General features: G+C 70.2%; 49 protein-coding genes (2 of these 49 cut by a window edge). 22 read left to right on the top strand and 27 right to left on the bottom strand.

Annotation, left to right across the window (positions count from 1 at the left end):
* Together AB0L91_RS04955 and AB0L91_RS04960 are read right to left on the bottom strand one after the other, a co-directional pair.
* Window positions 1-580, bottom strand: the 5' end (the start) of a protein-coding gene (locus AB0L91_RS04955) for a UvrD-helicase domain-containing protein (RefSeq protein ID WP_365007303.1). The gene continues 3086 nt to the left of window position 1, outside the view; only the first 580 of its 3666 coding nucleotides appear in the window; its start codon is at window positions 578-580; its stop codon lies off the left edge, out of view.
* Window positions 577-4293, bottom strand: coding sequence for an ATP-dependent DNA helicase (locus AB0L91_RS04960; RefSeq protein WP_365007304.1), 3717 nt, complete (start codon window positions 4291-4293; stop codon window positions 577-579). Before AB0L91_RS04960 ends, AB0L91_RS04955 begins: the two co-directional genes overlap by 4 nt.
* A gap of 115 nt (window positions 4294-4408) precedes the next feature.
* Here AB0L91_RS04960 and AB0L91_RS04965 point away from each other — a divergent pair, with 115 nt between their 5' ends.
* The 4 genes from AB0L91_RS04965 (at window position 4409) to AB0L91_RS04980 (ending at window position 8874) form a co-directional block, all read left to right on the top strand.
* Entirely contained in the window at window positions 4409-5200 is a 792-nt protein-coding gene (locus AB0L91_RS04965; protein ID WP_365007305.1) for an alpha/beta hydrolase, read from the top strand.
* A 5-nt stretch (window positions 5201-5205) separates the two neighbouring features.
* Window positions 5206-5496: an MGMT family protein gene (locus AB0L91_RS04970; RefSeq protein ID WP_355280747.1), complete on the top strand. Its 291-nt coding sequence runs from the start codon at window positions 5206-5208 to the stop codon at window positions 5494-5496.
* A gap of 1028 nt (window positions 5497-6524) precedes the next feature.
* On the top strand, window positions 6525-7097 hold the full coding sequence (locus AB0L91_RS04975; RefSeq protein WP_365007306.1) for a hypothetical protein: 573 nt from the start codon (window positions 6525-6527) through the stop codon (window positions 7095-7097).
* A 34-nt stretch (window positions 7098-7131) separates the two neighbouring features.
* On the top strand, window positions 7132-8874 hold the full coding sequence (locus tag AB0L91_RS04980; protein WP_365007307.1) for an NTP transferase domain-containing protein: 1743 nt from the start codon (window positions 7132-7134) through the stop codon (window positions 8872-8874).
* A gap of 36 nt (window positions 8875-8910) precedes the next feature.
* Here AB0L91_RS04980 and AB0L91_RS04985 read toward each other — a convergent pair whose 3' ends face one another.
* From AB0L91_RS04985 to AB0L91_RS04995, 3 genes are all read right to left on the bottom strand, one after another.
* The gene (locus AB0L91_RS04985; protein WP_365007308.1) at window positions 8911-9699 is read right to left on the bottom strand and encodes a hypothetical protein; all 789 of its coding nucleotides are present in this window, start codon (window positions 9697-9699) and stop codon (window positions 8911-8913) included.
* Window positions 9700-9707: 8 nt separating this feature from the next.
* A complete protein-coding gene (locus tag AB0L91_RS04990; protein ID WP_365007309.1) occupies window positions 9708-11810 on the bottom strand; it encodes a hypothetical protein in 2103 nt (700 codons plus the stop codon).
* A gap of 170 nt (window positions 11811-11980) precedes the next feature.
* The gene (locus tag AB0L91_RS04995; protein ID WP_365007310.1) at window positions 11981-12304 is read right to left on the bottom strand and encodes a type VII secretion target; all 324 of its coding nucleotides are present in this window, start codon (window positions 12302-12304) and stop codon (window positions 11981-11983) included.
* Between the two features lie 119 nt (window positions 12305-12423).
* On the opposite strand from AB0L91_RS04995, the gene AB0L91_RS05000 reads away from it, so the two are divergent.
* Together AB0L91_RS05000 and AB0L91_RS05005 are read left to right on the top strand one after the other, a co-directional pair.
* Window positions 12424-12768 (top strand): hypothetical protein, encoded by a 345-nt coding sequence (locus tag AB0L91_RS05000; RefSeq protein WP_365007311.1) that lies wholly within the window; start codon window positions 12424-12426, stop codon window positions 12766-12768.
* A 35-nt stretch (window positions 12769-12803) separates the two neighbouring features.
* Complete coding sequence (locus tag AB0L91_RS05005; RefSeq protein ID WP_218717989.1) at window positions 12804-12962, top strand: hypothetical protein; 159 nt, start codon at window positions 12804-12806, stop codon at window positions 12960-12962.
* A 50-nt stretch (window positions 12963-13012) separates the two neighbouring features.
* Here the strand turns inward: AB0L91_RS05005 and AB0L91_RS05010 are convergent, their stop codons facing one another.
* The 4 genes from AB0L91_RS05010 to AB0L91_RS05025 are packed head-to-tail and all read right to left on the bottom strand — an operon-like array spanning window position 13013 to window position 18391.
* Complete coding sequence (locus AB0L91_RS05010; protein WP_365007312.1) at window positions 13013-14998, bottom strand: ABC transporter ATP-binding protein; 1986 nt, start codon at window positions 14996-14998, stop codon at window positions 13013-13015.
* Window positions 14995-15861, bottom strand: coding sequence for an ABC transporter permease (locus AB0L91_RS05015; protein ID WP_365007313.1), 867 nt, complete (start codon window positions 15859-15861; stop codon window positions 14995-14997). Before AB0L91_RS05015 ends, AB0L91_RS05010 begins: the two co-directional genes overlap by 4 nt.
* Complete coding sequence (locus AB0L91_RS05020) at window positions 15858-16817, bottom strand: ABC transporter permease (RefSeq protein WP_365007314.1); 960 nt, start codon at window positions 16815-16817, stop codon at window positions 15858-15860. Before AB0L91_RS05020 ends, AB0L91_RS05015 begins: the two co-directional genes overlap by 4 nt.
* Window positions 16814-18391, bottom strand: coding sequence for an ABC transporter substrate-binding protein (locus tag AB0L91_RS05025; protein WP_365007315.1), 1578 nt, complete (start codon window positions 18389-18391; stop codon window positions 16814-16816). Before AB0L91_RS05025 ends, AB0L91_RS05020 begins: the two co-directional genes overlap by 4 nt.
* A gap of 273 nt (window positions 18392-18664) precedes the next feature.
* Between AB0L91_RS05025 and AB0L91_RS05030 the strand changes: the two genes are divergently transcribed.
* The 5 genes from AB0L91_RS05030 to AB0L91_RS05050 all read left to right on the top strand — a co-directional run bounded on the left by AB0L91_RS05030 (window position 18665) and on the right by AB0L91_RS05050 (window position 25366).
* Window positions 18665-21112: an arylsulfatase gene (locus tag AB0L91_RS05030; protein WP_365007316.1), complete on the top strand. Its 2448-nt coding sequence runs from the start codon at window positions 18665-18667 to the stop codon at window positions 21110-21112.
* 94 nt (window positions 21113-21206) lie between these two features.
* Complete coding sequence (gene mtnA / locus AB0L91_RS05035) at window positions 21207-22877, top strand: S-methyl-5-thioribose-1-phosphate isomerase (RefSeq protein ID WP_365007317.1); 1671 nt, start codon at window positions 21207-21209, stop codon at window positions 22875-22877.
* 3 nt (window positions 22878-22880) lie between these two features.
* Window positions 22881-23456 carry a cupin gene (locus AB0L91_RS05040; protein ID WP_365007318.1) on the top strand — a complete coding sequence of 192 codons (576 nt, stop codon included), beginning with the start codon at window positions 22881-22883 and terminating at the stop codon, window positions 23454-23456.
* A complete protein-coding gene (mtnC, locus tag AB0L91_RS05045) occupies window positions 23453-24145 on the top strand; it encodes an acireductone synthase (protein WP_365007319.1) in 693 nt (230 codons plus the stop codon). Before AB0L91_RS05040 ends, mtnC begins: the two co-directional genes overlap by 4 nt.
* 102 nt (window positions 24146-24247) lie before the next feature.
* Entirely contained in the window at window positions 24248-25366 is a 1119-nt protein-coding gene (locus AB0L91_RS05050; protein WP_365007320.1) for a hypothetical protein, read from the top strand.
* 8 nt (window positions 25367-25374) lie between these two features.
* Here AB0L91_RS05050 and AB0L91_RS05055 read toward each other — a convergent pair whose 3' ends face one another.
* Entirely contained in the window at window positions 25375-26199 is an 825-nt protein-coding gene (locus tag AB0L91_RS05055; protein WP_355280724.1) for a hypothetical protein, read from the bottom strand.
* 283 nt (window positions 26200-26482) lie between these two features.
* Between AB0L91_RS05055 and AB0L91_RS05060 the strand changes: the two genes are divergently transcribed.
* Window positions 26483-27316, top strand: coding sequence for an alpha/beta hydrolase (locus tag AB0L91_RS05060; RefSeq protein WP_365007321.1), 834 nt, complete (start codon window positions 26483-26485; stop codon window positions 27314-27316).
* Here AB0L91_RS05060 and AB0L91_RS05065 read toward each other — a convergent pair.
* The gene (locus tag AB0L91_RS05065) at window positions 27313-28044 is read right to left on the bottom strand and encodes a helix-turn-helix transcriptional regulator (RefSeq protein ID WP_365007322.1); all 732 of its coding nucleotides are present in this window, start codon (window positions 28042-28044) and stop codon (window positions 27313-27315) included. The genes AB0L91_RS05060 and AB0L91_RS05065 overlap by 4 nt on opposite strands.
* Before the next feature lie 688 nt (window positions 28045-28732).
* Between AB0L91_RS05065 and AB0L91_RS05070 the strand changes: the two genes are divergently transcribed.
* The 5 genes from AB0L91_RS05070 (at window position 28733) to AB0L91_RS05090 (ending at window position 36277) form a co-directional block, all read left to right on the top strand.
* Complete coding sequence (locus AB0L91_RS05070) at window positions 28733-32443, top strand: nitrate reductase subunit alpha (protein WP_365007323.1); 3711 nt, start codon at window positions 28733-28735, stop codon at window positions 32441-32443.
* A 10-nt stretch (window positions 32444-32453) separates the two neighbouring features.
* Window positions 32454-34148 carry a nitrate reductase subunit beta gene (narH, locus tag AB0L91_RS05075; RefSeq protein WP_365011181.1) on the top strand — a complete coding sequence of 565 codons (1695 nt, stop codon included), beginning with the start codon at window positions 32454-32456 and terminating at the stop codon, window positions 34146-34148.
* Complete coding sequence (narJ, locus tag AB0L91_RS05080; protein WP_365007324.1) at window positions 34145-34825, top strand: nitrate reductase molybdenum cofactor assembly chaperone; 681 nt, start codon at window positions 34145-34147, stop codon at window positions 34823-34825. Before narH ends, narJ begins: the two co-directional genes overlap by 4 nt.
* On the top strand, window positions 34822-35577 hold the full coding sequence (gene narI / locus AB0L91_RS05085; RefSeq protein WP_355280716.1) for a respiratory nitrate reductase subunit gamma: 756 nt from the start codon (window positions 34822-34824) through the stop codon (window positions 35575-35577). The genes narJ and narI overlap by 4 nt, the downstream gene beginning before the upstream one ends.
* Window positions 35578-35665: 88 nt before the next feature.
* Window positions 35666-36277 carry a Uma2 family endonuclease gene (locus AB0L91_RS05090; RefSeq protein ID WP_365007325.1) on the top strand — a complete coding sequence of 204 codons (612 nt, stop codon included), beginning with the start codon at window positions 35666-35668 and terminating at the stop codon, window positions 36275-36277.
* A gap of 356 nt (window positions 36278-36633) precedes the next feature.
* On the opposite strand, the gene AB0L91_RS05095 is transcribed toward AB0L91_RS05090, so the two are convergent.
* The 6 genes from AB0L91_RS05095 to AB0L91_RS05120 form a co-directional block, all read right to left on the bottom strand.
* A complete protein-coding gene (locus AB0L91_RS05095) occupies window positions 36634-36969 on the bottom strand; it encodes a hypothetical protein (RefSeq protein WP_365007326.1) in 336 nt (111 codons plus the stop codon).
* A 107-nt stretch (window positions 36970-37076) separates the two neighbouring features.
* Window positions 37077-38816, bottom strand: coding sequence for an amidohydrolase family protein (locus AB0L91_RS05100; RefSeq protein WP_365007328.1), 1740 nt, complete (start codon window positions 38814-38816; stop codon window positions 37077-37079).
* An 11-nt stretch (window positions 38817-38827) separates the two neighbouring features.
* The gene (locus AB0L91_RS05105) at window positions 38828-40480 is read right to left on the bottom strand and encodes a class I adenylate-forming enzyme family protein (protein WP_365007329.1); all 1653 of its coding nucleotides are present in this window, start codon (window positions 40478-40480) and stop codon (window positions 38828-38830) included.
* A 14-nt stretch (window positions 40481-40494) separates the two neighbouring features.
* Entirely contained in the window at window positions 40495-41535 is a 1041-nt protein-coding gene (locus tag AB0L91_RS05110; protein WP_365011183.1) for an alcohol dehydrogenase catalytic domain-containing protein, read from the bottom strand.
* 2 nt (window positions 41536-41537) lie between these two features.
* On the bottom strand, window positions 41538-42683 hold the full coding sequence (locus tag AB0L91_RS05115) for a serine hydrolase domain-containing protein (RefSeq protein WP_365007331.1): 1146 nt from the start codon (window positions 42681-42683) through the stop codon (window positions 41538-41540).
* Window positions 42680-44053, bottom strand: coding sequence for an NAD(P)-binding domain-containing protein (locus AB0L91_RS05120; RefSeq protein ID WP_365007332.1), 1374 nt, complete (start codon window positions 44051-44053; stop codon window positions 42680-42682). The genes AB0L91_RS05115 and AB0L91_RS05120 overlap by 4 nt, the downstream gene beginning before the upstream one ends.
* Before the next feature lie 115 nt (window positions 44054-44168).
* On the opposite strand from AB0L91_RS05120, the gene AB0L91_RS05125 reads away from it, so the two are divergent.
* Window positions 44169-44792 (top strand): TetR/AcrR family transcriptional regulator, encoded by a 624-nt coding sequence (locus AB0L91_RS05125; RefSeq protein WP_355280701.1) that lies wholly within the window; start codon window positions 44169-44171, stop codon window positions 44790-44792.
* A 3-nt stretch (window positions 44793-44795) separates the two neighbouring features.
* Here AB0L91_RS05125 and AB0L91_RS05130 read toward each other — a convergent pair whose 3' ends face one another.
* A complete protein-coding gene (locus AB0L91_RS05130) occupies window positions 44796-45422 on the bottom strand; it encodes a DUF4203 domain-containing protein (protein ID WP_355280700.1) in 627 nt (208 codons plus the stop codon).
* A gap of 86 nt (window positions 45423-45508) precedes the next feature.
* Between AB0L91_RS05130 and AB0L91_RS05135 the strand changes: the two genes are divergently transcribed.
* Both AB0L91_RS05135 and AB0L91_RS05140 read left to right on the top strand, forming a co-directional pair.
* Entirely contained in the window at window positions 45509-45940 is a 432-nt protein-coding gene (locus tag AB0L91_RS05135) for a DUF6325 family protein (protein WP_357343548.1), read from the top strand.
* A 12-nt stretch (window positions 45941-45952) separates the two neighbouring features.
* Window positions 45953-46300 (top strand): SHOCT domain-containing protein, encoded by a 348-nt coding sequence (locus tag AB0L91_RS05140; RefSeq protein WP_365007335.1) that lies wholly within the window; start codon window positions 45953-45955, stop codon window positions 46298-46300.
* Window positions 46301-46370: 70 nt separating this feature from the next.
* Here AB0L91_RS05140 and AB0L91_RS05145 read toward each other — a convergent pair whose 3' ends face one another.
* From AB0L91_RS05145 to AB0L91_RS05155, 3 genes are all read right to left on the bottom strand, one after another.
* Window positions 46371-48194 (bottom strand): alkyl sulfatase dimerization domain-containing protein, encoded by a 1824-nt coding sequence (locus AB0L91_RS05145; RefSeq protein WP_365007337.1) that lies wholly within the window; start codon window positions 48192-48194, stop codon window positions 46371-46373.
* A 104-nt stretch (window positions 48195-48298) separates the two neighbouring features.
* Window positions 48299-50899: a LuxR C-terminal-related transcriptional regulator gene (locus tag AB0L91_RS05150; protein WP_365007339.1), complete on the bottom strand. Its 2601-nt coding sequence runs from the start codon at window positions 50897-50899 to the stop codon at window positions 48299-48301.
* 173 nt (window positions 50900-51072) lie between these two features.
* Window positions 51073-51294 (bottom strand): hypothetical protein, encoded by a 222-nt coding sequence (locus AB0L91_RS05155; RefSeq protein ID WP_218718015.1) that lies wholly within the window; start codon window positions 51292-51294, stop codon window positions 51073-51075.
* A gap of 187 nt (window positions 51295-51481) precedes the next feature.
* On the opposite strand from AB0L91_RS05155, the gene AB0L91_RS05160 reads away from it, so the two are divergent.
* A complete protein-coding gene (locus AB0L91_RS05160) occupies window positions 51482-51904 on the top strand; it encodes an Ig-like domain repeat protein (RefSeq protein ID WP_357343540.1) in 423 nt (140 codons plus the stop codon).
* Window positions 51905-51967: 63 nt separating this feature from the next.
* Here AB0L91_RS05160 and AB0L91_RS05165 read toward each other — a convergent pair whose 3' ends face one another.
* From AB0L91_RS05165 to AB0L91_RS05180, 4 genes are all read right to left on the bottom strand, one after another.
* Entirely contained in the window at window positions 51968-52417 is a 450-nt protein-coding gene (locus AB0L91_RS05165; RefSeq protein ID WP_365007341.1) for a VOC family protein, read from the bottom strand.
* Between the two features lie 90 nt (window positions 52418-52507).
* On the bottom strand, window positions 52508-52843 hold the full coding sequence (locus AB0L91_RS05170; RefSeq protein ID WP_365007342.1) for a TfoX/Sxy family protein: 336 nt from the start codon (window positions 52841-52843) through the stop codon (window positions 52508-52510).
* Between the two features lie 32 nt (window positions 52844-52875).
* Window positions 52876-53841, bottom strand: a complete 966-nt coding sequence (locus AB0L91_RS05175) for an alpha/beta hydrolase family protein (protein WP_357343534.1) — start codon at window positions 53839-53841, stop codon at window positions 52876-52878.
* Between the two features lie 80 nt (window positions 53842-53921).
* Window positions 53922-54863, bottom strand: a complete 942-nt coding sequence (locus AB0L91_RS05180) for an NAD-dependent epimerase (RefSeq protein ID WP_365007345.1) — start codon at window positions 54861-54863, stop codon at window positions 53922-53924.
* A gap of 129 nt (window positions 54864-54992) precedes the next feature.
* Here AB0L91_RS05180 and AB0L91_RS05185 point away from each other — a divergent pair, with 129 nt between their 5' ends.
* Window positions 54993-55940 carry a helix-turn-helix domain-containing protein gene (locus tag AB0L91_RS05185; protein ID WP_365007347.1) on the top strand — a complete coding sequence of 316 codons (948 nt, stop codon included), beginning with the start codon at window positions 54993-54995 and terminating at the stop codon, window positions 55938-55940.
* Here the strand turns inward: AB0L91_RS05185 and AB0L91_RS05190 are convergent.
* Together AB0L91_RS05190 and AB0L91_RS05195 are read right to left on the bottom strand one after the other, a co-directional pair.
* Complete coding sequence (locus tag AB0L91_RS05190; protein WP_365007349.1) at window positions 55924-56490, bottom strand: hypothetical protein; 567 nt, start codon at window positions 56488-56490, stop codon at window positions 55924-55926. The genes AB0L91_RS05185 and AB0L91_RS05190 overlap by 17 nt on opposite strands.
* A 666-nt stretch (window positions 56491-57156) precedes the next feature.
* Window positions 57157-57671: the 3' portion of a CbiX/SirB N-terminal domain-containing protein gene (locus AB0L91_RS05195; RefSeq protein WP_355276538.1), read on the bottom strand. Its footprint extends 184 nt past the window's final position; only the last 515 of its 699 coding nucleotides appear in the window; the start codon falls outside the window, past its right edge; it ends in the stop codon at window positions 57157-57159.

The raw sequence follows: 57671 nt of genomic DNA on the forward strand, positions 1-57671 counted from the left end.
GCTGCTCCGGCTCCACCAGGTGCTCGGCGAGCTGCCCGGCCAGCGCCAGCACCGCCTCGGTCACCGAGACCGGCGTGCGATCGGTGTCGAGGTCGCCGTCCCAGGACCGCACCACCTCGTGCGCGAGCTGCCACAGCTGGGTCTGGGTGAGCAGCGCCGCCGACGGCTCGACCGGTAGCAGCAGGCCGTGCGCGGTGAGCAGCCTGCCCGCGTACGAGTGGTAGGTGCTGATCTCCGGTTCGGCGCCGGAGATCAGGGTGCGCAGCGCCCCGGTCGGGTCGATCTCGCGGACCAGCGGCGCGCCCGCCAGCCGGGCCAGCCGGGTGCGGATGCGGGAGGTCAGCTGCTGGGCGGCCTTCCGGGTGAAGGTGAGGCCGAGCACCTCGTCCGGGGCGACCAGCTGGTTGGCCACCATCCACACCACCCGCGCGGCCATCGTCTCGGTCTTGCCCGCGCCCGCGCCCGCCACCACCAGGGTCGGCCCCGGCGGCGCGGCGATGACCGCCGCCTGCTCGGCGGTCGGTGGCGGCAGCCCGAGCGCATCGGCCAACCGCTGCGGGGTGACGCGCACGCCGCTCACTCGTCGGTCACCTGCCGTCCGGTGTCCTGCACCGGGCAACTGCCCGCGACCGGACAGTGCCTGCACCCATCGTTGCGCACGGCCAAGTAGCCGGGCCCGCGCGTGGCGGCCGCCGCGTCGTGGATCGTGTCGCGCCAGGTGTCGAGACCCTCGGCGTCCAGGGCGGTCTGGGCGCGTTCGGTGGCGCCGGTCTTGGTGTGCGGCTTCGCGACATAGACCAGCCGGGCGCCACCGGGGTCGGCGGGCGCCGCGGATTCCGCCTCGTCGAGCGCGCCGTGCGCGGCGGCCACCTGGTAGGTCGCCAGCTGGGCGTGGTCGGCCACGGATTTCGCGCTGACCGGCGTCTTGCCGGTCTTCACGTCGACGATCACGAAGCGCCCCTGCGCGTCTCGCTCCAGGCGGTCGATGCGGCCGCGGATCCGCACGGCGCGTTCGTCGTCCGCCCGCGCGGGCAGCACGCAGTCCACCGGCACCTCCACACCCGCCTGGGTGAGTTCGCCACGGGTGGTCCTGACCCAGGACAGGAAGGTCTCCAGCATCGCCTCGGTGCGGCGCAGCTCCTGCCGGGAATGCCAGCCGGTGGCCGGGTCGACCGTCTGCCACGCCTGGTCCAGCGCCGCGCGGACCTGCGCCTCCGGCACGTCACCGGCCAGCGCCTGCACCAGCGTGTGCACGAGATTGCCCTTGACCGCGTGCGGATTGTCGCCGTCGGTGCCGCCGTGGCGCTCCAGCGCCCAGCGCAGCGGGCAGGTGCGCAGCAGCTCGACCGTCGACGGGGACAGGCCGATGGGGGAATCGTCGTCATCCCACAGTTCCCGGTCCGAGCTGAGCTCGGCGGTGCCGTACCAGTCGCCCGGGTCGGTGCCGGGGACGCCCGCGTCGGCGAGCCGGGCCAGCTGGTGGGCGGCCCGGTCCCGCCGGTCGGGCGCGGTGGTGGGATCGCAGACCACGCCGCGCAATTCGGCGACCAGGGCGTGCATCACCAGCGCGCGACCGGGATCGGCGACGGGCAGCGCGCCGGGTTCGCCGGTGTCGTCGTCGCCGAGCAGTTCGGTGAGGAAGCGCGACGGCACCAGATCCTGTTCGCCCGCCGCGGATTCGACGGCGGTGACCAGCAGCGACCGCCTGGCCCTGCTGCACGCGACGAGCAGCAGCCTGCGTTCCTCGGCCAGGATCGGCGCGGCCCGGCTCGTCGTCGCGCCGAGATCGACGCCGGCGACCAGGTCGACGAGGTCCTCGGTGTGCAGCAGGGTGCCCCTGGCGCGCGGGTTGGGCCAGATGCCCTCCTGCACCGCGGCCACCGCCACCACGTCCCATTCCCGGCCCGCCGCCGCGTGCGCGCTGAGCAGCGACACCGCCTCGCCCTCGGCGGTCAGCGGCCTGCCCTGCTGCGGAATCTGCTGGTGCAGGAGGTATTCGACGAAACCGTCGATGCTCGCCTTGGGTAGCCGGTCGACGTATCCCGCCGCGGCGTCGAACAATTCGACGGCGGCGTCGAGGTCGCGATCGGCCTGCATGCCCGCCGCGCCGCCGCGCCGGGACTGCCGGAACCAGCGGCGTTCCAGCCGGGAACTGGTCCACAGGGTCCACAGCACGTCCTCGACGCCCTGACCCCTGGCCTGGGTCTCGCGCGCCTTGCGGATCGCGCGCAGCACCCGCTGGAGCGGCGCCGCCTCCACCTCGGTGAGTCCGTCGAGCAGCCGTTCCTCGCCGATGCCGACGATCAGGTCGCGCAGGACCTCCGCCGAGGACTGGTCGATCAGCGGCACCGCCGGTGGCTCGGGTTCCGGCCGGGGCGGTCCGACGGCGACCGGCGGTGCGGCGGGCGGGGTTTCGGCGTCGAGCAGGTCGATGTCGTCGGGCAGGCGTTCGGCGATGTCCCAGTCCGGTTCGGGTTCCGGGCGCAGCGGGTCCTCCGGATCGGGCTCCGGCGGCAGCCATTCGCCGTCGATCGGATCCAGCTCCGGCTCGGGCGGTTCCGGTGGGGGCGGCGGTGTCTCGTCCCACAGCAGGAACTGGCCCGCGTCGGCGTACGGGTCGGCGGCGGCCAGCGCGCCGGTGCGTTCCAGGTCGAGGACCGTGCGGCGGACGCCACGGCGCAGTCGCCGCAGGGCGATCTGGTCGGCGCCGCCGAGCGGGCCGGACAGCAGGTCCATGGCGTCCTCGGGCGAGAACATGGCATCGATCGCGCGCCGCGAGCCCGGGCGCGACGAGTCGCCCGCCAGCAGCACCCGCAGAGCCAGCACCATCCACGCGGCACCCCGCCTGCGGGCGAGCGGTTCGGCCACCGCGGGCCTGCGCACCGGCACGCCCGCCGCCAGCAGTGCCCGCCGCAGCGGCGCCAGCGACAGCGGGACCGAGCGCACGATCACCGCCATCGACGACCACGGGATCCCGTCGGTCAGGTGCGCCCGGCGCAGGTGATCGGCGATGAGCGCCGCCTCCTTGGCCGCGGTCGACAACACCCGGACCCGCACGCTCGACTCGACCTCGTGGTCGGGTATCTCGTCGGCCTGCCCCGGTGCCTCGGCCGCCGTCGACCCGCCGCCGGAGTGGCCGGACCGATCCGGCCCCGCGTCGCCGGACGTCGATGGCCGGGACGCGTGATCGGCGGCCATCGGCGGATCGGCGTGCTGTCCGGGCAGCACGCGATGCCGCGCACTACCGGGCAGTCGCGCCGCGATCCGCGCGGTGGCCAGGCGGATGGGTTCGCCGCTGCGATGGTTGTGCCGCAGGATGATTCGCCGCTGCGGCACCGTGTCGAGGTCGACGAGGAACCGGGAGTCCGCGCCGCGGAAGGTGAACACGGCCTGGTCCGGGTCGCCGGTGACGACCGTGCTCGCGCTGCCGCTGCCGATGGCGCGCACCAGGGTCGCGGCCTGCGGGTCGAGGTGCTGGGCGTCGTCGACGAGCAGGTAGCGAATCCGATCGCGTTCGGCGGCGAGCAGATTCCGGTCACCGGCCAGGGCGTCGAGGGCCGCGCCGACCAGCTCGGCGGCGTCGAGCGCGGGCGCGGTCGCCTCCGGCGCCGCGACGCCGACCGACCAGCGCAGCATCGACGCCTCTTCGTAGCGCTGGAAGAACCGGCCCGCCGCCACCCAGGCGTCGTTGTCGTGCTCGCGGCCGAGGGCCATCAGGTCCTCGGGGCCGAGCCCACGTTCGGTGGCCCGCAGCATGAGGTCGCGCAGTTGCTCTGCGAAACCACCCAGTGCCAGGGCGGGGTGCAGCCGGGGCGGCCACAGGCCGTGCGCGCCCGCCTCGATGTCGGCGAGGTCGCCGCGCAGCATCTCGCGCAGCACGGCGTCCTGTTCGGCGCCGGTGAGCAGCCGCGGCGGCGGGTTGCCGTGCAGGTCGGCGTGGCGGCGCAGGACCGAGAACGCGTAGGAGTGCAGGGTGCGCACCATCGGTTCCCTGCTGGCGCCGGGGATGCCACCCGCGTGCGGCCCGAGCTGGACGGTGATCGCGTCGCGCAGCGCGGCGGCGGCCTGCTTGGTGTGGGTGAGGACCAGCACCGACGAGGGGTCGGCGCCGTCGGTGATCCGCGCCGTCACCAGGTCGACCAGCAGCGCGGTCTTGCCGGTGCCCGGCCCGCCGAGAACCTGCCACGGCCGCCAGCCCGGCCGCGGTGGCGCCGGCTGGGCCTGCTCCGCGAACAGCGCGCGAACAGCGGCGCCCCAGGCTCGCGGCCGGGGCGCCCGCGTCGTCCGGCGCACGAGTCGCACCGAGCTATCCGATCGCACCACGTCGGCTATTGCAACAGACCAGTACGACACGCCAGCACTCCCCCGCCGGGGGGACACGCTGCGCGACCGTGCGCGACCGGCCAGAATGACTGTCGTGTCCCCGCTTCATGTGCATCGTTTCGGTCCCGCCGACGGCCCCGTCGTCCTCGCCCTGCACGGCCTCACCGGCCACGGCAACCGTTGGGAAACCCTGGCCACCGAGCATCTGCCCCAGGCCCGGGTCATCGCCCCTGACCTGCGCGGACACGGTCGATCGACCTCGCTGCCGCCGTGGGACTTCGAGACGATCGTCGACGATCTGGCCGCGCTGGTCCGCGCCGAGACCGACGGGCCGGTGGTCGTCGTCGGCCACTCCTTCGGTGGCGCGTGCGGCATCCATCTGGCCCGGCGGCATCCCGAGCTGGTGCGGTCGCTGATCCTGCTCGACCCCGCGATCGGCATCGACCCGAAGCTGATCGAACAGGTCGCCCTCGCCAACCTGGCCTCCCCCGACTACACCGACCTCGCCGAGGCCAGGTCCGACAAGCAGCACAGCGCGTGGAGCCCCGACGAGGTCGACCCGGCGCTGCTCGAACGCGAACTGGCCGAGCACCTGGTGCCCACCGAGGGCGGCCGGGTGGGCTGGCGGATCTTCCAGCCTGCGATCACCTCGTACTGGGGTCAGCTGGCGCGCCCGTTCGCGCTGCCGCCCGCCGACCTGCCGACCGTGTTGGTCCGGGCGGCCAAGGTGCAGCCACCGTACGTCACCGCCGAGTTCCTGGCCGCGCTGTCCGCCCACCTCGGCGACCGGCTCACCGTCGAGGTGTGGGACTGCGACCACATGGTCGCCCAGGCCCGCCCCGCCGAGGCGGCCGCCCTGATCGCCGCGGCGCTGTAGCGGCGATGGCGGCCACGACGGAGGAGCAGGTCGAACGGGTCCGCGCGCTGGTCGCCGCGATCCCGCCCGGCCGGGTGTCGACCTACGGCGACATCGCCCAGGGCGCCGGCCTGTCCTCGGCGCGGACCGTCGGCTGGATCATGCGCACCGATTCCGCCGACCTCCCGTGGCACCGGGTGATCGGCGCGTCCGGCCGCCCCGCCGCCCACCTCGCCGCCCGCCAGTTGCGCTTGCTCGCCGAAGAAGGAGTGCCGATCACCGACGGCCGCGTCGACCTGCGCACCGCCCGGCTCTGAGCCGACGCACCCACCGATTCCGGGTACGCCCGACAGCGTCGGGCAGAGGGTGAGCTTGCCGAGGTACGAGCGCACGCGGCGGGCGTGAACGTCGTCTACTTCGACCCGGACCGCACCGGCACTGCTACCGCCCGCGGTCGGGTAGCCCTTCGCTTTGCTGGCGATGCCAGACTGTGTCGACCAGGACGCTGCGCGCACCAACTCCGCCCAGTCGAGCTCATCGACGGCGGATATCGACGGCCGGACCGGGGGTGCGAGCCGTGGAGTTCTAGCGCTCCGCTCAGCCTTCGGGCAGCTCAGCGCTCATCCGGAAACGACTGCTGGACAGTCGGATCCGACGGTGCCACGGGTCGCGACGGTGGCGTGATGGGCGACGATCGGCGCATCGGTCCGTCCGCGTGGGTATCCGCCGAGGGCGAGTGCAGCGGCGGACGCGAACCCGGTCGCACCGGCGGCGGTGTCAACGGCCCACCGACATCGGAGCTCCACACCGGTCCCGAGGTCCGGGTCGGAGCCGAATGCCGTTCATCAACGGGAGGTTCGGAGTCCCACACCGGACCCGACGCCCGCGTCGACGCCGAATGCCGGCCATCGATCGGCGGCTCGGTGCCACGACCTGGATTCGACGTCCGCGGCGGCGCCGAGTGTCGTTCATCAGCAGGAGGTTCGGAGCTTCGCATCGGACCCGATGTCCGCGTCGGAGCCGAATACCGATCATCTACAGGAAGTTTCGGGCTGTCCGAGTCGACGGGACGCACCGCAGGACCATTCGACGCTGCCTGAGGTCGCAGCCCTCCCGGCTGACCGGGCGGCTGTCCCGGGGTCCGGCGATTCCCCGCCATCGGAGCCTCACCACGCCGCTGATTCCCCGGACTCTGCTCACCGGCTGACCGCCGCTGCTCCGGCAGCTGCGCCCAGCCGGGCTGTTCCTGCGCGAGCGGCTGCGCCCCACTCGGCTGCGAATGCCCTGGCGGCTGCGCCCCACCCGACTGCGATTGCCCGGTCGGCTGCCCCACACCGGACTGGCGATGTCCGAGTGGCCGCATCCCAGCGGGCTGCGGGTGCCCCGGCGGCTGAGCCATGCCGGACTGCGGATGCGCCCCGCCGGATTGCGGATGCCCTGGCAGCTGGGCCATTCCGGGCTGGTGGATCCCCGCCTGCGCTCCGCCGGGCTGGTGGAGCCCGAGCACCTGCACGCCACCGGGCTGCTCGTATCCCGCGCCCGGTGTCTGCGCCGGACCCGGTCCCCCGCGCCTCGGCGAGAACGCCGAGAACTGCCGCCCCGCACCGACCCCACGCTTCCCGGGCGACCGCGAGGACTTGATCCACCAGAACACCAGCGCGCCGAGGATCGCGAACACCACCGACCACACCAGGTAGACGACGAGGATCTCCATATCGCGCTCGACGAGCCCGACCACCACGCCGAGCGCGCCGAACAGTCCGCCGAGCGTGGCGACCACGAACAGGAATCCCCGGACCACATCACCGAGCATCGTCGGCTGACCCGGCCCACCTGCACCGGACATCCCCACCCCCTTGCCGAACCGCGACGCCACGTCCGGGCGCTCGAGCATCGACGTCACACCCCGCTAGCATGACTTTCGTGCCGATTACCCTACGCCGGATCAGCCGATGACCGCCGCCGATGCGATCGTGCTCGCGGGCGGGCGCGCGAGCCGGATGGGCGGGGTCGACAAACCGGCGATCGTGATCGGCGGTCGATCGATGCTCGACGCCGCGCTGGCCGCGGTGGGCGCGCGCGGCGAGATCGTGGTGGTCGGTCCGCATCGACCGGAGCTGGATCCGCGGATCCAGCAGGTCAGGGAGGTACCGCCCGGTTCGGGTCCGGTGGCGGCGATCGGCACGGGGCTGAGCGCGCTCGGCCCCGACCCGGCGCCGTGGATCGTCGTCCTCGCCGCGGACATGCCGTTCCTCACGCCCGCCACCGTCGACGAATTACTGCGCCGCGCAGCTGAATCGACCACCGACGCGGTCTTCGCGATCGACGCTTCGGGCCGCCCCCAGTACCTGGTCGGCGTCTGGCGGCGGACCGCCCTCGCCGCGGCCCTGGCCGGGCTGGACGCGCTGGTGAATCAGCCGATGAAGGCGATCGTCCCCACCGAGACCACCCTGATCGAGCTGCCCGGCACCGGCGACTGCGACACCGAGGAGGAGGTGCGCCGCGCCCGCGCGACGGTCGCCGACCGCGCCACCGCCCGCCTCGACCTCACCGCGGCCAGGGCCCGCATCGCCGCCGAGCTGACCCCGCTGGTCGCCTACGAGGCCGAGCTGGGCGAGGTGAGCGGCGCCGCGCTCGCCGCACCGATCGTCGCCGCGGGCGCGCTGCCCCGCTTCGACGTCTCCGCGATGGACGGCTACGCCGTGTGCGGCGACGGCCCCTGGCAGCTGCGCCGCGACATCGGTTTCGCGGGCGGTGCCCGCCCGGTCGGCCTGCTGCCCGGCGAAGCGGTCCGCATCGCCACCGGCGCGCACGTCCCCGACGGCACCACCTCCGTGCTGCGCGACGAATTCGCCGATGTCACCGGCGACGCACTCACCCGCCGCCCCGACACCCCGATCCGCGGCGATGTCCGCGCCCGCGGCGAGGACCAGATGGTCGGTGACCTGCTCGCCCCCGCCGGCACCCGCGTCACCGCGGCGCTGCGCTCGGCGGCCGCCTCGGTGGAGGTCACCGCCGGACTGGTCCGCGGCCCGGTCCGGGCCCGGATCGTCATGACCGGCGACGAGATCCGCAGCACCGGCCCGCTGCAAGCCGGGCAGACTCGCGACTCGATCGGTCCTGTCCTGCCCGATCTGCTCGCTGGTCTCGGCGTCACCGTGATCGACCGGGTGCACCTGCGCGATACCGACCACGGCTTCGACGACATGCTCACCGCCACCGCGGGTTTCGATCTGCTGGTGGTGGTCGGCGCCACCGGCGGCGGCGCCGCGGACCAGCTCCGCTCCGCCATCGCCCGCGCCGAGGCCCGCGTCGTCGTCCCGCGACTGGCCATGCGCCCCGGCGGCTCCACCGTCGTCGCCGAACTCCCCGCGGGCCCCACCGTTCTCGGCCTTCCCGGCAACCCGTTCGCCGCGATCGCCGTCCTGCTGGCCCTGACCCCCGCCATCGTCGCCGCCCGCACCGCCGCGCCCCCGCCGCGCCCCGTCTACGGCCCCCTGCACAACGCCACCGAGACCGCGGGCCCCGTGCAGCGCATCACCCCCGCCCGCTACGTCCCCGAGGGCGGCTGGACCGCCGACACCTCCGTCCGCACCGCCCACCTGGCGGGCCTGATCGATCGCGACGGCCTCGTCATCGTCCCGCCCGACGCCACCGACGGCACCATCGTGGAGTTCCTTCCGCTCCCGGGCTGAGGGTCGTGGATGAGCGCGCGCAGATCACGTTCGTGCTCATGCAGGCCAGCCCGGATAGGGGGAACGGACCTCGGGCGGCGCGACCGGCACTGAAGGCTGCTCGACGTACTCACCCGGATCGAGGGCGGCGGGGAACTCCTCCGGGAGGCGGCAATGCTCCGGCCCGGATCCGCGTTGCACATCCGGGGTGTCCCGACTCGATCCCACGCTGATCCAATCCCCGAAATAGTTGCGAGTCGGGTAAACCGCGGGTCCCGAGACTCGGGAATGAGGCTCGGCCGACCCGCCCGCGGGCAAACCGAAGCTCAGCCAGAGTCCGCCCGACCGCAGTGCCGCGTACCTGCCGGAGTAGAACTCCCCTGCCTTGTTCCCGTAGGCCAGGCCGGTGCCCCACACGCATATCCGCACATTCAGCAACCAGGGAATCGACCCGACCGGCGGCGGAACCGGAAAGAACTCGACGCGTTCCAGGGATGCGTAGACCGTGCCGCGAATCGTCCAGTTCGGATCAGCTGCCCGATCGTCGAATCGCAGCGACAACGACCTCGACAGGGAGGACGTCCCATAGTGCGATGAATGGTAGGGCACCACTCCCATTCGATCTCCGGCCAGAACGACGTCGTCCAGCCCGGCCCCGATCAGGAACGCGGTTTCGACATACGATCTGGCCTGAACAGCGACCTCGGACCGCAGATCGATTCCCGCAGGGGATGCCCAGCGAAAGTTGTACTGGTATCTGTCCTCCCACAAGGACGGTCGCCACGTGCCGTCCCCGGCACAGGCGAGCAGGACAGCAGCCTGCGCTGCCACCAGCAACGCCACCACGTATCGCCTCATTTAGGGGCGGCTCCGGGCTCCCGCCCATGGCCGAGGTCCCATCGAGCACGGTACTCGGAGAGTCCACCGGAGTAGTTCCCCACGTGTGTGTTCAATTCCGCGAGATTGGTTTTCGATGATTGGCCGCCGTCGGAGCGGATATCTTCGAATGACCGAAGGGCCCCGGTTTCCTGGTCGAAGTACCTGCCGATGTTCGGATCCGAACGCAGATCGACGTTCCCGGGTGCGCTCGCAATACCCTGCAGAATGTTGTAGGTCTGCGCCGGAATGCTGCCGTACGGTGACGTGTCGACATGTTCCGCGACGTCGGGCACTGCGCCCAAGGTGCTGAGCCGGACGTCCGATGACACCGATTTCCAGCCGAGTTCCAGCAGATCGCCCGCACCAGGAACTCGCTTCAGGCCGAACGCCGCCACCTCACGCGCACCGTCGAACAGCGCCATCTTCTCCTTCTGCGCGGTCAGCGCGTCCGTGGTGCGGGCGCCGATCTCGAGCGCGGCGCCGTCCTGCGCAGCCTGGTCGATATGGCCTGCCCACTCGGCCAGCGAATAGTCCTTCATTCCGGTCGCCCCGAACAGCTGGTTGAGGTCGGCGACCGACTGGTAGGCGTTCGCGGTGAACCTCTTGCCTGCGTCCGGGTCGGTGTCGATCACCGCGAACACATTCTTCATCGACGACTGCGAGAAATCGCCGGCATTGTTGTCGTAGAACCCCTGCGCCACCAGGTCGCTGTCGCGCACACCGGCCATCGCGGGGATGTAGTTGGCCAGGGTGTCACCGAGCTGGGCGACCATTTTCGGGTTGGCCTCGCCGATGCTCACCGGATCCTTGTAGAGACCGTCGGGGCCGTCGGTCTCACCGGTCAGCCGGAACAGGGAGTCCCGGTGCTCGGCGACATAGTTGGCGATCTGGCGCGCCGACTGGCCCGCGTCGGAATTGATGTGGGGATTCGCGGACGTCGCGTCCGTGTCGACGGTCTTCAGCATCGTGGTCACGCCGCTGTCATCGCCGTGCCAGTTGTGGTCGAGCAAGGTTCCGATGGCGGCCTGATTGTCGAACTTGGTCCCCGGCGGCATTACCGCGTCCATGCCGTCACCGGTGAAGAAGTCGTGAACCGCGCCGCTGTCGCGCCCCGCCTGGCCGAGGATCTGGCTGGCGATCTTGTCGTCCAGCGGGTCGAACGTGTCGCCGACGTCGAAGGGCGCCGCCACGACGGGGTGGTACTTGTGCGCGGCGATGTTCGTCGCCTGGTTCAGCAGCGCGCGGTCCGCGTCGGTCCCCTGGGCAAGCGACGGGCTGCCCTGCCCGAGCAGCGTCGAAATCGTCAGCAGGTCCTGCTTGGGGCCGATCGCCACCTTCGGCTCCTGCGTGAGGGTCGTCCGAACCTGCGAAGGCAACGCACCGAGGCCGCCGAAATCCACCCCGACCTTCCCGCCCTGTGCTGCCGTCAGCCCCGTCGACGTGATCTGCGGATTCGAGGCCAGTTGCATGGCATCGGCCAGACCGGCCTGCACCATCTTGGCCTGATCGGCCGGGAGGCCGGATCCGAGCTGTGAGATCTGGGTGACCGACTGCCCGTCGAGATCCCGCATCACCGATGTCAGATAGTCGAGTTGCTGCTGGGGGATCGTCACCTGTTCGCCGCTCGACAGCGCGTCGATCTGCTCGGGGCTCAGGGTCGTCGCCCACCGCAAGCGCTGGATCTGTTCCGTCGTCGCGGTCCCGTTGCGAAACGCGTCGACGTCCTCGCGGGCGAGGCGGGGATTCAATCCGGCGGTTTCCGGCGTGAGCTGGTTGATCGCGTCGACCGCCTTGCCCACCGCAGCGGCGCAGTTGTGGTCGGCCCAGCCGAGGTCGTCGGCGAGTCGCTGCAGGCGGACGGTCTGGTTGGCCGCCTCCTGGGCGCGGGTCTCGTCGTCGCTGGAGTCGTCGACCACCGTCCAGTCGTGGTGGATCGTGTAGCGGTCGCGCACCAGCGTGTCGTAGTCGGTCCGCAACTGCGAGACCGGCGTTCCCATCGCCGAGTCGCCGGTGTTCAGCGCGGTCGCCAGATCGTCGTAGGCCGCGGCGAGCACCCGCATCTGCGCGACCTCGCGCACGCAGCGAGTGTCCACCGACTGCCGTGCCTGGCCCGACCAGTCCAGCGCGTCGATGGCGCGGTACATCTGGTCGGCCGAGGTACGGATGCCCGCGGCGATGGTGGTCGCCTTGGTCGCCGTCGCGGCGAGGTCGATGTTCCAGTACCGCACCAGATCCGGACCCGGTCGCTTCACTGCGGCATCTCCCCGCTGTTCAGATCGCCCAGCGCCGCGAGCCGCGCCGCGGCGGCGAGATCGCTGTCGGTGTAGGCGTCCGCCGATGTGCGCAGCAGGGCGCCCAGTTCGCGGTACCGCCCGCCCGCCACTTTCAAGCTCCTGGTCCGGGCCGGCTCGATCTTGTCCAGCTGGGGACCGACGTCCGACCCGGCCAGGAAGCTGCTGATCGTGCCGAGGAACCCCGGTGTGTCGATGACCGGCATGCGGCCGATCCCCTCGTCCGCGATCCGATCCATCTCGCCCGCGGCCGTTCGCAACTCTTCCGCCGAAACCTGCATGATCCCCCGTCCCCGAATTCACGCCGAGTCGACCACCCCCGGCGCTCGGCCGTTGACGCTAGCAGCGGGAAATCCTCGCGGGCAGGGCCCGCACGCACAGTTCGATCAGTGTTCATCCGATGGCGATCTCGGCGGCGAAACGAATTGGTGCGCAACACATCACACACGAACCTCGCACCGAAATCGACGACGGCTGCGCCTCGGACCCACCCGTGTCGACCGACGACAGCACGGCCCGTGGGAATTTGTCGGATGCTGTTGCGCTCGCAACGTCGTTACCGAGCCGAAGAGAATTGACGGAAATCCCGCAGTTTTGGCGGCGGACATCGCAATTCATGCTTGGTCAAATAATGTTCGAGAATTCGTCTCAAACCATCGACACGCCGGAAATCGGCAGGTCGGACAGCTATTTTTCGCACACCTCTACCGGAGTGCATTTCCGCTGGTTATCGTTGGCGCGTTAGGCGAAACACTATCCCTCGGAAAGGACCGTGTGGAGATGGCTGACAAGTCCAAGAAAACGCCTAAGAAAATGCCCAAGCAGATGCCGCGGCAGCAGCAGCAACAGCGGCAGGAGCAGATGGGCGAGAACTCGCAAGGCATGACGCGAGCAGGTCAGGACGATCGGCGTGAACCGCGCCGCCCCGACCATCGCTGATCCACGTGTGTCGACGAGCCGCCGGTTCCCCTTCCGGCGGCTCGTCCACGTCAGGCCCCGATGCGCTGGAGCGCGCTCGCCGCGGATCCGTCCCCGCCCCGGCGCGCCGTCGACGGATCGGGAGCGGGCACCGCGTCGAGCAGGCGGCGGGTGTACTCCTGGGCCGGCGCGGCGAATACGGCGCCGACCTCGCCGGTTTCGACGATCCGGCCCTGCCGCAGCACCACCACCCGGTCGGCGACCTGGTGCACTACCGCCAGATCGTGGCTGATGAACAGGCTCGCGAAGCCGTATTCGGCACGCAGGTCGGCGAAGAGGTCGAGCACCTGGGCCTGCACGGACACATCCAGCGCGCTGGTCGGCTCGTCGGCCACCAGTAGCCGAGGCGCCAATGCCAGGGCACGCGCCAGCGCGACCCGCTGACGCTGTCCGCCCGAGAGCTCGCCCGGCCGCCGCTGCGCGTAATCCCTGGGCAGCCGGACCGATTCGAGCAGATCGCCGACCTTGGCGCGTAGCAGCGCACCCGAGGCGGCGCGATGCACCTGCAGCGGTTCCGCGATCGCGTCGGCGACACTGCGGCGCGGGTCCAGCGAGGCACTCACGTCCTGGTGCACCAGCGCGACATTCTTGCGCAGACCCCGCAGTTCACGCCGCGACAGCCCGGCCAGCGGCACACCCTGCAACTCCACGGTTCCCGACGTCGCCGGGACCAGGCCGAGCGCGGTGCGGCCCAGGGTGCTCTTGCCCGAGCCGGATTCGCCGACCAGACCGAGTACCTCGCGCGGGCCCAGCGTCAGCGAGATGTCCTGGAGCGCCGGGAAGTCCGCCGCGCCATGGCGTCCCGGGTAGGTCACCGACAGTTCGTCGATGCGCAGTACGTCGCGGTAGTCGGGTTCGGCTGTGCCGCCGCCCTTCTCCGCGACCACGGCGGGACCGCGGACGACGACTCGCCGCAGGATCCGGCGAGCCCGTTCCGGCTGCTCGGACTCTTCGTCCGTCCCCTCCTCGGCCGAATCCGCACCGGGGTCCACACCCTCGGCGGACTCGTCGACGGCCGCTCCCGCCGTAGCACCGTCAGCGGCACGCGCCGCGTCCGCGCCGTCATCCGCCACCGCGGCACCGGCGAGATCCGGCTCAGCCGCGGCCACCGCACCGGCGGCATCGTCCGCCCGAGCGTCGTCATCGCCCGCTCCGGAGGCGGGCGCCGAGCCAGCGGTCGCCGCACCGGCGACCTCCCCCGCCCCGCGCTCGGACACCGCGGGCAACCGGGGCACCGCCGCCAGCAGGGTCCGCGTGTACTCCGCTTCCGGCGTACCGAACAGCCCGAACACCGGCTGCTCTTCGACCACCTGCCCGGCCCGCATCACCACGACCCGGTCGGCGATCTCGGCGACCACCCCGAGGTTGTGGGTGATGAACAGGATGGCCGTGCCCCGCTCCCGCTGCAGGGTCCGCAGCAGGTCGAGGATCTCCGCCTGGACGGTGACGTCGAGCGCGGTGGTCGGCTCGTCGGCGATGAGCAGATCGGGGTCGCCGGACAGGGCCAGCGCGATCACGACGCGCTGCTTCTGCCCGCCGGAGAGCTGGTGGGGATACCAGTCCAGCCGCTTCTCCGGCTCCGGGAGGTCGACGGCGGCGAGCAGTTCGATCGCGCGGGCCCTGGCGGCGGCCCTGTCGGTGGTGCCGTGGGCCCGCAGCGCCTGCCGGATCTGGGTGCCGATCTTCTGCACCGGGTTGAGCGCGGTCTGCGGCTCCTGGAACACCATGGCCGCCCCGGTGCCGCGCAGTGCGCGCAGCGCGGGCTCGGCCGCGTCGACGACCTCGGTGCCGGCGAGGCGGATGGAGCCCGTGGCGTGCGCGGTGCCGGGCAGCAGGCCGAGCACCGACCGGGCGGTGAGCGATTTCCCGGAACCGGATTCGCCGACGAGGGCGACCACTTCACCACGCCGGACGCGCAGGCTCACCCGGTCGACCACGGTTTGGTCGCCGAAAGCGACGGTCAAGCCGTCGATGTCGAGCACCAGATCGTCGGTCATGCCAGTCTCCTTGCCCGGCCCAGTGCCTGGGCGATCAACAGGAAGCCGAGCGTCAGCCCGGCCACGACGGTCAGCGGGCCGATCGCCATCCACGGGTTGGCGTCGAGGTTGGCGATGGACTCGCCGATGAGCGAACCGAGCGAGGGCTCCGGCGGCCGCACTCCGATGCCGATGAAGCTCATCGCGCCCTCGATGAACACCGCCAGCGACAGCGACAGCGCGAACTGCACGCCCAGCGGCTCGATCACATTGGGCAGCACGTGCTTACGCAGTGTCCACCAGGTGTCGGCGCCGATCACCTCGGACGCCTCGACGAACGGCTGTTCGCGCACCGCCAGGACGGCGGTGCGGATCTGGCGGCCGAAGATCGGGATCTCGGTGGCGATGATGACGATGACGACCGCGTGCCAGCCGGGTCCGGTGACGGCGGCCAGGGCGATCGCGAGGATCAGCGCAGGGAACGCCAGGATCAGGTCGAAGACCCGCTGTACGGTGATGTCGGCCCAGGGGTTCACGGTGGCGGCGAGCCCGGCCAGCGAACCGATCACCGCGCCGATCGGCACCGCGAGCAGCACGATCAGCAGGTCGATCCGGATGCCGGCGAGCACGCGCGCCGCCACGTCCCGATTGAGATGGTCGGTGCCGAGCCAGTGCTCGCCGCTCGGGCCGAGCAGGTTGGCGCCGGGGATCTGAGCGAGCGGGTCGTAGGGACTGAGGACCCCGGCGAACACTCCCGCCAGCGCGATCACCGCGATCAGCACGACGCCCGCGAGTCCCTGACCGCTGCCGAGCGCCGACAGTGCCCCGGCCCGACGCGGTGACTCCTGCTGCGTCGCGGCCGCTTTCTCGATCGTCGCGGTCATGACCGGCCGCCGATCCGGATGCGGGGATCCAGCCAGGCGTGCGCGATGTCGGTCACCAGCTGGATCACCACGAACACCGCGACCGACAGCAGCAGTAGCACCTGCACCAGCGGGTAGTCGCGACGGCTGATGCCCTGTTCGATGAGCTGGCCGATGCCCGGCCAGACGAAGGCCGCCTCCACCAGCACGGCGCCGCCGAGCAGCTGCCCGGTCTGCAGGCCGAGCACGGTGAGCAGGGTCGGCAGCGCGTTGCGCAGCGCGCCCCTGGTGACGATCTCGCGGTGCGAGACACCGAGCGAACGTGCCGTCAGCACATACGGTTTGGTGAGTTCGGTGCGCAACGACTCGGTGAGGAACCGGGTCAGCGCCGCCGCCACTGGCAGCGCGAGGCAGATCGCGGGCAGCAGCAGGTACTGCACGGCGATGTCGGGCCGGGCGATGAAGCCGTCCGGCGGCACACCACCGGCGGGCAGCACCGGGACGGCGACCGCGAAGACGAGCACGAGCAGCGGCCCGACCACGAAGGTCGGCAGCGCGACGGCAACTGTATTGGCCGCGGCGACAACGGTGTTCAGCCACCGGCTCGGCCACAGCACCGACGCGACCGAGACCACGACGCTGGTGACCACGGCCAGCAGCAGTGCCGTCACCGTCAGCACCAGGGTGTTGGTGAGACCACGGCCGACGAGATCGGTGATCTGCCCGCCGATGAGGTAGGACCGGCCGAGGTCGAGGGTGACCAGGTCACCGAGCCAGCTCAGGTACTGCACCGGAATCGACCGGTCCAGGCCCAGCTGCTGCCGGATCGCGGCGATCGACTGGGGCGTCGCGTCGTTGCCCGCCAGGATGGTCGCCGGATCACCGGGCACCAGGCGCAGCAGCAGGAAGATCAGCACCGAGGCGCCGAACAGCACGAGCAGTGCCGACGGCAGCCGGTGCAGCAGATAGCGGGTCATGACAGGAAGGTGTCGGTGAGCACCGGTTCACGGCGCTTGGTCCAGGCGAACTCGTGCACCTTGGTGGCGGTGGAGTACTGCTGGAAACGGACGCCGATCTCGATCAGGAACAGCCCCTCCAGCAGCTGGTCGCTGACCGCGTGGAAGGCGCGCACCGCGTCCGGGCCGGTGCCCTGCGGCAGCTGCCAGGCCGCGTCGGCCGCCGAGGTGTAGGCGGGCGACTCGTAGCGGGAGGCATTGCGGCGGGCGTTGAAGGGGTAGGCGCTCACGGTGAGCGTCGACGGCACGAACTGCGCCCACGAGTGGTCGGTGACCCACAGGCCGCGGAACTGCTGCCCGGTGAGCTGCTTGACGAAGGTGGCGGCGTCGACCGGGTCGAGGGTCACCTCGATGCCGACCTCGGCGAGGTTGGCCTGCACGATCTGGGCGGTCTCCTCGTGGCCGGGGCCGAAGGTGAGCGGCAGCTTGGGCGGCTTGCCCGCCTGGGTGAGCAGGTCCTTGGCCTTGGCGACATCGCGGCTGTACTTGGTGTTGCGTGATTCGTCGAAGGCGGGTGAGGTTTTGGGCCACGGCACGTTCAGCGGGTAGCCCGCGCCGCGGAAGACCTCGGCGATGATCCGCTCGCGATCGAGCGCGAAGGCGATGGCCTGGCGCACCCGCACATCGGCCAGCGCGGGCTCGGTCACATTGACGCCGACATAGGCCTGCAGTTCCGCGCCCTCGAGGTCGAGCACCCGATAGCCGCCCGACTTGGCGAGATTCTCGGCGTCGCGGTAGCCGAGTTCCCTGGCCACCGCGATCTGCCCGGACTTGAGCGCGTTCAGCAGCGCCTGCGGGTCCTGGATGATCGAGACCTCGACGCGGTCCAGGTAGGGGCGCTCGGGCACCCAGTAGTCCGGGTTCTTCTCGAACACGAGCTGCGAATTCGGCACGCGCTGGACGTATTTGAACGGTCCGGTGCCGATGTAGGTGTCGCCGGTGCCCAGCTTGTCGATGGTCTCGCTGTCCAGGATGGGCACGGTGTCGAGCAGGTCGTAGATATTGCTCAGCGGGTGGGCCAGCCGCAGCACGATGCGGGTGGGCGAGACGATGTCGAAGCCGGTGACCGCGGTGGCGGTGCTGCGCAGCTGGGCCGACCACTTGGCGTCGGCGTAGGTGCGGATCGAGAACTCCACGTCCTTGGCGGTGAACGGCCTGCCCGAGTGGAACTTCACGTCGTCGCGCAGGTCCAGCGCGATGGACCGGCCGTCGGCGGCGAGCTGCCACGACTTCGCCAGCAGCGGTTGGGGTTCCAGCTTGTCGTTGGGATAGCGGATCAGCGATTCGTAGACCAGGCCGATGACGACCGGTGTCGCTGCGGTGTTGGTCAGCAGGTTCGCGGGCACCAGGTCCTCGCGGATGCCCACCTTCAGGGTGCCGCCGCGCACCGGCGTCGCGTCGTCACCGCCGCCCTTCTGCTCCGAGACGGCCGAGGTGCAGGCCGCCAGCGCCGCGCCACCGAAGATGGCGGCCGCGGCGATGCCGCCGGCGCGCAGGAAATTACGGCGATCGAGGCCGCCGGGGGTAAAGCTCATCGTGGGATTCCTCGAAGACACGTCGGCCCGCGGACGCGGGCCGAACAGCGCGCAGCGGAAAGGCGCACCGGGGGAAGGGGACACATCGGCTCGTTCGGCCGCGCACGTCAGCAGACGTACGTCAGCCACGCAGGACGCGACACGAACAGCAGCAAGCGGGCTGATTCGTGGGCACGGCAGTGACGCTAACAAGTTGCGCCGCAGGGGTCACCGATTCCGCGCAGGATGCACATAACCCTGGTGACCAGCGAATATGTCACCTTTACTGCGAGCATGCCTGTTCCACCCCACGCTCGCGGTTACGAATCCTTCGGCGGCTCGGCCGGTCGCACCTCGGCCGATTCCACCCCGGAATGGACCTCTCCCCCGACCGCGCCCGCCGGCGCGCCCAATATCGTCGTCGTCCTCGTCGACGACATGGGGTACAGCGATATCGGCCCGTTCGGTTCGGAGATCGAGACGCCGACGCTGGACCGGCTGGCCGCCCGGGGCGTGCGGCTGTCGAATTACCACACGACGCCACTGTGCTCGCCCTCGCGCGCCGCGCTGCTGACCGGAATCAATTCCCACCGTGCCGGTTTCGGCTTCGTCGCCAATGCCGACCCCGGGTACCCCGGCCTGCGCCTGGAATTGGCCGACGATGTGCTCACGCTGCCGGAGATCCTGCGCGGCAACGGATACGCGACCTACGCCGTGGGCAAATGGCATCTGGTACGCGACGCCACGATGAATCCGTCGGCGCATCGCGATTCCTGGCCGACGCAGCGAGGATTCGACCGCTACTACGGCTCGCTGGAGGGGCTGAATTCGTTCTACTACCCGAATCAGCTGGTCTCCGACGGTTCGGTGGTCGATATCGAGGAGTATCCGGAGGGCTACTACCTCACCGACGATCTCACCGACAAGGCGCTGTCCTATATCAAGGACCTGCGCGCCCACGACGCCACCAAACCGTTCTTCCTGTACTTCGCGCACGTGGCCATGCACGGACCGCTGCAGGCCAAGGCCGAGGATCAGGCGAAGTATCGCGGCCGCTACGCCGAGGGCTGGGACGAACTGCGCCGCAAGCGTTTCGCCGAGCAGCTGGCCCAGGGTCTGTTCCCGCCGGGCACGCGGCAGAAGCCGCGCAATACCGAGCCCGGTTACGAAGCCGCGGAATGGGATTCGCTGTCCGAGGACGAGCGCCGCCGCTACGCCAAGTACATGGAGGTGTACGCGGGCATGATCGACAGCATCGACCAGAGCCTGGGCCGCATCGTCGACCTGCTCGACGACCTCGGCGAATTCGACAACACCATCATCGTATTCACCTCCGACAACGGCGGCACCGCCGAGGGCGGACCGGAGGGCACCCGCTCGTACTTCGCCGAGTTCGCCCACATCGACGATCCGGACTGGATCGGCGACGTCCCGCACGACGAGGACCTGATCGGCACTGCCCGGCTGGGCGTGCACTACCCGCGCGGCTGGGGTCAGGCGTCCAATACGCCGTTCCGCTTCTACAAGGGCCAGACCTTCGCCGGTGGTGTGCGGGTGCCGCTGGTGGTGTCGTGGCCCAAGGGTCTGCCGCGCACCGAGGCCGATTCCGGTATCCGGCACGAGTACGCGTACGTCACCGATCTGGCCCCGACGCTGCTCGAGCTGGCCGGGCTGGCGCGGCCGACGGTGCGCAACGGGTTGCCCGCCAAGGAGTTCGACGGCGTCTCGGCGGCCGAGCTGCTGCGCGATCCGGCCGCACCGACCCGGCACACCGAGCAGTACTCGGAGATGACCGGGCATCGCGGGTTCTATCGCGACGGCTGGAAGCTGCTGTCGCTGTATGAGGCCGGGGCCGATCTCGACGCACCGCACTGGCAGCTGTTCGATGTGCGCGCCGATCCGACGGAGCTGCACGATCTCTCGGAGCAATTCCCCGAGAAGGCCGCCGAGCTGGCCGCCGCCTGGGATGACTCCGCCTGGGCCAATACCGTTTTCCCCCTACTGACCCGGGCCGACCTGTTCCGCCGCCGTCCCGAGGAAGCGCGCTTCGCCGCCCCGATCCGACTGCTCCCCGGCACGCCGACCCTGGAGCGCTACCGCTCCCAGCGGCTCATCGCCTACCGCGACTTCACCATCACCGCGGACCTGACCGGGCGCCGGACCGAGGCGCCTCCGAACGGTGCTCTGCCTACTGACGAACACCTGCCCGTGACGACAGGCACTACCCCTGCGGGGGCTGCGCTGCCCTCGGGCGAACACCTGCCCGTGACGACGGGCGCCGCCCCTGCGGGCTACCAGCAGGGTGACGAAGGCGTGCTCGTCGCGCACGGCGACCCGCTCGGCGGCTATCTGCTCTACGTCGAGAACGGCGAGGTGGTGCTCGGCGTCAACAGCTACGGCCGCTACGCGTCGGTGGCGGCGCCGCTGGCGAGCGGGGCTCAGGAGATCACCGTGCGGGCGGCGATCCGTCCGCACCTGCGCTGGGACTTCGTGGTCGAGGTCGACGGGGTCGCCGTCGCCGAGCTCGCCGACCAGGTACAACTGGTCGGCATGGCCCCGTGGACCGGCATCTCGGTGGGCGTCGACGCCCGCGGTCCGGTCGACTGGGAGCTGCGCGAGCGTCGCGGGCCGTTCCGGTACACCGGCGCGCTCCGGGCGATCACCTACACGCCGGGCCCGATCCAGGTACCACAAGCCACGATCGACGCCGTGGAGCGGGAGGCCGAATTCGTCGCCGAATGATCGGCCGCCGCACGACCGGGACCCGGACTTCCCGCCCGGACCAGGTCGGATACCGTTTATCAGGCACGATGACCGACCCGAAGTAAGGACGCCGATGGACGACAGTTCGCTCACCTGGGACGACGGAGCGCTGCTCACCATCGACCAGCGCGGACTGCCGCACGAGGCGCGGGAACTGCGTCTCGGCACCGTCGACCAGGTCATCGACGCGATCACCACCCTGGCGATTCGTGGCGCCCCGGCGATCGGGATCGCGGGGGCGTTCGGCGTGGTCATCGCCACCAGGGCGCACACCGCCGACGGCGTGGTGGACGAGGCCGCCGTGCAGGCCGAGGCCGATCGGATCGCGGCGGCCAGGCCGACCGCGGTCAACCTGGCCTGGGCGGTCGAGCGGGTGCGCGGACGGATCGCCGACGGTGCCGATGCCGTGCTGACCGAGACCCTCGACCTGCTCGCCGAGGACGGCCGGGTCAACCTGGCCGCCGCCACCCACGCCGCCGACCTGGTGCAGCGGCTCTGCGGTGACGGGCAGCTGCGACTGCTCACGCACTGCAACACCGGCAGGCTGGCCACCAGCGCGGTCGGTACCGCGATCGGCGCGCTGCGGGTGCTGCACGAGCGCGGAGCGGTCGCGGACGTGATCGTCGACGAGACCCGGCCGCTGCTCCAGGGCGCCCGGCTCACCGCGTGGGAGCTGGCCGAGGCGGGGATCCCGCACCGGCTGACCATCGACTCCGCCGCGGCCTGGGCGATGGCCACCGGCCAGGTCGACGCCGTGCTCGTCGGCGCCGACCGGATCACCGCCAACGGCGACGTCGCCAACAAGATCGGCACCTTCACCCTGGCGCTGGCCGCCCGCCACCACGGCATCCCGTTCCTCGTGGTCGCGCCGGAGTCCACTCGCGACACCGCGATGGCGACCGGCGCGCAGATCGTGGTCGAGCAGCGGGCGGCCGCCGAGGTCACCGGGTTCGGTGGCGTGTCCACCGCCCCGGCGGGCACGGCGGTGTTCAACCCCGCCTTCGATGTGACACCCGCCGATCTGGTGACCGCAGTGGTCACCGAAAACGGTGTGGTCTACCGGAATTCGGATCGATTCGAACAGGGTCGCGCGACCACAACACCCACCCCTGCCGACCAGGGCGCCGCGATCGCGACCATCGCGCGCCAGCTCTACGAGCGCGGCTGGATGCCCGGCACCGCGGGCAATATCTCGGTGCGGATCGACGACGACGCGTTGATCACCGCCAGCGGACTGTCCAAAGGTGAACTGACCGAACGGGATACGGTGCTGGTCGCCGTGGCCGACACGACGCCGCGCCCGGGCCAGAGCCGGAAACCGTCCGCGGAGACCAGCATTCACACCGCCGTCTATCGCACTCGCCAGGCCGGGGCGGTGGTGCACGTGCACTCGCCGTTCGCGACCGCGCTGGCGACCACCGCCGCGCGGCCCGGTGGCAGCGTGGACACGCTGCGGATCACCGGATACGAACTGCTCAAGGGCTTCGGCCTGGCCGACCCGGCCACGGTGGTGGTCCCGGTGTTCCCGAACTGGCCCGAGGTCGCCCGCATCGGCGCCGACATCGAGACCTACCTGCGCGACCACCCCGGCGCGCCACCGATTCTGTTCATCACCGGGCACGGCATCACCACCTGGGGTGACACTCTTGCCCAGGCGCGGGATCGCGCCGAATGTCTGGAAGCCCTGTGCGAGTTGATCACCCGCACCGGTCGCACCGACGCCACGCCACTCGAGATCGGATAGACAATGACTCTGCTGCAAGTGATGGCCGCCGACAACGCCGCCGACGTGCGCGTGCGCACCACCGACACCGCCGAGATCGCCGCCGAGCTGGACAAGCACGGTATCGCCTTCTCGCGCTGGGACGTCCTGGCCGATGCCGCCGGCACCGACTCCGAGGCCCTGCTCGCCCACTACGCCCCGCAGATCGGCGAGCTCAACGCCACGGGCCGCTACGAGCACATCGATGTCGCCCGCATCCACCCCGACGACGACAACCCGGAGTGGCCTGCCACCGCGGCGGGCGCGCGGGCCAAATTCCTCGACGAGCACCGGCACGCCGAGGACGAGGTGCGCTTCTTCGCCGCCGGTCGCGGCTGCTTCTACCTGCACCTCGGCGACGCCGTGCTGGCGACGGTCTGCGAGGCGGGCGACCTGCTCTCGGTTCCCGCGGGCACCCTGCACTGGTTCGACATGGGCACCCGGCCCGACTTCATCGCGATCCGCTTCTTCGAGGAGGCCGACGGCTGGATCGGCGACTTCACCGGCGACAAGATCAGCGCGGGCTTCCCGACGCTGGACGAACTGCTCACCGCCCCGTGACCCGCGCCGTCGTCCTCGACATCGAGGGCACCACCAGCCCCACCGACTCGGTGCGCAACGATCTCTACGGCTACACCGAGCAGCGGCTGCCCGGCTGGTTGGCTGAGAATGCCTCGGGCGCGGCCGAATCGGTGATCGCGGCGACCCGCGAACTGGCGGGCGAACCCGACGCGGCCACCGACCGGATCGCCGAGATCCTCACCGGCTGGCTGCGTTCCGACGTCAAGGCCGAACCGCTCAAGGCCGCGCAGGGCGCGATCTGCGCCCAGGGGTTCCGCGCGGGCGCGCTGCACGGCCGGTTCTTCGCCGATGTCGTGCCCGCCCTGTCGGCCTGGCACGCGGCCGGTCTCCCGCTGTACGTGTACTCCTCGGGTTCCGAACGCAACCAACGGGATTGGTTCGCCTTCGCCGAGTCGGGCGACCTGTCCGGGTTGATCACCGACCACTTCGATCTGGTCAGCGCGGGACCGAAGCGCGAGGCCACCTCCTACGACGTCATCGCCGAGCGCATCGGCATCCCGGCCGCGGAAATCCTGTTCCTCTCCGACCACCCGGACGAGCTCGATGCCGCGGTGGCCGCCGGATGGCAGGTCGTCGGCGTGCACCGCGACGGCGAACCGAACCCGCCGCGCGCACCGCACCGCTGGGTCGGGTCGTTCGCCGAGGTCGCGGTCGGCGCGAGCGCCTGACGCAGGCGACGGACCGTCGCAGCGGAACGCTGAATCCGCCCGCTCGCCTGCCGCGACACCTTCGCGCGGCACGACGCCCACCGACTGATTAGTCTTCCGGACATGTGGACCCAGGGGGACAGCGACCGTCCGGCCTTGCCCGGCGGTGACCAGTCCGACACCGCCTCGGCGGCAGGACCGTTCACGATGCCCGCGCCGCCACTGCCGGAGCTGGTACGGCCGGACACGGAGTACACCAATTCGCCGGGGGCGGCGCGGCATCTGGCGCGGTACAACGCGCGCCGGGCCGCCGTGAAACCGTCGGTGTGGTCGGTGGTGGTGTGGATGCCGCTGATCACCGCGTGCCTCACGGTGCTCGGGCTTCCGGCCCTGCCGCTGGTATGCGGGGTCCTCGCGGGCACGCTGTACACCCCGTACGCGATCTATCGCCACTTCCTGCGGCACTTCGAAGCCACGATCGGTGACACGGTGCCGGCGACGACCTGGCGGGTGCGGTTCGGCGCCGACGGCATCACCCTCACCGATCACGACAGCTACAGCCGGTTCGGCCGGGACCGGATCCGGTCGCTGTCGGTCGCCGAGCAGGTGGCCGTGCTGCGGTTCGACGGGATGCGCCTGGCCCTGCCCGCGCCACTGTTCCCCGCGCCGCTCGTCGAGCGCTGGCAGCGGGCCACGCAGGACCCGACGAGCACGGACGCCCTGCCGCCGCTCCCGGTGGTGCCGAGCCCTGACGTCGTCGTCACGGCAGATCACGACACCGCGCGGCTCCTGGCCGTCGCCCATCTGAGTGAACCGTGGCGCCGGGCGAAGGCCAGAGCCAATGTCGTGCTGCTGGCACTGCTCGTGGTCGGCGCTGCCGTGGTGGCGGGCCGGAATACCGGCCTGCTCGGTGCGGCGGTGCCGGTGGTCGCCGGCGTCCTGTACGCGCTGTTCGTGGGGTACTTCGCGCGGAATCCGACCGAATCGGTGCTGCGCAAGTTCCGGCACGCCGCCGTCCCCGGGGCCACGCTGTCCGCCCGATTCGGCTCCGACGCGGTGCTGGTGGCCACCACGAGCTATCTCGTTCGCCTGCCGTACACCGCCCTCGGCACCATCGAGATCCGTGGGCCGGTGGCCACGGTCGGCTACAGCGGCGTGCCGATCATGCTGCCCAGCGGGCTGTTCCCGCCGCACCTCCGGAGCGGCCTGGATGAGCGGGGCGTTCGGATCACCGTCCGCTGATCAGCGGCTCAGCTGACGTGCGCCCGGACCGCGCCCAGCTTCCCGCGCTGCACCGTGGTGAACACCCGGCGGGCGTGCACCGCGACCGGGCTGGTCGACCACGGTGCCAGGGTGGTGGTGAACATCAGTTCGCACCAGGACAGGGCCGGGATCTCCCCGGCGGCCAGGGTCGCGATCAGGGAGAGTTCGGTGTCGTGGCCGAGCCAGGACGCCACCAGCCAGGAGGCGTCGAAGCGGCCCAGGAATTCCTCGGCGTCCTCGGGCGGGCCGTTCGGTGTGTCGACGGTGAGATGGACGACGGCGGAGACGGCGTGGCGCATCTTGGCGTCCATGCCGATCGCGTCGTGCAGCAGCAGCCCCTCCAATGCCGAGCGCAGTTCCGACCAGTGATCCGTGGTGTTCTCCTGCATGACAGGCCCTTCCTGTGGTTCGGACTGCTGCTGTTCGAGACCGCCGGCGATCGAGCGGAGGGCCGGCGCCGACGGCGGCTCGGCGGGGTCGACCAGGCTGGTCAACGGACCCGAGTTCCAGTCGAGCCTGCCGAAGGCATGGCACCAGTCCTGGGCCGGATTGTCTTCGGTGACAATGAGTTCGAGGGCCAGCCCGGCCATCGACGCCGTGCAGGCCAGGGTGACGGCGTCGAGCTCGTCGTCGCTGACCGACAGGTGCAGGGTCGCCTTGTCGGCACCCGTGTCTTCCTTGGCCCGGCCGGCCAGCCAGATCGCGCGGCCCGCGGCGCCCATGGCCGCGGCCTGCCGGTCGCCGCGTGGATGATCGACATCGGCGTCGAGATAGGGGCCGTACCAGATGGCCCTGCCTTCCGCGCCACACACCGCGAAAGTGTCCGAAAGCCCGTCGCCCGCGGCGGCGAGCCATATGTGTGCGTGATTTCCGTACTCTGTCACCCTCATCAGTTCACTCCCCGAAATTCTCTGATCGAGCCGTACGTTGTTCTGGTCTGATCCAATCGGTCACGAACACTTGTGTCCATATCCCGGCGAGAATAGGCACGCCCCCCTGAGGTACATACACTCGCCAGTGAATTCACAGGACCGGCGGCATCGATGTGCCCCGGCAGCGGCGCGGAATCATCGTTAACACTTGTATGTTTCGAACATGCCCTTTGTGCACTCCGATTCGGTGAACATCCATTTCCGTACCGGCGCGGTTCGCGGGCCGACCGTGCTGCTGGCGCACGGTTTCCTGATGGACGAATCCATGTTCGACCCGATCCGAACGATATTGGCGCACAACGGCATCAACGTCATCGCCTGGGATGCCCGAGGTCACGGCCGGACCGGTTACGGGGCCGACCCGCGCTTCGACTACTGGGATCTCGCCGAAGACGGTTTACGGGTGCTCGACGCGGTCGGCGTGGAATCGGCGGTTGTCGGCGGAATGAGCCAGGGCGGATATGCCGCCCTGCGGATGGCGCTGCTCGCGCCGGAACGCGTCCGCGGACTCGCCCTGCTCGATACCGAGGCGGGCGCGTGCACCCGGGCCGACGAAACCTACTACGAGGAATTCTTCGACGAATGGTGCGGCACCGGAGAATTGGTGCCACTGGCCGAAAAATTGGCACCCCAATTGATCGGCGGCGACCGCCCGGATATCTGGCGCTGGTGGATCACCCGCTGGCTCACCCACGACCGCACCGCGCTGTTTCCGGCGGCGCGCTGCCTGATCGACCGCGATTCGGTGCTGGAACGGCTCGGCGAGATCACCGTGCCCGCGCTCGTCCTGCGCGGCGAACACGACCACAGCAGCACCGCCGACAAGTGCGCGCGGCTGGCGGCGGGACTCTCGGGCGCCCAGGGTGTGCGCACGGTGCCCGGCGCGGGTCACGGCGCCCCCGTGACCCATCCCGACGAGATCGCCGCCGCCCTGATCGAGCTGGTCACGACATGCACACCGCACTCCGCGGCGCCCGTCGCCGTCGCCGGCATCTAGCCGCCGTCGGGACCGCGCACGCCCAGGTAGTACTGGATGCGGCCGGGGTAGGCCACCGAGTCGAGGCGGAAGAGCTGGACATCGACGGTGTAGTACTCGCCGGTGTGCAGGTCGCACAGCCGCATGGCGGTGTGCTCGCGGCCGTAGACGGTGTCGCCGTCGTCCCAGATCCGGCGGAAGTCCTGGTACTGGGCCAGCTCGTCGAGCAGCTCGGTCGCCCAGTCACCGCCACCCTGCTGACCGATCAGCCCGCGCAGCCAGTGCACGGTCAGGGTCGATTCCCGTTCCCACTCCACCATCACCTTGCGCGAGAGCGGGTTGCCGAAGAACCAGCGCAGGATATTGGCGTCCTCGACCAAGCCGGGGAACGCGCGATGATAGGACTCGTTGCCCGCCAGCACATTCCAGCGCGTGTCGACGTAGGCCGCCAGGTTCGGCTCCTGCAGCACCAGGGTCCGGCGCATTTCGGCGTTGATCTCGGCGCGCAGGTCCTCGACCGACGGATTGTCCACGGGCGCGAGCCCGGCCAGGTCGAACAGATGCCTGCGCTCGATATCGGTCACCGGGGCGATCCGGTCGAGGTAGCGCACCAGCGCCTCGACGACGGCCTGCGTCGGCCGGTCCCGGTCGCCGCTCTCCAGATGGGTGATGTAGCTCGAGCTGACACCGGCCGCGAAAGCCAGTTTTTCCCGGGAAATCCGCCGATCGTCGCGCAGTCGCCGCAGCAACCCGCCGAGTGTCGGCGGCTTCGGCGGACCAGCCGGCCCGTCGGACGATGACTTCGGTAGCACCGGAACCCTCCCTGTCTGCACCGCCCCATCCTGGATGACGTTTCAACCTCGAACCAATCGCCGAACGGAAAAGTTGCCGTTTCTTTATATTGACGCGTTGTCTATTGGATAGTTACCGCCTGGCAACTGTGGGCGCGGTCACGAAACACACTGAGCCAGGGCGAATTAAAAGGATTCGAATTCTTTCCGTCCAGCAGTGCTATAGACTTCGCCGCCGCGTGGTGACGACACGATCACGACCACGATCCGGCACCCCGCGCACCAGCGCCCATGGGCCCCGACCAGCCCGCCGCAGTGTGCGGGGCGTCACATCAGCGCTGTTCAGCGAGCCCGTCAGGTGTGTAAACAAATGTAAACCGCCGGAGAACCAGTCGTTTCGGAAGCATCACCGCGGGCCGGGTGACAGACCCCGCGATCCGCCCGTTCGGCCAGCTCGCGAGTCGTTCACCCAGGTCGGCCCCGGATCGCCCGCCGCCGCCGCGGCCGCCTCCGTGACCACGAGATTTCGCCGACCTCACAGCTCACCGAGGGGCCGACGGGGATGTGAAAAGTTCGTTTTGCCGGAGCACCCGGTCTCTTTACAGTTGCCCCTATCAGCCCGAAAGCACAGCTCGAAGGGGGCGTCGTGGTTAATTCGCGCACTCATGGTCCGTCGCCCACCGATATCGGCGACACGTTGCTGAACCTCGGTAAATACTTCCAGCGCGGTGAGGTCTCGCCGGACAACCGGTCGGTGTACAAGGTCGGTGGCCGCGATGCCGACGCGTTCTACCGCGACCGCTGGTCGCACGACAAGGTGGTGCGCTCCACCCACGGCGTGAACTGCACCGGCTCGTGCTCCTGGAAGATCTACGTCAAGGACGGCGTGATCACCTGGGAGTCGCAGCAGACCGACTACCCCTCGGTGGGCTCGGACAAGCCGGAGTACGAACCGCGCGGCTGCCCGCGTGGCGCGTCGTTCTCCTGGTACACCTACTCCCCCGCCCGCGTGCGCTACCCGTACGTGCGTGGCACCCTGCTGGACCTGTACCGCAAGGCCAAGGCCGAGCTCAAGGACCCGGTGCTGGCCTGGGAGTCGATCGTCGAGGACCCGGCCAAGGCCAAGGCGTACAAGGCCGCGCGCGGCAAGGGCGGCTTCGTCCGCGCCGAGTGGTGGGAGGCCGCCGAGATCGCCGCGGCCGCGCACGTCTACACGATCAAGCAGTATGGACCCGACCGGGTGGCCGGCTTCTCTCCGATTCCCGCGATGTCGATGGTCAGCCACGCGACCGGTGCCAGGTTCGTGTCGCTGATCGGCGGCTACATGCTCTCCTTCTACGACTGGTACGCCGACCTGCCGGTGGCGTCGCCGCAGGTCTTCGGCGATCAGACCGACGTGCCGGAGTCGGCCGACTGGTTCGACGCGGGCTATCTGATCATGTGGGGCTCCAACGTCCCGGTGACCCGCACGCCCGACGCGCACTACATGACCGAGGCGCGTTACCGCGGCCAGAAGGTCGTCGTCGTCTCCCCCGACTACGCCGACAACACCAAGTTCGCCGACGAGTGGGTGGCGGCGCGCCCCGGCACCGACGCGGCGCTGGCGATGGCCATGGGCCACGTGGTGCTCAAGGAGTTCTTCCTCGAGAAGCAGACTCCGATGTTCCTCGACTACATCAAGTCCTACACCGACCTGCCGTACCTGATCTGTCTCGACGAGGCGGCGGATCAGAACGGCGCCCTGCCCGGGAAGTTCCTCACCGCCGCCGATCTGGGTCAGACCGGTGAGGGTGTCGAGCACAAGCCGGTGCTGCTGGATCAGGCCGGAAACCCGTTGGTGCCCAACGGTTCGCTGGGCCACCGTTTCGGCGAGGGCGACGCGGGCAAGTGGAACCTCGACCTCGAGGGCGTCGACCCGCTGCTCACCCTGCTCGGCCATTCCGACGACGCACCGGCCACGATCGCCCTGCCGCGCTTCGACACCGACACCGCCGAGACGATCATCCGTGGCGTCCCGACGAAAATCGTTGCGGGCAAGCGGGTCACGACCGTGTTCGATCTGCTGCTCGCGCAGTACGGCCTCGGTCGCGACGGTCTGCCGGGCGAATGGGCGAAGGGCTACGACGACGCCGAGTCGCCGTACACCCCGGCCTGGCAGGAGGCCATCACCGGCGTCCCCGCCGTGCAGGCCGCGCGCATCGGCCGCGAATTCGCCGACAACGCCGAACGTTCCGGCGGTCGCTCGATGATCCTGATGGGCGCGGGCACCAACCACTGGTTCCACTCCGATCAGATCTACCGCGCCTTCTTCACGCTGACGCTGCTCACCGGCTGCCAGGGCAAGAACGGCGGCGGCTGGGCCCACTACGTCGGCCAGGAGAAGTGCCGCCCCGTGACCGGTTGGGCCACCCTGGCTTCGGCGTCGGACTGGCAGCGCCCGCCGCGCCAGATGCAGGGCACCGTGTTCTGGTACCTCACCAACGACCAGTGGCGCTACGACCCGTTCACCTCCGACGCGTTCGCCTCCCCGCTGGGCAAGGGCAAGTTCGCAGGCCGCACCGCCGCCGACAACATCGCCCTGGCCAGCAGGCTCGGCTGGATGCCGAGCTACCCCACGTTCAACCGCAACCCGCTCGACCTCAGCGACGAGGCCGCCGCCGCGGGCAACACCGCCGCCGAACACGTCGTCTCCCAGCTGAAGTCCGGTGACCTTCGGTTCGCCTGTGAAGACCCCGACGCCCCGGAGAACTTCCCGCGCGTGCTCACCGTGTGGCGGGCCAACCTGCTCGGCTCCTCCGGCAAGGGCAACGAGTACTTCCAGAAGCACCTGCTCGGCTGCGGCTCCAACCTGCAGACCACCGACGCCACCGGTGTGCGTCCGCAGGAACTGGAATGGCGGGAGGAAGGAGCCGAGGGCAAGCTGGATCTGCTGCTGGCGCTGGACTTCCGCATGACCAGCACCACGCTGTTCGCCGACATCGTGCTGCCCGCCGCCACCTGGTACGAGAAGCACGACCTGTCCTCCACCGACATGCACCCGTTCGTGCACGCGTTCTCCCCCGCCATCTCCCCGCCGTGGGAGGCCAAGACCGACTTCGAGGCGTTCCACCGCATCGCCCGCGGGTTCTCCTGGCTGGCCGAGAAGCACCTGGGCACCCGCCGCGACATCGTCGCGGTGCCGTTGCAGCACGACTCCCCCGACGCGCTCGCGCAGGCGGGCGGCAAGGTGCTGGACTGGAAAGCCGGTGAGTGCGAGCCGATTCCGGGCAAGACCATGCCCAAGATCGTGGAGATCGAGCGCGACTACACCAAGATCGCGGAGAAGCTCGCGGCGCTGGGCCCGCTGGTCGACACCCTCGGTGTGACCACCAAGGGCATCACCACCTACCCGGACAAGGAAGTCGAGTACCTCGCCGGCAAGAACGGCACCGTCGTCTCCGGCATCGCGGCCGGACGGCCGTCGCTGGCCAAGGACACCTTCGCCGCCGAGACCATCCTGGCGCTGTCGGGCACGACCAACGGCCGCCTCGCGGTCGAGGGCTTCCACCAGCTCGAGCGCCGCACCGGCACCAAGCTGGCCGATCTCGCGGCCGAGGCCGAGGGCAAGCAGATCACCTTCGCCGACACCCAGGCCAGGCCGGTGCCGGTGATCACCTCGCCGGAGTGGTCGGGCAGTGAGAGCGGTGGCCGCCGGTACTCGCCGTTCACCATCAATGTCGAGCGGCAGAAGCCGTGGCACACCCTCACCGGGCGCCAGCACTTCTACCTCGACCACGACTGGATGATCGAACTCGGCGAGCAGCTGCCGATCTTCCGGCCGCCGCTGGACATGACCGCGCTGTTCGCCGAACCGTCCATCGGCAATGTCGCCGGGGGCGGGGTCACCGTGCGGTACCTGACACCGCACTCCAAGTGGTCCATCCACTCGGCCTACCAGGACAACCTGCACATGCTGACGCTCTCGCGCGGCGGTCAGACGATCTGGATGTCGGATCGCGACGCCGCCAAGATCGGGGTCGCCGACAACGACTGGATCGAGGCGATCAACCGCAACGGCATCGTCGTCGCCCGCGCCATCGTCTCGCACCGCATGCCCGAGGGCACGGTCTTCATGTACCACGCGCAGGACCGCGCGGTGGACGTGCCGCGCATCGAGGGCACCGAGACCACGACCAAGGAGTCCAAGGGCAAGCGCGGTGGTATCCACAACGCGCTGACCCGGGTGCTGATCAAGCCGTCGCACCTGATCGGCGGCTACGCCCAGCAGTCCTTCGCCCTGAACTACCACGGGCCCACCGGAAACCAGCGTGACGAAGTGACCACGATCCGTCGCCGCAACCAGAACGTGGAGTACTGACATGCGCGTAATGGCTCAGCTCGCCATGGTCATGAACCTGGACAAGTGCATCGGCTGCCACACCTGCAGCGTCACCTGTAAGCAGGCGTGGACCAACCGCGGCGGCACCGAATACGTCTGGTTCAACAATGTGGAAACCCGTCCTGGACAGGGTTACCCACGCCAGTACCAGGATCAGGAGAAGTGGAAGGGCGGCTGGACGCTGAACAAGCGTGGCAAGCTGTCGCTCAAGTCGGGCTCGCGGTTCAAGCGCCTGATGAACATCTTCGCCAACCCGGATCTGCCCACGGTCGAGGACTACTACGAGCCGTGGAGCTACGACTACGACAATCTGCTGGCCTCCCCGCCCACCGACACCACCCCGGTCGCGCGGCCGAAGTCGCTGATCACCGGCGAGGACACCAAAGTCACCTGGGGCGCGAACTGGGACGACGACCTGGGTTCGGGTCCCGAAGCGGTCGGCAAGGACCCCTTGCTCGGCAAGCTCGAGGACAAGGTGAAACTGGAGTTCGAAGAGACCTTCATGTTCTACCTGCCGCGCATCTGCGAGCACTGCCTGAACCCGTCGTGCGCCGCGTCGTGCCCGTCGGGCGCGATCTACAAGCGCGAGGAGGACGGCATCGTCCTGGTCGACCAGGACAAGTGCCGTGGCTGGCGGCAGTGCATCACCGGCTGCCCGTACAAGAAGATCTACTTCAACCACAAGACGGGCAAGGCGGAGAAGTGCACCTTCTGCTACCCGCGCGTGGAGGTCGGCATCCCGACCGTGTGCTCGGAGACCTGCGTCGGGCGGCTGCGCTACATCGGCGTGATGCTCTACGACGCCGACGCGGTGCTCGAGGCGGCGTCGGTGACCGACGACAAGGACCTGTACCCGTCCCAGCTCGGCGTGTTCCTCAACCCGCACGACCCGCGGGTGATCGCGGAGGCCGAGGCGGCCGGGATCTCGCCGGAATGGATTCAGGCCGCGCAGGATTCGCCGGTCTACAAGCTGATCGTGGACTACCAGCTGGCACTGCCGCTGCACCCGGAATACCGCACCATGCCGATGGTCTGGTACGTGCCGCCGCTGTCGCCGGTGGTCGACGTGCTCAGCGAGACCGGTCACGACGGTGAGGACGCGGGCAACCTGTTCGGCGCCATCGACGCGCTGCGCATCCCGATCGAGTACCTGGCCGAGCTGTTCACCGCGGGCGAGATCGGGCCGGTGCGCGCCTCGCTGCAACGCCTGGCCGGCATGCGCGCGTTCATGCGGTCGGTCAACCTCGGTGAGGAGCCCGAACCCGGGATCGCGCCGTCGATCGGGCTCGAGCCCGAGGAGATCGAGGCCATGTACCGGCTGCTCGCGATCGCCAAGTACGAGCACCGCTACGTGATCCCGTCCGGCGCGACTTCTCGTGCGCACGAACTGGATTCGCTGGCCACCGGCTGCAGCCTCGACACCGACGGCGGACCGGGCATGACCGCGTTCGACCAGGTGGTGGAGAAGTTCTCGCTGGCCGACACCAATCGGGCCGCGCCCGAGGAGAAGTCGGGGCGGATCAACCTGCTCAACTGGGACGGCCGCAGCACCAGCGGGCTCGTGCCGAGCAGCGACAAGCTTGCGCCCACCGCGAACGGCAACGGCGCCGCCGCAGGGAGCAACGGCAACGGCAGCAACGGCGCTGCCGTCGCCGACTCCACGGTCAGCGGTGCGGCGCAATGAGTCTGCTCTCGATCCGCAGGCGGCCGCAGCCGGTCACCGCCATGCCCGAGCACGATCGGCGGGTCGTCTGGCGGCTGGCCGCGCTGCTGCTCGACTACCCCGGTGAGTCGACGCTGGCGCTGCTGGACCAGATGTCCTCGGCGGCGGCCGCATTGCCCGCCGAGATGCGGGCGCACTTCGACGCGGTGCTGACCTATCTGCGCGAAACACCCTCGATCGAGGTCGCGCAGAGCTATGTCGAGACCTTCGACATGCGCCGCCGCGCCAGCCTGCACCTGACCTTCTACGCCTACGGCGACACCCGCAAGCGCGGCATGGCGCTGCTGCGGTTCAAGCACGCCTACCGGCAGGCGGGGGTGGAACTCAGCGACGAGGAACTGCCCGACCACCTGCCGGTGCTGCTGGAGTTCGCCGCCACCGTCGACCCGATCGGCGGCGAGCGCCTGCTGGGTGAGCACGTGCCGGTGCTGGAGTTGCTGCGACTGTCGCTGGGCGACAACAACTCTCCCTACAGTGGCGTCCTCGCCGCGGTGCTGACCACGCTGCCGCCGGTGACCACCGCCGATCGGCGCCGCATCGCCGAACTCGCCGCGCAGGGCCCGCCCGAGGAGGAAGTCGGGCTGGAACCCTTCGCCATGGACCCCTCGTTGTTCGACGCCACGGAAGGCCGCCGATGAACGCCACCATCCCGCTCCCCGAAGGCCTGTGGCTGATCCTGCCCTACATCGCCGCCACGTCGTTCGTGCTCGGCCACGTCTGGCGCTACCGGTTCGACCAGTTCGGCTGGACCACCCGGTCCTCGCAGATCTACGAGTCCAAGCTGTTGCAGCTGGGCAGCCCGCTGTTCCACTTCGGCATGCTCGGGGTGTTCGGCGGGCACGTGATGGGTCTGCTGATCCCCGAGTCGTGGACCAGCGCGCTCGGCATCTCCGAGCACGCCTATCACCTGGTCGCGGTGGGCGCCGGGTCGGTCGCCGGGCTGATGGTGGTGGTCGGCGTCGCCATCCTCTGCTACCGCCGCATCGTCGTGCCCGCCGTGCGCAAGGCCACCAGCCGCAACGACGTGATGATGTACACCCTGCTGACGCTGGCCCTGGTCACCGGCCTGCTCAACACCTGGGGCTCCAACCTGCTGTGGGGCACCTACAACTACCGCGAGACCGTCTCCCCCTGGTTCCGCAGCCTGTTCACCATCAACCCCGAACCGGGCCTGATGGTCGGTGTCCCGTGGACCTTCCAGCTGCACGGCCTGGTCGTGCTGGCCCTGGTCGCCGCCTGGCCGTACACCCGCCTGGTCCACATGTTCAGTGCCCCCATCGGCTACCTGACCCGCCCCTACATCGTCTACCGCCGCCGCGAAGTCGACACCAAGGACAAGACCCGCTTCGCCAAGGCCTGGGACGCCCCGGTCACCCCCGACCGCTGGTAGGACCCGGTTTCCGCGCGCTCGTACCCCCTGACCCGGGCCAGTGCCATACTGGTCCGGTCAGCTGGAACACCGACTAGCGAGGGGACCGATGACTGCAGATCCGATGCCACTGCAAGAGCCCCCCGACCCCGAGGCATTCCCCGACTGGCTGGTGCCGCCGCCGGAAGGATTCACCGCCGACGATCTGGATCGTCTGACCGGCCTTCCCCCGCACACCGAGCTGATCGACGGGAGCCTCGTCTTCGTGAGCCCGCAGATGAAGTTTCATATGCGTGTCATCCGGTTTCTCGACACCGAACTGAACAGGCAAGCTCCAGAGCTGTTCGAGGTGTGCAGGGAGATGACGGTCACGATAGGCCCACGTCAACGCCCTGAACCGGACGTCATGATCGTCGACGTGGCGGCGGACACCGGGCTGGAGCAGACCACCTACCTCCCCCACGATGTCGTGCTCGCGATCGAGGTGGTCTCCCCCGACTCGGTGATTCGTGATCGCAAGCGCAAGCCGGTGCTCTACGCGGACGCAGGCATCCCCCACTTCTGGCGCGTCGAGAACGTCGACGGGCGCGCGGTCGTCTACGTCTTCGAACTGGACCCGGCCACCGGCCAGTACGCGCCGACCGGGATCTACCACGACACTCTCGAGCTGACCCTGCCGTTCCCCATCACCCTCGATCTGGCAGAGGCCACGGCACCTTAGGGCTCGGAGCCGGATGCCAACGGCGAGGCGCGGCTGATCGCGGCGGGGTGAAATCACCCGTTCCGTGTGAGGTGGACGCTTCGATGCCGCGCCTAGCCTCGGGCGGGCCTGTAGTCAGTTCCGCAGGGAGGTCGCCCGATGTCATCGACAGTCCGTTCGGCGTGCTGAAGTTCTTCGACGGGGTGCCGTCGCCGGAGTCGCTGGACACTCTACGACGGTCTCGACCTGCTGCGCGGTATCGATGTGTTCCGACCGTGCCGGGCAAGTCGTGGTTCCCGCTGTTCCGGCTCTACGGCCCGCTCGATCCGTGGTTCGACCAGACCTGGAAACTCAACGAATTCGAACCGATCTGAGGCTCAGCCCAGGGCCTTGCGGACGAAGTCGAACCAGGCCTGGGTGTCGACGAGACCCTTCTCGTTGTCCTTGCGGCCGCCGACGAAACCGAAGAGGTCGGCGGCGTAGCGGCTCAGGACGGTGGTGTCGGTCTCGTCGAGTTCGGTGAGCAGGTCGGTGTCGCCGAGCAGGTAGGCGACGACGGCGACCTGGCCCGCGGGCCAGGCCGCGCGGTGCTCGGCCCAGCCGTCTGCACGCACGGCGCTGGCCTTGGTCAGCAGGTCGGCGCGCAGGGCGTCGCGGTCGGCGTCGCTGGGCCGACGCGGCTTGCCCCAGGTGATCCGTTTCGCGTCCGACATGGGCGATCCTCTCGCTGACGTGCGGCGTACCGGGTCGGCGGGCGCCCGGTCGTGCCTCGACTGTCCCAGATCGAGGTCCGCCGACCGCCCACCGGCCCCGCCCCGCGCTACCCGGCGCGCAGGAACCGGCCGGTGCGCTCGGTGCCGAGCGCGGGATCCTTGCTGCCCGCGCCGAACACGTACCGCCCGCCGACGAAGACCGCGGTGACCGTCTCGTCGTTGCGATTGACCATGCGCGGCAGGTTGTCGAACTCCGGGATCGGGTGCTCGGCGTACGCGTCGAGCGTGTCGTCGAGGTGCGCCGGATCGATGACGACGACATCGGCGCGGTCACCTACGCGCAGGTGGCCCGCGTCGAGGCCGTACCAGTCGGCGAGCTCGCCGGTGACCCGGTGCACCGCGTGTTCGATCGTCATGAACGGGGTGCCCGCCCGCTCGGCGTCGGCGACCCGCCGCAGCAGGCGTAGGCCGAAGTTGTAGAAGGCCATGTTGCGCAGGTGCGCGCCCGCGTCGGAGAAGCCCAGCTGGATACCGGGATCGGCGGCGAGGATGTTGAGCACCTCGGGCCGGTGGTTGGAGATGGTGGTGCGCCAGCGCAGCTTCGCGCCGTGTTCGACGACCAGATCCAGGAAGGCGTCGACCGGGTGCACCCCGCCGCGGTCGACCCCGACCTGGCCGAAGGTCTTGCCGATCACGCTGGGGTCGGGGCAGTCGACGATGTCGGCGTCGAAGAAGTCGCGGTGCCAGACGCGGGGCCCGTACTTCTGGTCGTAGTCCTTGCGGAACTGACGCCGGTACTGCTCGTCCTGCATGAGGTGGCGCTGCTCGTCGATGTGGTTCGCCAGGTGCAGCGCCGCGGCGCCGGAACCGAACTCCTCGAAGATCGGCAGGTCGATGCCGTCGGAGTAGACCTCGAACGGCACCGGCAGGTGCTGCCAGCGGAAGTCGCCGCGCAGCGCGTTGATCGCCCGCGCGAGCAGCGGGAACACCTTGGCCACCAGCGGAATCGCCTTGATGTCGGCGGCCGAGAGCAGGCTGACCTTCAGCGGCGCGCGCCACAGCCCGATGCTGCTCGCCGCCATCGCGATCATCGTGTCGGACCGGTTGACGTCGGGTCCGCCCTGGAGCGCGCGACCGCGGGTCCGCAGGATGGTGTTGAGTGTCTTGCGTTCGGCCCTGGTCGAATACGTCGAGGGCAGGGTGCGCGAGCGGCACAGTTCGCCGTCGAGTTTGTCGAACAGCAGCCGCTGCGAGGACATGCCGACGAAACCCGCGTCGAGTGCCTCGGTGAGCTTCGCGGCCATGGCGGCGAGTTCGGTCTCGCTGGGCCGCACGTCCTTCCGGGTCGCGCGGTCCAGGCCCATCACCGCGGACCTGATGTCGGAGTGACCGATGAAGCTCGCCACATTCGGGCCCAGCGGCAGCGCGTCCAACGCGGCGGCGTACTCGGCGGCGGAGCGCCAGCTCTTGGTCTGCTCCACCGCCCGCACGACGTGGGCGCGCGGAATCGCCTCGACCCGGCCGAACAGGTCCCCGGCGATCTCGCCGTCGACGTGCACCGTCGACAGCGAGCACGAACCGAGCAGCACGGTGGTCACGCCGTGGCGCACCGATTCCGACAGCGACGGATCGAGCAGCACCTCGACGTCGTAGTGGGTGTGGATATCGATCATGCCGGGCACGACCCACCGGCCGGTGGCATCGACGACCCGGTCGCAGCCGGTCTCGTCGAGTGGCGTCGCCGAGATCGCGGCGACCCGGCCGTCCTTGATCCCGAGGTGGCGGATCGCGGACGCGGCGCCGGTGCCGTCGAACCAGCGGCCGCCCTTGATGATGCTGTCGAACATAGCTTTTCCTCTTAGAGCGCGAGATCGCGTCGGGTGACCTTGCCGGTCGCGTTGCGCGGCAGGGCGTCGGTGGTGAGCCGCCAGCGGGCGGGCACCTTGAAATAGGCGAGCCGCGCGGCGACGAAGTCGCGCAGTTCCTCCGCGTCGACCGTGCCGGGCTCGGCGACCACCACGGCCGCCACCTCCTGGCCGAGATCGGGATGGGCGACACCGAACACCGCGCACTCGGTGACCGCGGGATGCTCGGTCAGCACGTTCTCGATCTCGGTGGGATAGACGTTCTCGCCGCCGCGCAGGATCAGGTCGGTGCGCCGGCCGGAGACGGTCAGCCTGCCGTCGGTGACGGTGCCGAAATCGCCGGAGCGCAACCAGCGTTCGCCGTCGATGGCCTTGGCGGTGGCGGCGTCGTCGTGCCAGTAGCCGAGCATCACGTACGGGCTGCGGATGCAGATCTCGCCCTCCTCGCCGTCGGGGACGACCGCGCCGTCGGCGTCGCGGATCTCCACCGCCACCCCGAAGATCGGCCTGCCGACCGAGGCGTCGTCGGCGAGCAGGTCCAGCGGCGTCGCCACCGTCGCAGCGGTGCCGCTCTCGGTGAGGCCGTAGCTGGTGGTCAGCGCGAATTGCAGGGACGGGATCTTCTCGCGCAGGCTGGCCAGCAGCGCGGGCGAGGACGGCGCCGAGTTGAGCGAGAGGGCGCCCAGCGAGGACAGATCGTGCTGGGCGACATCGTGATCCAGCAACCGCGAGGCCATGGTCGGCACGGCGGCCCAGTTGGTGACCCGCTCGCGCTCGACCAGGCTCAGCACCCGGCCGACCTCGAACGCGCCGTGCGGGAACACCGCCGCCGCGCCCGTCACCAGCCGGGGGATGACGAGATTGTGCAGGCTGGCGATGTGGAACAGCGGGGCGGTGACCAGGTAGCGGCGATCACTCGGCGCGTCGCTGGGCGGCTGACCGGCGAACGCGGCGAGCATCGCGTCGGTGAAACGGTGATAGTCGCTGATGGCCACCATGTTCCGCTGCGAATGCACCACGCCCTTGGGCCTGCCGCTGGTGCCGCTGGTGTAGAGGATCACCGCCGGATCGTCCTCGTCGACCGGCGTGTCCGGGATCTCGCCACCGCCGAATTCGGCGATCAGGGCGGGCAGGTCGCCATCCATGGTGAGCACCGGGATGTCGGTGCCGGTCTCGGCGAGCAGCGCGGCCCGTTTGGCGTCGGCGATCACCACGGTGGGCGCGGCGTGCTCGAGCCCGTAGGCGATCTCCGGCGGCGCCCACCAGGCGTTGTAGCCGACCGGGATGGCGCCCAGGCACTGCGCGGCCCAGAACGTGATCACCCAGTCCGGGCCGTTGGCGGCCAGGATGCCGACCCGGTCGCCCTTGCCGACGCCGTAGCGGGTCGCCAGCGCGGTGGCCAGCGCGCCCGCGGCCGCGGCGTGCTCGGCGAAGGACAGGCGGCGGTCCTCGGTGATCAGGTAGTCGCGCTCGCCCCAGCTCCGCGAGTGTTCGAGCAGCTCACGCAAGCTGCGTCGGCGCTCGGCCAGCACCGGGATCGGTACGCCGAGAACGGGTTCGACGGTCAGCTCGAAGGGCGCGCCGGGCGCGGTCAGGCCCGCGGCGACCTTGGCCACGAATTCCTGGGGGTCCACTACATCGGTCATGGTCTTGTTCTCCATCAGGGGATGAGGACGGCGCGTCCGCGGATCGCGCCGGCGTCGAGTCGGTCGAAGGCGGTCCGGGCGTCGGCGAGGTCGAAGCGTTCGACCTCGGCGCGCACCTTGCCCGCGGCGGCCAGGGTGATCACGTCGACGAGGTCGCCACGGGTGCCGCCGTAGGACTTGCGCACCGTGGCGCCCCACGGCAGGCCGGGTCCGCCCGCCGGGCCGGAGTCGATGCCGGGGATGCCGCCCGCCAGCCCCACCATCCGGTAGGCGCCGTTGGGGGCGACCGTCTCCACGGCCAGCTTCGCGGTGGCGTCGGCGCCGACGAAGTCGAACACCGCCTCGGCCCCGCGTCCGCCGGTCAGCTCGAGGATGGTGGCGGCGGTGTCCGCATCGGCGGTCAGCGCGACATCGGCGCCGCAGGCGGTGGCCAGCGCGAGCTTGTCGGGATCGACGTCGACCGCGATCACCCTGGTCTCGGTGAGCGCTTTCAACAGCTGGACCGCGACGTGGCCGAGTCCGCCGATGCCGATCGCGACCGCGGTGGCGCCCGGCCACAGCTGGTCCAGCGCGCCGCGGATGGCGTGCATGGGGGTGAGCGCCGCGTCGGCCAGCGGGGCCGCCTGCGCGAAATCCATGTCGCCGATGGGGACGAACGAGCGCACCGGGATGCGCACGTACTCGGCCATCCCGCCGTCGGGGCCGAGGCCGGGGCACGGCGGCATGGCCGTGCGACCGGCCGCCAGGCAGACGTTCTCGTTGCCGTGCAGGCATTCCCGGCACTCACCGCAGGACCAGCACAGGTACACGAGTCCGCGCTCGCCGACCCGACGGCCCGCGACCCGCGAGCCGACCGCCTCGATGGTGCCCGCGATCTCGTGGCCGAGGGTGAGTGGCTGCTCGCTCATCGGGAACGGCAGGCTCAGCACGAACGAATCCGAATGGCAGATCCCGGCCGCGCCGACCCGCAGCAGCAGATCGTCGAGGCCGAGGTCGGGCACCGGCACGGTCCGCAGTTCGAGCGTGCCCGGCGCGGTGAGCTGCATCGCGCGCATCGTCATCGCCGCTCCCCCATCGCGTCGAAGGTGGCCTTCAGGTACCGGTCGCAGCGGTCGGAGCCGATCAGGCCGGTCGCCATCCGATTCATGGTGTAGGCGAAGGTGATCCGGCGATCCAGGTCGTTGACCACCATCGACCCGCCGTAGCCGGCCCACCAGCAGACCCGGCCGTCGGGGATGTGCGGGAAGGTCTGCGGCCGGGGCAGCCCGTAGCCGATGCCGAAGCGCAGCGGGGTCAGCAGGGCCAGGTCGACGCCGTCGGCCTGCTCGCGGAAGATCAGCTCGATGGTGGCGGGCGAGAGGAATCGCCTGCCGCTGAGCTCGCCGCCGTTGGCGATCAGCGACTGGATCCGGGCGACCGAGCGCGCGTTGCCGTGCCCGTTGGTGCCGCCGATCTCGGCCGCCCGCCAGGCCGGCGTCGCGGTCTCGCCGATCTCGAGCCAGGGACTGGTGAGCGTCTTGATCAGCACGCTGTCCTGGTCGAGGGTCGACAGATCGAACTCGGGCAGTTCCGGCGGGATCAGCGTGGCGATCCGGTCGGCGTGCTCGGGACCGGTGCCGATGTGGAAATCGGCGCCCAGCGGGCCCGCCAGTTCCTCGGCGAAGAAACGGCCGAGCGAGCGACCGGTGATGCGGCGCACCAGTTCACCGATGAGATGCCCGTAGTTGATGGCGTGATAGCCCGACGCGGTGCCCGGCTCCCACCAGGGCGCCTGGGTCGCCAGCCGGGCCGCGGCGGCCTCGGTGTCGTAGATGTCGGCCAGTTCGATCGGCTTCTCCCAGCCGGAGACACCGGAGGTGTGCGAGAGCAGGTGCCGGACCAGGACGACGTCCTTGCCGTTGGCCGCGAACTCGGGCCAGTAGGCGGCCACCCGCGCGTCGAGGTCGAGGTCGCCGCGGTCGACCAGCAGCAGCGCGCACAGGGCGGTCATCGTCTTGGTCACCGAGAAGACGTTGACCAGGGTGTCGGCACCCCACGGCCGGGTCTTGCCCGGATCGGCCCAGCCGCCCCACAGGTCGAGGACCGGCTCACCGTCGACCGTGACACACAGGGCCGCGCCGACTTCGGCGCCCCCGTCGAGTTCCTCGTCGAAAGCGGCGCGCACACCGGCGAATTCGTCGAGACAGAAACCGGCGGCGCTCATCGCGGCACCCCCGCGGTCGCGCGAGCGGGAACCGGCAGTGTATTGCCTGCCGCGGCAGCGCGTTTCGCACCGCGCGCGATCTCCTTCGTCATCGAGCGCACATACGGCTCGAATTCGATCTGGATGGTGTGCCGTGGCGAATCGTAGTAGCGGCCGGTGCGCCGGGATTCCTGCTCGCGCAGCACCGTCTCGATTTCCGCGCGCGGCGGCAGGTGGTAGCGGCCGGTCAGATAGGCGGCCACCAGCTTGCTCTGCTGCTCGGCGAAGTTCACCAGCGTCGGCATCGGCTGGGCCAGGCCGAGATAGAACAGATTGTCCACCCCGGGCTTGTGCATCATCTGGAACAGCGGGAACCGGTTGGCCGCGTCGGGGACCAGCGCGGTGTCGGTGAGGAACGGGAAACTGATGTGATAGCCGGTGGCGCAGACGATCACGTCGACCTGTTCGCTGCTGCCGTCGGCGAAATGCACGGTGTCGCCGTCCAGGCGGGTGATCGCGGGCTTGCATTCCACGTCACCGCAGCCGGCCCGGTGCAGGAATTCCTCGCTCGCCGACGGATGCGCCTCGAACGGCTCGTGATCGGGCGCGGGCAGGCCGTAGTTGCGCATGTCGCCGCGATTCTTGCGGACGAAGCGCTGCTTGAGTTTGAGCGCCAGCTTGGCCGGAATCCAGGACGGCATCGAACGCCGGTCGCCCACTTCGCCGTTCACGTATTTGGGCAGCACCCAGACACCGCGGCGGGCCGAGACGAACAACTTCGACGCGATGAAGCGCTGGGACAGTTCCGAGGCGATGTCGAGGCCGGAATTGCCCATGCCGACCACCACGACCCGCTTGCCGCGCATGTCGACCGGATCGAACGGGTCGTTGTAGGCGTGGCTGTGCATCAGCACGCCGTCGAATTCGCCCGGGTAGTCGGGGAATCGGGGATTCCAGTGGTGGCCGTTGCAGACGATCAGCGCGTCGTAGACCTCGGTGTCGCCCGCCGCGGTGGTCACCCGCCAGAGCCCGGCGTCGTCGCGTTCGGCGGCGGTGACCAGGGTGTTGAACCGGATGTGGTCGCGCAGGTCGAAATGGTCGACGTAGTCCTTGAAGTACTGCAGCAGCTGCGAATGGTGCGGGAAGTGCGGCCATTCCTCGGGCGCCGGGAAGTCCTCGAACTGCAGGCGGTACTTCGAGGTGTCGATGTGCAGGCTCTGATAGCAGGCCGACATCCCGTTCGGGTTCTTGTAGTACCAATTGCCGCCGACTTCGTCGGACGCCTCGTAGCAGTCGAACGGAATTCCGTTCTCGGCCAGTCGCTTGGCGACGGTGATACCCGAAGGTCCGGCGCCGATGACGCAGACCCTGGGCAATTCGCGTGTATCCATGCACAACTCCTGAACAGCGCGGTCGTCGATGACCGCACCGAGTGACGTGAACCACAGCGTAGCGTCTCACTAGACATGGTGTCTAGTGAATAGGCGGATCGTCTAAGATGGGCTCATGCCGACCGAACCCGCTGCGCGCCGCGGCTCCCTGCGCGAGGAACAGAAGCGCCTCACCAGGAACAAGATCGTGGAAACCGCGCGGTCGCTGTTCGAGACCGAGGGCTACTCCGCGGTCCGGGTCGACGACATCGTGGCCGCCGTCGGATGCAGCCGGGCGACGTTCTACCTGCACTTCACCAGCAAGGGCGAGGTGCTGCGGGCGATCGCCAACGAGGGCACGCTGACCAGCGTCCGGGAGTTCTACGCCGACCTCGACCGAGTGCTCACCACCGGTTCCCGGGCCGCGTTCGAGGAGTGGATGACCCGCGCGATCTACTGGTTCCTCACCAACAAGGACATGCTCCCGGCCTGGGACGAGGCTACCGCGCTGGAGCCGGAATTCCGCGCGGTCGCGCGCGAGGGCATCATGACGCTGGCCGACAGCATGCCCGCCTACCTCGCCCGCTGGCCCGAACACCGCCGCGACGAGGCCCGGCTGCGGATCGAGCTGCTGGTGGCCCAGCTCGAACGGTTCTTCACCCGGTGGGCCATGCAGGGCGTCATCGACGTCACGGCCGAGAAGGCCGCCACCGTGCTCACCGACGTCTGGTTCCCCGCGCTGCAGACGCCGACCGAGTAGCCCTCAGCGGGTGGGCCAGCCGCCGTTGCGTTTGCTCTGGTCGATCTCGTCGTCGCCACCGCCGGCGAGGTGCTGGATCCCGAGCTTCTCGGCGAACAGGTGCCGCTGGGTGATCCAGCCGAGCAACGACAGACCCAACCAGGCGAGCACCGAGGTCACCTGCTGCCAGCCGGGCTCGGGATCGCGCAGGAAAGCGAGCGAGTCGCTCATCCGGCCCAGGCCGCTGACCACCATGCTGGCGCCGCCGATCGAGGTCAGCCACAGCAGGGCGCGAGCGCGGAACTTCTCGGCCAGGAAGGCGCCCGCCACACACATGGCCAGCGCCACGATCATGCTCAGCGCGACGTTCTTGTCGCCGGGCTGCAACACCGTCGCCAGCTTGGTGCCGATCATCGCGCCGGTGAGGCCGCCGATGAAGTACGACGCGAAGCGGAACACCAGCGAGGTGATCACCCACGAGGACACCGCGCCGATCAGGCCGATCAGCACCAGCCAGGCCAGCGAGGCGTTGAACAGGTCGGCGATCATCCAGCCGAGACCGAAGCCGATCGCGATGATGCCCAGGTGGACAGATCGGATGCCGTAGAAGCACAGCAGCGCTCCGACCACGACGACGACGATGCCATTCATACGATCAACGCTAGAACTCCGGACGCCGCCCCGGTTCACCCGATTCGGGTGAGGTGGGCGCCGCGGGATCGGCGCACGATCACGCCATGGGAACAACACCTGCGCTGGGCCCGGTCGACTTCCTCGTCCTCACCTTCCCCGGCACCGCGGTCGACGAGTCGGTCACCGACGCGCTCGCCGAGGTCGTCGAGAACGGACTGGTGACCCTGCTCGATCTGATCGTGCTGACGATGGACGACGCGGGCACCATCACCGAGAAGGAGATCGACGACGGCCTGGCCGAGGTGGGTCTCACCGGGCTCACCGCCGCCGACATCGACCTGGTCAGCGCGGCCGACGTGGAGGTCGTGCGCACCTCGATGGCGCCCGGCAGCACGTCGGTGATCCTGGTCTTCGAGCAGACCTGGGCCGCGCGGCTGGCCGGCGCCGTGCGCGGTGCCAGGGGTGAGGTGACGCTGCACGTTCAGGTGCCGCGCGATGTCGTCCAGGCCGCGGTGTCCGCGGCGACGACCGGCTAGGGAGGAATCGTCATGCCACTACGAAGGGGCCGCGTCGGGCGGCCGGGACTGCTGGGCACGATCGCCCGTACCGCGGTCGTCGCGGGCACCGCGACCGCCACCTCCACCGCCGTGAACAACCGGGCCAGGAAACGCTCGGCCGAGCAGCAGGCCTACGCCGATCAGCAGAACTACGACCAGCAGCAGGCCTATGCCCAGCAGCAGGCCTACGCCGCGCCGCCACCGCAGCCCGCGCCCGCGCCACCGCCCGCCGCGCCGGTCGACCTGGTCGCGAAGCTGAAGCAACTGAGCGACCTGCACGCCGCCGGTGCGCTCTCCGACGCCGAGTTCGCCGCCGCGAAGGCACAGCTGCTCGGCTGAGACCACGCGCGCAACAGCGCCCCCGGCCCTGGGCGGCCGGGGGCGCTGTTCATGAACCCCGAGCTGGGTCTCAGGGTGTGACGATCGGGAACCTCGGGTCGGGCGTCTCGATCAGGCCGACCAGGGTCTTCAGCACCGCCTGATCGCCGTCCATCGTGACGCCGTCGAAGCCCTGGCCCGCGAGCCCGAGCAGCAGTTGCGTCTTGGTCAGCGTCAGGGTGAGGTCGGCGGGGCCGCGCAACGGGGCGTGCTCGGACGCGGTGCGGTGAGTGAGCGCGCCGTTGGACATGGTCAGCCGGGTGACCGTGGCGCTGTCGGTCAGGTTCAGATCCAGCGCGAAGTCCGATTCGGCGGCGCGCAGGCCGTTGATCCGGATCGCGATCGAGTCGATGATCATGTCGACCGTCAGCGCCGCCATCATCTCCGGATCGGCGGTGTCCAGGCTGACCGGAGTCGGGCCGGTGCGCAGCTCGGTCGCGCCGACGAGGAAGAAGTTGCGCCAGGTGCCGTTCTCGCTGCCGTAGCCGAGGGTCTGGTAGACCTCCGCCAGCGCCTCCTTCGCCGCGGTGTTGCCCGGGTCGGCGAAGACGGCGTGATTGAGCAGCGTGGCCGCGAACCGGTGATCACCCTCGGCGGCGTAGGCGCGCCCCTTGGCGACGACGGCGTCGACCCCGCCGTAGTCGGCGACGTAGCGCTTGGCCTGCTCCACCTCGGTGTGCTCCCACAGGTGCGCCGGGTTGCCGTCGAACCAGCCGAGATAACGCTGGTAGATCGCCTTCACGTTGTGGTTGAGCGAGCCGTAGTAACCGCGGTTGGCCCACATGCCGTCGAGCCCGGGCGGGAAGGTGAGGATCTCGGCGATCTCGGGACCGTTGAGGCCCTGGTTGAGCAGGCGCAGGGTCTGATCGTGCAGGTAGGCGTACATGTCCCGCTGACCGGCCAGCCACGCGGTCCAGTTGTCGGCACCCCAGGTCGGCCAGTGATGGGAGGCGAAGGCGACGTCGGCCTTGTCACCGAACAGCGCGATGGCCTCGTCCAGGTAGCTGGACCAGATCCGCGAGTCGCGCACGAGCGCGCCGCGCAGGGTGAGCACGTTGTGCATGTTGTGGGTGGCGTTCTCGGCCATACACAGCGCCCGGCGATCCGGGAACAGGAAGTTCATCTCGGCGGGCGCCTCGGTGCCCGGGGTGAGCTGGAAGGCGATGCGCACGCCATCGATCACCTCTTCCTGGCCGGTCCGGGTGATGTCGACCGTCGGCGGGATCAAGGTGACCTTGCCGGTGGAGGTGGTCATCCCGAGGCCGCAGCCGATCTGACCGTCCGGCGCCTTCGCCAGGCCGGTGCCGTACATGAAGATCGCCCGGCGGGTCATCGCGTTGCCCGCGTAGACGTTCTCGCTGACGGCGTGCTCGAGGAAGCCTTCCGGGGCGAGGATCGGCACCTCCGGGTGCCCCTCGGGAACCACGCCGCGCGCACCGCCGAAATGGTCGCCGTGGGAGTGCGTGTAGATCAGGCCGGTCACCGGCCGGTCACCACGATGCTTGCGATAGATCGCCAGCGCGGCCGCGGCGGTCTCGGCGGAGATGAGCGGGTCGATGACGATCACGCCCGTCTCGCCCTCGACGATCGTCATGTTCGACAGGTCGAAGTTGCGCACCTGGTAGATGCCCTCGGTGACCTCGAACAGGCCCTGGATGTTGCAGAGCTGACCCTGCCGCCACAGGCTCGGATCGGCCGTCGGCGGGCACGGGCCGTCGAGGAAGTCGTAGGCGCCGAGGTCCCAGACGACCCGGCCGTCGGCCGCGGTGATCACCGGCGGGTCGAGCTTGTCGATCAGGCCGCGGTTCGCGTTGTCGAAGTCGGTCGTGTTCCCGAAGTCCGGATTCGTGCTCATGGTCCACCTTGCCTCGTCGGAATCCTGGCGGTCCCGCGACCGTAGCCGCGCCGGGCGGCGCGGAAATCATCCGTTGCGGGTGAGTTTCGGCTGGGCCGGTGTCGTCAGATCAGGCCGACACGGCGGGCGTTGCCGATCGCGTCGGCTCTGGCGTTGACCCCCAGCTTCTGATAGATGCCACGCAGGTGGGTCTTCACCGTGTTCACCGAGACGCCCATGTTCGCGGCGATATTGATCGCCGTCATGCCGGACGGGAGCTGGCGCAGCACCGCGAGTTCGGTCTCGGTGAGCTGTGGCGCATCGGTGGCGGGCGCGCGATGCGACCGGACCAGGTCGACGAACGCGTCGAAGCGGCCGAACCGCCCGCCCAGCCGGTCGAGGGTCTCGGCCGCGCCCGGCACATCGAGGAACGGGCGGATCAGCCGCTCACCGCAGGCGAGCGCGAGCGCCTGCTCGAACGCGCTCTCGGCCTTACGCGGGCGGTCCAGCCGGTCGGCGGCGACGCCCTCCAGCAGCCAGGCCGTCACCAGCGCACCCGCCGTCAGCTGCGGGGTGCCGCCGAGTACCGGCTCGAGCAGCGTCAGCGCGGCGCTGGGCCGATGGGTGTAGACGGCCAGGCCCGCTTCGGCGACGGCCAGCTCCGGGGTCGGCCCGAACACCCGCGTCGCGTGATCGATCAGGTGCTGGGCGTCGGTCTTGGCCTGCAAGCGCAGCAGCACCCACAGCACGTCGGTGACCAGCGTGCCGATGCCGAAGGCGGCCGGGGAATCGTCGAGCAGCCGGTGGGTCCCGGTGCAGAGCATGGTCGCGGCGGCCGCGCGGTCGGGGGCCGCGTCGAACAGCAGCACGCCGGTGATCACCGCCGCTTGGCGGGCGGGCGCCGGGGCACTCGCCTCAGCCGCCGGTCCACCGGGCTGGCCCGGCGGCGCCAGCTGCACGGCCTCGCCCTGCTGGTAGGCGCCATAGGCCGCGATCAGCCGGGCGAACACGCCCTCGGGGGCCTGCGCCAGGTCGTAGCGATCGGCGCAGTCGATCGCCACCTCGGCCAGGGCCCGCAGGTCGCCGACCCGGCCCGCGTACCCGGCGGCGACCGCGACCGCGGTCCGCGCGCGCACCGCGACGCTGCCGAGCCCCACCTCCTCCGCGTGCACGATGGCGTGCCGCAACGCGGCGGTCCCGCTGTCGAGCGCGCCACCGGTGACCTCGGCGGTGCCGCAGTGCAGCGCGGCGTAGCAGTCGAGATCGGGCTGCCCGGTGACCGCGGGCAGCGGCCAGCTCATCGAGGCCGAATCCCCCACCAGCACGGCCAGTCCCGCGCTCACCGCGCGGTCGAGCGAGGCCGTCCAGGTGTCCGGGACCAGTCGCGAGACCTGCTCGGACCCGACGTGCGCGGCCTCGAGATACACCTCGGCGGCGGCGATCTCCCCCGCCTCCACCGCGACCGCGGCGCGCAGCAATCGCACGAAGGTGTCCTCGGTCGCCTCGGGCAGGAACTCCATGGCGGCCAGCAACTGCTGGCCCGCGCCGTCGAGGACCATGCGCGGACCCCAGTCCCGCAGGAACGCCACCAGACCGGGGGTGCCCGGTTCGGCCAGCACGTGATCGAGCGCGGCGCCCGGCAGCGCGGCCGCGCCGAGCCACTCGGCGATGCGACGGTGCACCGTCGGCAGCCGGTCGGCCCGCGAGTGCGCGGCCTCGGCCAGCAGATACGCCCGCAGCAGCGGGTGGTAGCTGTGCCAGAGCTGACCCGCGTCGGCCACGGTGTGCATGGGGAAGTTGGCCCGCAGCAACTCGTCGACGATCCGCGCCGCGTTGTCGTCGGTGAGTTCCTCGGCCAGCGGCAGGCAGAACCGGGTCGGAACCGCGGTGACCAGCAGGAAATCGAGGGTCGACGCGGGCAGCGACTGCATCAGCTCGGCGACGAGGAAATCGGCGACCGCGTGTGAGGGCCGGGCCAGCGTGGTCAGCGCGGTATCGCGGTCCTCGCCGTTGGCGGCCACGTAGATCGCGGCGATCCGCACCAGCGCGGCCCAGCCGCGGGTCAGCGCGTGCACCATGGCGAGCTCGTCGTCGTCGAGCCGGCAGCCGTGCTGGGCGAACAGCTGGGCGATCCGCTCCGGCGACAGCGCGAGTTCGCCGACCCCGATCCGGGTGAGCCTGCCCGCCAGTTCCAGCGCGTGCCAGCGCAGCGGCGGATCGAACCGGCCCGCGAGCAGCACGGTGACCGTGCCGGGCAGATGCGCGAGCAGGTATTCCAGGCCGGCCAGTTGCAGCGGGTCGGTGATCAGGTGGGCGTCGTCGAGCACCAAGACGGTGTGCTCATCGCGCACCGCCAGCGCGTCGACCAGTTCGGCGGCCTGATCGGCCGGGGTGCGCAACGTGGTGTCGACGGCGTCGGCGGGCCGGTGCGTGATCCGCGCGAGCGCCGGGATCAGCTCGCCGCTCTCGGCCAGCGGCGCGGTGACGGTGAGCCAGCCGACGGTAGCCGCCCTGGCCTTGCGCGACCTGCTCACCCAGTCGACCAGCGCGACGGTCTTGCCGCTGCCCGCCGGACCGGACACCAGGACGGTGTGCCCGCCCGCGGTCTGCGCGCGGTCCAGCCGGGCGCTGAGGTCACCGGAGCGCACGGCGGCGAAGGACAGCTCGGGAATCTGGGCACCGGCCACGGAGACGTTGTCAGCTATCGCGCGGTACGAGGTTGTCACCACCACACTCCTCAGCTCGTCGACTCCCTGCGGGGTCGATCCACCAGCAGGTTCGACGGTAGGCCAAACGCGACCAGCGCGTTCGCCGGAGTTGCGGCGTCGACGCGCTCGTTATGAGATCGACGTCATCGTGAGGGTTTGCCGCGACCGGCTACCGTTTGGCAACCTCACGATCAGTCGGGCAGGCGGGACATTCCGAGCAGGGTGAGCCCGAGGACATCGATGCGGGCGAGCACGCCGCGCATGGCGGTGTTGTCGGCGAGCTCGCCGTAGAGGGTGGTGGTACCGGTGGGCGAATGGGCGCTGCGCCGGAGTTCCGGGAACGCGGCGACAGCGCGTTCCGTGAGTTCGCCCTCGATGACGAATTGGTAGCGAACCGCATCCGACGTCGGCATGTGTCCAGTCTCGACGACCGGCGCGGCGATCGCCTCATCCGCACGGGATGATTCCGGCGCCACCAGCACCGACGCGGCCCACGCAGTTTTAAACACTCGTTTTTCTGTTTCCCGGACAGCGTGGTCACCCGGTCGATAGTGTCGCCCACACCCACAGCGGTGGGTCAGCGCGAACAGGAGAACAACCATGAAGACCAACCAGGCTCGGCGGGCCGGCTTCGGACTCACAGCTTTCACCGCGGTCGCCGCGGCCGGCGTCCTGGTGGCGCCGCAGGCCTCGGCGCTCGTCCAGGGCGTCACGGTCAGCGGCAGCACCCACTACGTCGGCACCGCCTACACCGTCACCGCCGATGTCACCGCGACGTCGTTCCTGTTCAAGGTGACCTTCACCGACAACGGCACCCAGATCGGTGAGCCGGTCTCGGTCTCCGACGGCAAGGCCACCATCACCTGGACCCCGTCGACCCCCGGTTCGCACGAGATCAAGGCCGTGCAGGAACTGATCAGCTCCAAGACCGTCACCGTCGAGGTCTCGGCGAAGCCGACGACGCCCGGCGGCGGCACCGGCTCGGCCGACCTGGGCGGCCTGCTGACCGGCTCGGCGGGCTGACCGAGCACGCACCGAACGGCCGCCGCGGACTACCGATCCGCGGCGGCCGTCGACGTTTCCCGGTCAGGCCTGGTCGTAGGCCCGCTGCAACTCGGCGATGTCGAGCTTGGACATCGACCGCAGCGCGGTGCCGACCGCGATGACCCGGTCCGGTTCGCCGCTCATCAGCTTCGGCAGGATCGAGGGCACGATCTGCCAGGACAGGCCGAACCGGTCGGTCAGCCAGCCGCACGGGCCGGGCTCGCCGCCGTCGGACAGGGTGTCCCAGAGCCGGTCGACCTCGTCCTGGGTGTCCACCACGACCTGCAGCGAGGCGGCGTCGGTGGGCGGATGGCCCGGTCCGCCGTTCATCAGCGTGACGGCCTGACCGTCGAGATCGAGCGTGACGACGAAGGCCGAGCCGTCGCCCTGCCGGGTGACCTCGACGACGCGCGAATTCGGCACCGTCGCGGCGTAGAGCTCACCGGCCGCTTCGGCGTCGGTGTCGAACCAGAGGAAGGTGTTGACGGACATGACGTGCTCCTTCGGGAGGGTGCGTTGGCTTGCTGTCACCCCTTGGTCGGAGCCGATCACGCCCGCTCGACACACCCGTCGAAGTTTCTTCTACTTTTTTCGCGGCAGGGTGTTCGCGTAGTTCACGCCGCGCTCGACCCACTCGCGCAGCACCGCGTCGTCCTCGACCGCGGCGGTGGCGACCCGCAGCCAGCCCACCATCTCGCGCCCGCCCATCACCATCGGCGTCACCGCGTGCCCGTCGATGAGCGATTCGCCCTCGGCGCGGTCGACCCGCACCATCAGTCCGCCCTTCCCGCTGGCGGCAACGGCCATGTTGCCGCCCACGAGAAAAGCGAGTCCGCCGAACATCCGCTGCTCGACGAGATCCTGCCCGGGGTAGACGATCTCCCGGATGCGCTCGGCGAGTTCCTCGTCATAGGCCATGGCCCCAGTGTGCGCCGGGGCACCGACAGTTTTCAGACGCCGAGGGCGGCGGCGAACATCGGCCACGAGTCGTGCACGTCGTCCTGCCAGTACGGCCAGGCGTGTGTGCCCGCGGCGCGGAAGCGCACGTCGGCGGGGATGCCGAGCTGGGCGAGCCGGGCTGCCATCGGGCCGGTGCAGCTGCCTGCCACGGCCTCCATCGTGCCGCCGACCAGCAGCCGGTCGACCAGGACGCCGAGATTGCCCGCGATGCTCGGATCGTTGATCGCCTCGTGCTGCCCGGGAATGCCGTTGCCCGCGGACAGGTAGATGGCGGTGCCGCGCAGGCGTTCGGCCTGCACGACCGGATCGTTGACGGTCCAGGCCGGGTCGATCGGGCCGCCCCACATATTGGTGGCGTCCGCGGCGAAGGTCGCCAGCTGGGCCCGCACCAGCGCCTGCGCCACGGGGTTCGCGGTCTGGGTGCAGCCGCTGAACGCGCCGACCGCGCGGTACAGGCCGGGCGCGGCGATGGCCAGGTTCAGCGCCGAGGTGGCCGACATCGACAGACCGGCGACCGCGTTGGCGCCGGTCGTGCCGAACCGCTGAGCCAGCAGCGGCGGGAGTTCGCCGGTGAGGAAGGTGGTCCACTTGTTGCGGCCCAGGATCGCGTCGTCGCGCTGCCAGTCGGTGTACATGCTGGCCCGGCCGCCGATCGGAACGACCACGTTGACCGGCTTGTCGGCGAAGAAATCGACCACGTCGGTGCGCCGCATCCACGGCCCGCCGCTCTCCCCGCCGTCGACCGCGTTCAGCAGGTACAGCGTGGGCGCGCCCGCGCCGGGATGCGACAGCCACAGCGTGATCGGCCGGTTCATCGCCGCCGAATACACGACCACTTCGTACTGCCTGCCACCGAGCGGCCGGACGTCGATGATTCCCGGTTCGGCCGACGCGGGCGGCGCGATCACGAACCCACAACCGAGCAGGACGAGCACACAGCACAGGAGCCGACGCATACTCCGAGCATGCCCTACCGAACAGCCGATATGCGGCATTGACCGGCCCGTGTCCGTCTCCGCGCGCGACGCTGGCAAACCTAGGGCATCCCCGCTTTCGCGGTGCTCGAAGCACCCGAGGGCAGGACCGCGCGCAGCACGTCGTCGAGCGCGGAAGCGGTGACGCCGAAGGTGGCGCGCATGCCGGAATCGTCGGCAACGAACTCGCGGTGCGACATGTGCGCGGTCTCGAACAGCTCGCCCCAGAACGGATCGCCCTGCGCGAGCTCGGTGATCTCGGCGTCGGTGAGCACGGCGAGATCGGGCTCGGGCGCACCGGCCAGCGCCGCCAGCCTGCTCGCGACCGCGCGCACGGTGGTGGTGAGCATCGGCGCGTGCCAGGCGCGGCCCCACGCGCGGTCGTCGCGGGCGACGGCGACCAGGGCGGCCGCGGCGTCGTCGATCGCAGTGAACGAATGCGCCAGGTCCAGCGCCTGTGGCACCCGCGCCCGCGCACCCGCCAGCACGGCGGGCTGCACCAGCAGGGAGAAGACCGAGACCGCGCCGGCGCCGAGGAACTGACCGGCGCGCACCTCGGTGACACGCAGCCTGCCCGCCTCGTGCGCGGCCAGCGCCTCGGTCCACATCCTGGCCCTGACCTCGCCCTTGCTGCCGGTGGCGGCCAGCGGGGTCGTCTCGTCGACGACGCCGTCGACGGGGCCGTAGCCGTAGAGATTGCCCATCATCACCAGGTTCGCGCCGGTGGCTTCGGCGGCCGCCCGGATCGAACCGAACAGCGGCGGAACGGTTTCCGGCCAGGTGTGATACGCGGGCATGGCGAGGTTGAACACCGTCGCGGCGCCGGTGGCGTGCGCGATCAGCGCGGCGGTGTCGGTGGCGTCGAGGGCGACGCGGTCGATCCCGGGGTGCTCGGGACCGAGGCCGCCGCGGCTGATCATCGTCACCCGATCACCGGACTCGGCGAGCGAGAGCGCGGTCGCGGACGCGGTGGCCCCGCGACCGATCACGACATGTTCTTGCATGTGAATTCCCTTTTCCGGCAGGTGATTTCGTGCGATCCGGCAACTGTTTTCCGGGCGCGAAGTCAACGATGCCGGGCACGGGCGGGCTAGACTAGTGGCCGGAATGCCAGCTATCCCAAGGATCAGGCCATGAAGACTGTCGCCGTCGTCGCCGTGCCCCCGGTGAAGTCCTTCGATCTGGCCATGCCGGGATCACTGATGGACGCGGTGACCATCGACGGGGCGCCGGGCTATCGGGTGCTGGTGTGCACCGCCGAACCCGGTGTGGTGCTCGCGAACTCGGGCGGGTTCGACGTGGTGATCCCGCACGGTCTCGAGGTGCTGGAATCGGCCGACACCGTGATCGTGCCCAGTACCGGCGCGCGGACCGGCGCCGATCCGGCCATCCTGGCCGCCCTGCGCGCCGCCGCCGAGCGGGGCACCCTGGTCACCTCGATCTGTAGCGGCGCCTTCGTCCTGGCCCAGGCGGGGCTGCTCGAGGGGCGCACCGCCACCACGCACTGGGCCCTGGCCGACGAACTGGCCGGTGCGCATCCGGGGGTCCGGGTGCGCACCGACGCGCTGTTCGTCGAGGACGGCCCGGTCACCACCTCGGCGGGCGCGGCCGCCGGAATCGACCTGTGCCTGCACCTGATCCGCCAGGACTACGGCGCCACCCTCGCCAACGAGGCGGCCCGCGCCGCCGTGGTGACCCCGGTGCGCCCCGGCGGCCAGGCCCAGTTCGTCGACACCCCGCTCCCGCCGGACGACGACCTCTCGCTCTCGGCCACCCGCGCCTGGGCGCTGACCCGGCTCGACACTCCCCTGTCGCTGCGCGACCTCGCCGCGCACGCCAGCACGAGCGTGCGCACGCTGACCCGGCGCTTCCACGAGGAGACCGGGCTCAGCCCGCAGAAATGGCTGCTGCACCAGCGCCTGCACCGGGCCAGGGAGCTGCTGGAGTCGACATCGCTGCCGATCGACCAGGTGGCCAGACACAGCGGGATCGGGTCGGCGGAGTCGTTGCGACAGCACATGATCCGCCAGCTCGGCGTCCCCCCGAGCACCTACCGGGCGAACTTCACCACGGCCCGCTAGGCGGGTAGGGCTGATACCCCGGCGGCGGAGCCTTGGCGAAGAAGGCGGCGGACCGGGGGTTCCAGAGCAGGACGACCGCGGCCAGACCGATGAGCACGAGCACCACGGTGAAGGCCAGCGACTGCGGGTCGGCGCCGGTTCCGGTGGCCAGCGCGCTGATCACGCTGACGGCCGACGACAACACATTGAGCCCGAAGAACACCGTGCCGGTGATCCGGGCCCAGTTCTTGCCCGCCCGGCAGGCGAAGGCCATCCACACCCACAGCCCCGTCGTCACCAGCGAGGTCAGGATGCCGCCCGCGAGGCCCGCGTACACGAGGACGTCCAGATCGTCGCCACGGAACACCCCGCCGGACGCGTCCAGCGCGTCGGAGCGGATCTTGTCGATGGTGGTCAGCATGTAGGCGGCACTCAGCACAGTCACCACCGCGCCCGCCAGCATCACATAGAACGCGATCTGCACATTCTGCGGAACGACTTTCGGCCCCACGTCGACCGGCGCGGCCGGATAGGGCGTCGCCGAGGGATACGGCGCCTGCCCACCCGGCACAGGCAGCGGGTAGGCAGCCTGTCCGCCGGGCACCACCTGCGGATACGGCGCCTGCCCACCGGATGCATCCTGTGGATGCGGAGCTTGCCCACCGGGGGCGGCCTGCGCGTAGGGCGTCGGGCCGTTCGACCCGGCCTGCGCGTAGGGCCCCTCGGGATGCCCTGATGCGTTCGAATATTGCTGGGGCGCAGCTGAATTCGGATAGGGCTCCCCGGCCATACCCGGATAAGGCTGGGGCGCAGCCGAATTCGGGTAGGGCGCTCCCGCCACCCCCGGATAGGGCGGGGGTGTGGCGGTATTCGGGTAGGGTGCCCCCGCCGCGCCCGGATAGGGCGGCGGGTACGACGCCCCAGTACTCGGCGGCGGCACGGCCGGATTCGGGTAGGGCACGGGCCCCCCGGCACCGCTCGGCGGCGGGGGTACCGCCGCGCTGGGGTTGGCCGGTGCCTGCGGAACCGCGTCGGGATACGACGTCAGCTCGTCCTGCTCTGGTCGCGGACCGTCGTGATCCGCCGACGAATCTGGCACGGTGCCCCCTCCTGTGAAGTCGGGCCCAACTCTAGTCGTCGGAACCCGCCCTCACCGGACAGCGACAACGCGCGTCCGACCCGTGTGAGCCGTCGCGCGCGGCGGCGGCGCACCTCGGCGCGGGCTGGAACGGAGCGGTCAGCGCACCCGGGCGCGGACGAGTTCCCGTGCGGCCGTGCGGTATCGGTCGGCGATCAGCCGGACCACCGCGGGGTGCACCCCGATCGGCTCCGCGACGCCGTCGGCGCCCGCGTCGTGCAGACGCTGGTGGAACAGGCCGTGGGCCAGCAGGTAGGAAGCGATGAAGACCCGCCCCGCACCCGATTCCCGCAGTTCGGCGACGACCTCGGGCACGCGCGGCGCACCGGTCGCGACGTAGGCGATCCGCACCGGAACGCCGAGTTGCTCGGCGAGCATGCCCGCCGCCCGGCGGACGTCCTGGCGGGCCCGCGCGTCCGACGATCCCGCGGCGGCGAAGACCACCGCGTCACCGGGACGCCAGCCCGCGGCGCGAAGGCGCACCGCCATGATCCGGGTCAGCGCCGGATCGGGGCCCATGGCCGCGGTCACCGCGACCTCGGTGTGCCCGCTCTCGTCGACCTCGCGCGGCACGTCCTGGTAGACGTGGTAGCCGGAGGCCAGGAACGCGGGCA

The organism is Nocardia sp. NPDC051833 (assembly GCF_040681225.1).
Taxonomy (GTDB): domain Bacteria; phylum Actinomycetota; class Actinomycetes; order Mycobacteriales; family Mycobacteriaceae; genus Nocardia.

Bases quoted from the DNA above. Each gene is read 5' to 3' on its own strand.
- AB0L91_RS05015 (WP_365007313.1), bottom strand. From the start codon at position 15,861: ATGACCGCGACGATCGAGAAAGCGGCCGCGACGCAGCAGGAGTCACCG.
- AB0L91_RS04965 (WP_365007305.1), top strand. From the start codon at position 4,409: ATGACTGTCGTGTCCCCGCTTCATGTGCATCGTTTCGGTCCCGCCGAC.
- AB0L91_RS05040 (WP_365007318.1), top strand. From the start codon at position 22,881: ATGACTCTGCTGCAAGTGATGGCCGCCGACAACGCCGCCGACGTGCGC.
- AB0L91_RS05005 (WP_218717989.1), top strand. From the start codon at position 12,804: ATGGCTGACAAGTCCAAGAAAACGCCTAAGAAAATGCCCAAGCAGATG.
- AB0L91_RS05130 (WP_355280700.1), bottom strand. From the start codon at position 45,422: ATGAATGGCATCGTCGTCGTCGTGGTCGGAGCGCTGCTGTGCTTCTAC.
- AB0L91_RS05110 (WP_365011183.1), bottom strand. From the start codon at position 41,535: ATGCGCGCGATGCAGCTCACCGCGCCGGGCACGCTCGAACTGCGGACC.
- AB0L91_RS05175 (WP_357343534.1), bottom strand. From the start codon at position 53,841: ATGCGTCGGCTCCTGTGCTGTGTGCTCGTCCTGCTCGGTTGTGGGTTC.
- AB0L91_RS05105 (WP_365007329.1), bottom strand. From the start codon at position 40,480: ATGACCGATGTAGTGGACCCCCAGGAATTCGTGGCCAAGGTCGCCGCG.
- mtnA (WP_365007317.1), top strand. From the start codon at position 21,207: ATGGACGACAGTTCGCTCACCTGGGACGACGGAGCGCTGCTCACCATC.
- AB0L91_RS04980 (WP_365007307.1), top strand. From the start codon at position 7,132: ATGACCGCCGCCGATGCGATCGTGCTCGCGGGCGGGCGCGCGAGCCGG.
- AB0L91_RS04975 (WP_365007306.1), top strand. From the start codon at position 6,525: ATGTCCGAGTGGCCGCATCCCAGCGGGCTGCGGGTGCCCCGGCGGCTG.
- narJ (WP_365007324.1), top strand. From the start codon at position 34,145: ATGAGTCTGCTCTCGATCCGCAGGCGGCCGCAGCCGGTCACCGCCATG.
- AB0L91_RS05095 (WP_365007326.1), bottom strand. From the start codon at position 36,969: ATGTCGGACGCGAAACGGATCACCTGGGGCAAGCCGCGTCGGCCCAGC.
- AB0L91_RS05135 (WP_357343548.1), top strand. From the start codon at position 45,509: ATGGGAACAACACCTGCGCTGGGCCCGGTCGACTTCCTCGTCCTCACC.
- AB0L91_RS05140 (WP_365007335.1), top strand. From the start codon at position 45,953: ATGCCACTACGAAGGGGCCGCGTCGGGCGGCCGGGACTGCTGGGCACG.
- AB0L91_RS05115 (WP_365007331.1), bottom strand. From the start codon at position 42,683: ATGAGCGCCGCCGGTTTCTGTCTCGACGAATTCGCCGGTGTGCGCGCC.
- AB0L91_RS05145 (WP_365007337.1), bottom strand. From the start codon at position 48,194: ATGAGCACGAATCCGGACTTCGGGAACACGACCGACTTCGACAACGCG.
- AB0L91_RS05030 (WP_365007316.1), top strand. From the start codon at position 18,665: ATGCCTGTTCCACCCCACGCTCGCGGTTACGAATCCTTCGGCGGCTCG.
- AB0L91_RS05180 (WP_365007345.1), bottom strand. From the start codon at position 54,863: ATGCAAGAACATGTCGTGATCGGTCGCGGGGCCACCGCGTCCGCGACC.
- AB0L91_RS04970 (WP_355280747.1), top strand. From the start codon at position 5,206: ATGGCGGCCACGACGGAGGAGCAGGTCGAACGGGTCCGCGCGCTGGTC.
- AB0L91_RS05025 (WP_365007315.1), bottom strand. From the start codon at position 18,391: ATGAGCTTTACCCCCGGCGGCCTCGATCGCCGTAATTTCCTGCGCGCC.
- AB0L91_RS05155 (WP_218718015.1), bottom strand. From the start codon at position 51,294: ATGCCGACGTCGGATGCGGTTCGCTACCAATTCGTCATCGAGGGCGAA.
- AB0L91_RS05185 (WP_365007347.1), top strand. From the start codon at position 54,993: ATGAAGACTGTCGCCGTCGTCGCCGTGCCCCCGGTGAAGTCCTTCGAT.
- AB0L91_RS05100 (WP_365007328.1), bottom strand. From the start codon at position 38,816: ATGTTCGACAGCATCATCAAGGGCGGCCGCTGGTTCGACGGCACCGGC.
- AB0L91_RS05000 (WP_365007311.1), top strand. From the start codon at position 12,424: ATGGCGATCTCGGCGGCGAAACGAATTGGTGCGCAACACATCACACAC.
- AB0L91_RS05050 (WP_365007320.1), top strand. From the start codon at position 24,248: ATGTGGACCCAGGGGGACAGCGACCGTCCGGCCTTGCCCGGCGGTGAC.
- AB0L91_RS05060 (WP_365007321.1), top strand. From the start codon at position 26,483: ATGCCCTTTGTGCACTCCGATTCGGTGAACATCCATTTCCGTACCGGC.
- AB0L91_RS05165 (WP_365007341.1), bottom strand. From the start codon at position 52,417: ATGTCCGTCAACACCTTCCTCTGGTTCGACACCGACGCCGAAGCGGCC.
- AB0L91_RS05090 (WP_365007325.1), top strand. From the start codon at position 35,666: ATGACTGCAGATCCGATGCCACTGCAAGAGCCCCCCGACCCCGAGGCA.
- narI (WP_355280716.1), top strand. From the start codon at position 34,822: ATGAACGCCACCATCCCGCTCCCCGAAGGCCTGTGGCTGATCCTGCCC.
- narH (WP_365011181.1), top strand. From the start codon at position 32,454: ATGGCTCAGCTCGCCATGGTCATGAACCTGGACAAGTGCATCGGCTGC.
- AB0L91_RS04995 (WP_365007310.1), bottom strand. From the start codon at position 12,304: ATGCAGGTTTCGGCGGAAGAGTTGCGAACGGCCGCGGGCGAGATGGAT.
- AB0L91_RS05020 (WP_365007314.1), bottom strand. From the start codon at position 16,817: ATGACCCGCTATCTGCTGCACCGGCTGCCGTCGGCACTGCTCGTGCTG.
- AB0L91_RS05120 (WP_365007332.1), bottom strand. From the start codon at position 44,053: ATGGATACACGCGAATTGCCCAGGGTCTGCGTCATCGGCGCCGGACCT.
- AB0L91_RS05170 (WP_365007342.1), bottom strand. From the start codon at position 52,843: ATGGCCTATGACGAGGAACTCGCCGAGCGCATCCGGGAGATCGTCTAC.
- AB0L91_RS05160 (WP_357343540.1), top strand. From the start codon at position 51,482: ATGAAGACCAACCAGGCTCGGCGGGCCGGCTTCGGACTCACAGCTTTC.
- AB0L91_RS05010 (WP_365007312.1), bottom strand. From the start codon at position 14,998: ATGACCGACGATCTGGTGCTCGACATCGACGGCTTGACCGTCGCTTTC.
- AB0L91_RS05125 (WP_355280701.1), top strand. From the start codon at position 44,169: ATGCCGACCGAACCCGCTGCGCGCCGCGGCTCCCTGCGCGAGGAACAG.